The sequence below is a fragment of the Allobosea rubneri genome (assembly GCF_032464875.1).
GTDB classification, from domain to species: Bacteria; Pseudomonadota; Alphaproteobacteria; order Rhizobiales; family Beijerinckiaceae; genus Allobosea; species Allobosea rubneri.
Genome location: NZ_JAWDID010000030.1, coordinates 1 through 55,314, shown reverse-complemented (window position 1 = coordinate 55,314; position 55,314 = coordinate 1). Strand labels below are relative to the sequence as shown.

Here is a 55,314-nt window from a genome sequence, read left to right as displayed (position 1 = left end):
CGGCGGCGGCGTGCGCCGGCTGACCATCGCCGGCTCCGGGCTGTTCGCCGTCGCGGTCCTGATCCTGCTCTGGCAGACGATCGGCACGCTGCTCGACCAGTCGCTGTTCTTCCTCGCCGCGGGCGCGATCCTGATCGGGCTCGCCAGCGGCGCGCGCCGGCTGCTCGCCAAATTCGCCAAGCCGACGGAGGCGTCGCCGTGATCCGCCTTCCTGCCGCAGACCAACTCGTCGGCCGCGTGCCGGTGCTCTGGCGGGCGCTCGCCGCGATCCTGATCCTCGGCGGCCTGATCCTGCTCCTGGTCGAATCGCGTGCCCGCATCCTGCGCGCGGGCACCGAAGTCCGGCTGGCGACCGCGCCGGTCGACCCGCGCGACCTGTTCCGCGGCGACTATGTCATCCTGAACTACAAGATCAGCACGCTCGACCCGGCGGCGCTCGACGGCGAGAAGTCTCTGCGGCGCAACCAGATCGTCTATGTCCGCCTGGCGCCTGGCGCCGACGGTTTCGCCGAGGCGAAGGGCGTCTATCTCGCGCCGCCGGCGCTCGTTCCCGGCGAGAGCGCGATCGAAGGCCGCGTCACCTCGACCAGCAGCTGCCTCGCCGGCGCCGATGGCGAGCCGGACTGTAAACTCGGCACCCGCGCCATCCGCGTCGCCTACGGGCTCGAAAGCTATTTCGTGCCGCAGGGCACGGGGCTCGCGATCGAGCGCACCGAGCGCAAGCGCATCGAGATCATCGCCGCGGTCGCTCCCTCGGGCCAGGCTGCGATCAAGCGCCTCTTGATCGACGGCAAGCTGGTTCACGCCGAGCCGCCATACTAGAGCCGTGTCGGATCAGGCTGGAGCAAGCTGAGCTGGACGAGCTCCGGGAAGCTGTCTGGCAGTAGCAGTCCTCATCCTGAGGAGCTGCGCAGCAGCGTCTCGAAGGATGCTCCAGATGGTTTCGGAGCCTCCTGAAGCATCCTTCGAGACGCCATCCCTGGCGGTATGGCTCCTCAGGATGAGGGCTGTACGAAGTCTCAAGCAGATTCAGAGCGTGCCGGAACGGTCCGGCCGCAGGGGCGTTCATCTCCCCGAGCACAGTGTTGTGAACGCCGCCGGCGGAGCCTTGGCGGTGACACAATGTTAAGATGAACGTCAGATGAACGAGGCGCTGACGGCCTCTCGATTCAGCCTGTGACGGAGCGGTGTTGACGTGAGCGGTTTCTGGCGCCTGATGCTGTTCGGAAAGGGGCCGCGCGAAGCAGCTCTGCCCGGGCGCGATCTGCGCATCGACGCCATTCGCGGCCTGATCCTGCTGATCATTTTCGTCAATCACATGCCGGGCAACGTCGTCTCGGGATGGATGCCGTACAATTACGGCTTTTCCGACGCCGCCGATATTTTCGTGCTGCTCGCCGGGGTGTCGGCCGCCTTCGCCTATGGCCGTCTGATCGACCAGCGCGGCATGCTCGTCGGCTCGCTCAAGGTCGGCGCCCGGATCTGGACGCTCTATATCGCGCATCTGGCGCTGTTCGTGCTGGTCTGCGGCATCATCGCGACCGCGATCGTGCGCACGCAGAACTCGCTCTACATGGAAGCGATCAACATCCAGCCCTTCTTCAGCGACACGCCGGCTGCGGTGATCAACGCGCTCGGGCTGACCTATCAGCCCTATTATCTCGACATCCTGCCGCTCTACATCGTGCTGCTGGCGCTGTTCCCGCTGATCTATGTCGCGGCGCGCACGAGCCCGCTGCCGACCGTGATCTTCTCGCTGGCGATCTGGCAAGTCGCGACGCATTTCGGCCTGAACCTGCCGAACCATCCGGGCGAGGCCGGCTGGTTCTTCAACCCCTTCGCCTGGCAGGTGATCTTCGTTCTCGGCGTCGTGCTCGGCCGGCTGGCGCTGGTCGGCGCGACGGTGCCGCGGCTCGTCCTGCTCGACCTCCTGGCGGCGGGCGTGCTGGTTTTCGCCGCGGCGGTGAAGCTCTCCACCAGCAACTTCCTCGCCGGCGTCCCGGTGCTCGGCGAGTGGGTCGACGGACTGCAGATCGGCATCGACAAGACCAACCTCGCGGTGGTGCGGGTCGTCCACCTGCTGGCGCTGGCCTGGCTGGTGCTGCGCTATCTGCGGCCGGGCGCGGCGCTGCTGCGCAGCCGGATCGGCGGCGGGCTCGCGGTGATCGGGCGCCATTCCCTCGAAGTCTTCTGCGCCGGCATCGTGCTCGCCATCGCCGGACAGATCATCCTGGCCGAGACCTCCTTCGTCCTGTGGGTACAATTGCTTGTAAACTTCGCAGGGATTACGATCCTGGCCGGGCTAGGAATGTTTCTGTCGTGGTACAAGACGCTTACGGCTCGCGCCGCCGGCGCCCCTCGCGAGCAGCCTGTCGCGGCCTGATCGCCGCCGCCTTCGCACTTGCGGTTGCGCCGGTGCTCGCGGCGCCGAAGCCGCTTGCCCCGGCGAATGATGCGCGCTGCCGGGCCGGCGCCAGCCAGCACCCGTTCGCACCCGTCCTGCCCGCGGCGAAGCGCGCCCTGACCGAGACCAACCAGCTCGTCATCGTCGCTCTGGGATCCTCGACCACCGCCGGCTCCGGCGCGAGCGAGGCCAATAACAGCTATCCGGCCGTGCTCGAGGCGGAACTGCGCCGGCGCCTGCCGGGCCGCGAGATCAAGGTGATCAACAAGGGCGTCGGCGGCCAGTCGGCCTATGACATGCTGCTGCGCATGGAGAGCGACGTCATCGCCGAAAAGCCCTCGCTGGTGATCTGGCAGACGGCGGTGAACGATGCGATCCGCGATATCGGCGAGGAGAAGCTGGCGAAGATCCTGAAGAAGGGCATCCGCCAGGTGCAGGGCGCCGGGATTGACCTCGTGCTGATGGACCTGCAATGGCTGCCGCGTGAGGGGCGCTATCCGAAATACGACGACTACCGCGCGGTGCTGGCCAAGACGGCGGCCGAGAACAATGTCGCTGTCTTCCCGCGCTACGGCATGATGCGGACCTGGTCGCGCAGCAAGCAGTTCACGCCAGAGGAGCTGGTCGGCATGGATGGCGACCTGCATCTCGTCGATGCCGGCTATCGCTGCCTCGCCGTGCGCCTCGCCGACGGGATCGCGGCGGCCCTGACCGGGACGCGGCCGGACGGCAAGCCGACTAACTGAGGCTGCGGCGAGCCCGCGATCAGCGGGCGATCACCTCGATGTCGCGGTCGCGCCCGGCCTCGACCTTGAATTCCCGCGAGAAGACCTGCCCCTCCTGGCGCGCGATCAGCACATAGTCGCCTTCCGCCAGGATGACCTGCGGGAAGGCGCCGATCGCCTCGCGGATGACGTCGCCACCAGGGGTCAGCACGCTGAAGGCGGTGCCGGCGAAGGCTTCCCCGCCCGGCCCAGCGACGAGCTTGAGCGTCACCATCGCGGCCCGGTGATGCAGCGTCGCCTGCGTCACCTTGCCGGATTCGACCCGGACGTCGGAGCGCTGGATGGCGTTGGAATCACCATAGGTCGAGACGATGTGATAGGTGCCCTCGGGCAGCCGGATCAGCTCGCCGGCCTTGGCGTTGTTGACGACGAGGCGGCCTTCCGAATTGCCCTGAAGCGGCACGAAGATCGAGAAGGTGAGCTGCGCCGGGGGGATCGGCGTCTCGCCGATCGAGCCGGCCAGCGAGAGGGCGCCGGCGCTGATGCTGATCCTGTCGCTCAGCCCCTGCGGGCCGAGCGTGACGCGCTTGGTGCCGCTGGCGAAGCCATAGGCGGCGTGCAGCAGATAGACGCCGGGCTCGAGCTGGAACACCGGCTCGGCATCGTTGGAACGGGCGACGATGCGCGGCGGGGTGCCGTCCGCGGTCTCGACCAGGACGCGCCAGACCAGGCCGGAGCGGATCGGCTTGCGGTCGCCCGAGAACTGCGCGCTCAGTGCCAGCGCCGCCTGGCCGGCGCGCGTGCCGAGGAAGCTGTTGGCGGCGGGAGCCGGAGCGGTGGCGGGCGGCGCGGGGGCCTGTGTCTGCGCGAGCGCGGGCAGCGCGACGAGAGCCGCCAGCAGGGCGACCGCGCAGCTGCGGGCAGCCCGCCGGCCGCCAAATTTGAACTCTTCGCTTTGAAACATGCGCCGTGCCGTCATCGTCCTTGCGCCGGAGAAGGAGCAGGCTCGCTTGTCCTCATCATGGCAAAACCTTAACTCAGGAGCGGCCGCCAGCGGCGTTCGCCCTGCCATCCTCTCCTGCCTGGATCGTTCATGACCGACACGCTCGCCCTGCTCAAGCTCCGCCGCTCGGTTCCGCCGCAATTTCTGGCCGCGCCCGGCCCGGATCAGCGCCAGCTTTCCGAACTCCTGACCATCGCTGCGCGGGTGCCCGACCATGGCAAGCTCGTGCCCTGGCGCTTCATCGTCTTCTCGGGTGAGGCCAAGGCGAAGGCCGCGGCGCTGGTCGGCGAGATCTTCCGCAAGCGCAATCCCGATGCGCCCGAGGACAAGGTCGCTTTCGAGGCCAAGCGCCTCGCCCATGCGCCGGTCGTCATCGCCGTGGTCTCGCGCGCCCGCCAGCACGAAAAGATCCCGCTCTGGGAGCAGGAGCTCTCGGCCGGCGCGGTCTGCTTCAACCTGCTCGTCGCCGCCGAGGCGATGGGCTTTGCCGGCTCCTGGCTGACCAACTGGTTCGCCTTCGACCGCGACGTGCTCGACGCCTTCGGTGTCGCGGCGGACGAGCGCATCGCCGGCTTCGTCCATCTCGGCACGGCCGACACGAAGCCCGCCGATCGCGAGCGGCCGGACCTTGCCGCCATCGTCAGCCATTACGGGCAGTGAGCGCGGCGATGATCTATTCGAGCAGCGGCGAGCCGCATGACCTCAAGCACGACCCGTTCAAGGCGATCGTGGCGCCCCGGCCGATCGGCTGGATCAGCGCGGTGAGCGCCAAGGGCGAGGTCAATCTCTCGCCCTACAGCTTCTTCAACGCGATCTCCTCGCGGCCCAATATCGTGATGTTCTCCTCGGAGAACCGGAAGGACGCGGTGGCCTTCATCGAGGAGACCGGCGAGTTCACCTGCAGCCTCGTCACCCGAGCGCTCGCCGAGCAGATGAACCAGACCTCGGCGCCCTTGCCGCGGGGGGAGAGCGAATATGCCCATGCCGGGCTCGCAATGGCGCCGTCGCGCTTCGTCAAGCCGCCGCGCGTCGCGGCAAGCCCGGCCGCGCTCGAATGCAAGCTGCTCTCGGTCCAGCAACTGCGCGATCTCGACGGGCAGGAGGTGCCGCGCTGGATGGTGCTCGGCCAGGTGGTCGGCGTCTTCATCGACGAGGCCTATGTCCGCGATGGCCGCTTCGACACCGCCGGCGCCAATCCGATCGCGCGCTGCGGCTATGCCGACTATGCCGAGGTGACCGAGCTGTTCTCGATCGCGCGTCCGCCCGGCGGCTAGACGCGGATGGCGCCGCCCGATGACGAGCAGGACCCGGACTGGCGCATGACCGTCAACCTGCTCGCCATCGTCGCGGTGCTGGCGCTGCTCGGCCTCGGCTTCTGGCTGCTGCGCGAGCTGCATCAGGCCGGGAAGGCGCAGGACTGCCTGTCCTCCGGCCAGCGCAGCTGCCGCCAGATCAGGACGCCGTGACGGCCTGCCGGGCAGGGCGAGGCAGGGACCGCAAGGCTGTGCCGCAGGCGTCAAAGCCTGAATCTTCGGAATCGGTTGGCGCCTGTGCTTAATCCGCCTTGCCAGTCCGCGCGGCCGGCCGCAGTCGGCGCAGCGTCGCGCCGCCGGGACCTTGCGCGGCTTCGCTGATCAGCCGCCCGAGTTCGCGGGCGCAGGGCGTCTTGCCGCCGGGCGACCAGATCAGCGCGAATTCCAGGTCCGGCAAGGGCGGCAGGCCGTAATCGGACCCGAGCACCTTCATGCCGGGTTCCAGCTCGTCATCGGCGATGATGGAGGCGCCGAGCCCGGCCAGCATCGCCGCGCGCAAGCCGTGCAGATTGGCCGAGGTGAAGCCGGTGTGCCATTCGATGCCGGTATCCGCGAGAGACTCGATCGCGACCGCCCGGCAGAGGCAGGGCGGATTCGAGAGCGCGAGTGGCAGCGAGGCGCCCGGCAGAACGGCGAAATCCTCGGACGCGGCCCAGACGAAGCGCTGCCGTCGCAGCACCGTTCCACCGCTCTCGCCGGCCCGGCGCATCGCCACCGCAAGGTCGAGCTCGCCATTGTCGATCCTGGCGCTGAAATCCTGGCAGACGCTGACCGAGGCTTCGAGGCGCACGGCCGGGAAGGCGCGGGCGAAGCGGCACAAGAGCTGCGGCAGCTCGTCGCCCAGGAAATTCTCCGGCACGCCGAAGCGGATCGAGCCCGCGAGCGCCGAGATCTGGAAGCGCTGGGCCAAGGCCGCATGAGCCTGCAGGATCTGCCTGGCATGGCGCAGGAAATCCTCGCCATCCTCGGTCAAAGCCAGCTTGCGCGTCGTCCGCACGAGAAGCGGGCGGCCGACCTGCTCCTCCAGCCGGCGGATCTGGTGGCTGACCGCTGACTGCGTCAGGTGCAGGCGCTCGGCGGCGCGGGTGAAGCCGCCGGCCTCCTCGACTGCGACCAGGGCGCGCAAAAGCTCGGGAGCAAAATCCATGACGGCGATTTATTATCATCATCACTGAAAAACGAGAAATTAAATCATTTCCGTCATGTCAGGGCTGCCCCTAGACCAGTGCCTCCATCGATCCCGCCGCTGCGGCGGATCGCGAAAGGTGCTTGCGATGACCAGCTCTTCAAACGCGCGAGACAGGGCGGCACTTGCCGGCGTCTGTCTTGCCTCCCTGATGTTCGGCCTCGAGATCTCCAGCATCCCGGTGATCCTGCCGATTCTGGAATCGACGCTGCCGGCCGATTTCCGCGCCCTGCAATGGATCATGAACGCCTACACCATCGCCTGCACGGCGGTGCTGATGGCGACCGGCACGCTCGCCGACCGCTTTGGCCGCAAGCGCGTCTTCATCGCGACCACGGCGGCCTTCGGCCTGACATCGCTGGTCTGCGGGCTGGCTCCGAACGCACCGATCCTGATCACCGGCCGGTTCCTGCAGGGCATGGCCGGCGGTGCGATGCTGACCTGCGCGATCGCGATCATCTCGCACCAGTTTCCGGACGGGCGCGAGCGCGGCAGGGCCTTCACGCTCTGGGGCGTCGTCAGCGGCGTCGGCCTCGGCTTCGGCCCTGTGGTCGGCAGCATGCTGACGGCGCTGGCGGGCTGGCAATGGGTCTTCCTGATCCATGTGCCGCTGACCGTGCTGGCGCTTGTGCCGGCCGCGATCGGCATCCGCGAATCCAGAGATGCCGAGGCGAAGGAGCTCGACCTTGCCGGCATCGTGACGCTGACGCTCGCGGTCTTCGGCTTCGCCTTCGTCATCACGCAAGGAACCGAACTCGGCGCTGCCGTGGCATCCGGCCTTGCCGGCCTCGCCTTGGCCAGCTTCGTGGCCTTCCTCTTCGTGGAGAAGCGCGCGCCGCAGCCGATGTTTGATTTCTCGGTGTTCCGGATCCGCCGCTTCAGCGGCGCGATCATCGGCTGCGCCGCGATGAATTTCAGCTACTGGCCCTTCATCATCTACCTGCCGATCTACTTCCAGAGCGGGCTCGGCCTCAGCGCCGAGGCGACCGGGCTGCTGCTGCTGGCCTATACCGTGCCCTTCATGGTGATGCCGGTAATCTCGGACCGCCTGCTGCAGCGCCATGGTCCGCAGCTGGTGGTTCCGCTCGGCATGCTCACCATGGGGGCCGGCTTCATCGCGATGTGGCTCGGCAGCGGGGTTGCCCAGCCGGGCTGGCTGACCGTGCTGCCGGGCGCGCTGCTGGCCGGGATCGGGCTCGGCCTGACCAATACGGCGGTGACCAACACCACAACCGGCGCGGTGCCGAGCAACCGTGCGGGCATGGCGTCCGGCATCGACATCAGCGCCCGCCTGATCGCGCTGGCGATCAACATCCCGGTGATGGGGCTGATCCTGGTCGAGGGCATCCGCCAGTCGCTGCCGGCCGGGCTCTCCGGCGTGCTCGACGCTTCGCAGCTGCAGGCGCTGGCGACCTCGGTCGCCGCCGGCAATCTCGGCGCGCTGCCGCAGAGCTATCCGGTCCTGGCGCTGCACGATGCGTCGGGCGCCGGGGTCCACGCGGCACTTGTCCGCGGCTTCGGCTGGGTAATGCTCTATGGCGGCATCAGCGCCGGCGTCCTGGCCGCGATCAGTCTGCTGATCTTCGGCGGCGTCCGGCTCCGGGCGGAAGGCGGCGCGGTCGTCACCTGCGCCGCCTCCGCCGAGCCGGAGGGCTGACCCGGCTTCTCGGCTCAGCCCAGCTTGTCCGCGCGCGCCTTGAGCCGGCGCGCCCGCATCAGATGGGGGCGGTCGAGCATCTCACCGTCGAGGCCGATGACGCCGAGGCCGGGATCGGCGTCGAACAGGGCGATTATCGCCTCGGCGCGGGCCAGCGCCTCGGGCGAGGGCGAGAAGACCTCGTTGATTACCCCGACCTGGGCCGGATGGATCGCCATCTTGCCGGTGAAGCCGTCGCGCCGGGCGGCGAGACATTCCGCCCGCAGGCCGGCCTCGTCCCGAAAGGCTGTGAAGACCGTGTCGATCGCATCGACCTGGGCGGCCGCAGCGGCGAACAGGAGCAGCGAGCGCGCCATCCGGTAGGGATCGGCATAGTCGCCATTCTCCAGGCGGTTGGTTTCGGCGCCGAGGTCGGCCGAGAGATCCTCGGCGCCCCAGGTCAGGCCGGCGAGCCGGTGGCTCGCGCCGGCATAGCTGCCGAGCGCGAAGATGCCCTTTCCGGTCTCGGTGGCGATCGCGATGATCCGGGTCGCGCCGTCGGCGAAATCGGATTCGGCCTCGCGTACCGCTATCTGGGCGGCGAGATGGGTGAGGTCCGGCCCGCCCTCGGCCTTGGGCAGCATGATCGCGTCCGGCGCGCCGGGCATGACGGCGTCGAGATCGGCCTCGGTCAGGCCGGTCGAGAGGGCGTTGACCCGCACGATCAGGCGCGGGCGGTGCGCCAGCGCGCCGGCCTCCTTCAGGAAGTCGCAGGTCAGCGCGCGCGCCTGCGGCTTGCCGTCGAGCGCGACCGAATCCTCGAGGTCGAGGATCAATGCGTCGGCGCCGCTCTCCAGCCCCTTCTGCAGCTTCTTCGGGCTGTCGCCGGGTACGAACAGGAGGGAGCGCATCAGGCCCGCTCCCCGTCGACCGGCCGCTTCTTCATGAAGGCCTGGCGGCGGCACTGCGCCACCAGCGTGCCATCCTGCTTGTAGGCGCGGTGATGGAACTCGACGATGCCGGCATCGGGACGCGAGCGCGACTCGCGCTTGGCGACGATCTCGGTGACGCAATTGATCGTGTCGCCCTCGAAGAGCGGGGCGGGGAAGGTCACGTCGGTCATGCCGAGATTGCCGATCGTGGTGCCGACCGTGGTGTCATTGACGGAAATGCCGATCATCAGGCCGAGCGTGAACAGCGAGTTCATCAGCGGCTTGCCCCATTCGGTCTCGGTCGCGCAGAAATGCGCATCGATATGAAGGGGTTGCGGGTTCAGGGTCATGTTGGAGAACAACATGTTGTCCATCTGCGTGACCGTCCGGGTCAGCCCGTGCTCGATCGAGGCGCCGACCGTGAAGTCCTCGAAATAGAGCCCGCCGCGCCGGTGTCGTTTCGGTTCCGTCATCATCCTGCTCCCAAGGCGTTTTCTGCGTCCGCCAGCCGGCTCACGGCCGGCATTTTAACGGTTCGCTTACCATAATTGGTCCAGTCTTCTCAGGTGCTTCCGCCCGACCGGAGCGGCAGCAGCCCGAGTGGTTCTTCATGTTCCTTTTCAGCACGCCGAGCGCCCGCGAGACAACGCCTGCCAATCCGGTCGTCAGCGCCATCAAGGAGGGCGCCGACCGGACAGGTGTCGGTTTCGACTATCTGCTGAAGACGGCGCAACGTGAATCCTCGCTCGAACCGGATGCCAAGGCGCGCACCTCGAGCGCGACCGGGCTGTTCCAGTTCATCGAGCAGACCTGGCTCTCGATCATGCGCCAGGAAGGCCCGAAGCAGGGCATGGCCAATTATGCCGGCGCGATCAGCGAAGGCGAGAACGGCCGCCTGACCGTCGCCGACCCCGCCATGCGCGAGAAGATCCTGCAGCTGCGCAACGATCCGCAGGTCGCCGCCGTGATGGCCGGCGCCCTGACCCAGAAGAATGGCGAGCAACTCGGTGCGGCGCTTGGTCGCCAGCCGCATGCCGGCGAGCTCTATATCGCACATGTGCTCGGCGCACGCGGCGCCAGCGACCTGATCCGGAGCGTGGGCAGCGATCCCGGCCGCTCCGCCGCCAGCCAGTTTCCGGAGGCGGCCGCCGCCAACAAGGCGATCTTCTTCGACAAGAGCGGCAGGGCGCGCAGCGTCCAGGAGGTCTACGGGGTGCTCGCCGCCAGCCATGCCAATACCCAGGTCGCAGCCTCGACCGGCGCGATGCTGGCACAGGCCCGTCCGAATGGGACGAGCGCGACGGCCTACGCGTCGGAGCCGGCGGTGGTGCCGATCGCCGCCGCGCTGGCGCCGGGGCGCGCCAAGGGGCTGATCGGGCTGTTCTCGACCGAGGGGCCGCGCACGCCGGTCTCGAAGGCGGTCGCCAATCTCTGGACGACGCCGCGCAGCGGCGAGGCTTCGCGCGCCGTCGATGCCGATCCTGCCGCCCGCTATTTCCCCCGCCGCGGCGCGGCCGCGCAGGGCGAGACCACCGCGCAGCCGGCGGCTGCCGGCGAAACCCAGGCTTCTGCCCAGGCACCTGTCGCGATGCGCGCGCCATTGCCGCCGGCACGGCCACGCGAACTCGCCGCCGACAGCCAGCCGGCGGTCGCGACGGTCGCTGACAAGCCGGCTCGCGCCTCCTCACCCCGCCGCGGCCCGCTCGATCTGAGTGCTTTCATGACGCATGGCAGGCGCGGATGATCGTACGTCGCTTCCTTCTCTGGGCCCGTACCGCCCCGGCCGAGGCGCGCGCCGCCGGCGCCGCGGCCCTAGCCGGCGCCTATCTCCGCTCGGCGATGTCGCCCGAGGACCGGCGCGAGGCCGAGACGGCGCTGATCTCGCTGGTCGACGATCCCTCGCCATTGGTGCGACGGGCGCTCGCTGAGGAACTTGCCGGCGCGAGCGGTGCACCACGCACCCTGGTTCTGGCGCTGATCGCCGAGCAGAGCGACATCGCCGCCCTGCTGCTGGCGCAGTCGCCGGTGCTCGGCGAGGCCGATCTCGTCGATGCGGCGGCGGTCGGCGACGGGCTGGCGCAGCGCGCCATCGCGCAGCGGCCGCATCTGCCGGTGAGTGTCGCGGCGGCGCTGGCCGAGGTCGGTGTCGAGGAGGCGCTGCTGGCGCTGCTCGCCAATCCGACGGCCGAGATTCCGGAATTCTCGCTGGAGCGCATTTTCGAGCGCGAGGGCGAATCCGGAGCGGTGCGCGAGGCGCTGCTGGCGCGGCTCGACCTGCCGGCTGGCCTGCGCCACTCGATCGCCGCCAAGGTTTCGGATGCGCTTGCCGCCTTCGTCAGCGGCTGCGGCTGGCTGACCGAGGAGCGCAGCGCACGGCTCGCCCGCGAAGCGACCGAGCGCGTGGCGGTGGCGCTCGCCGCCGGCGGCGAGGACAGCGACGCGCCGGCGATCGTCGAATGCCTGCGCGAGAACGGAAGGCTGACGCCGGGCGTCATCCTGCGCTCGCTGCTGAGCGGCGAGCCCGCCCTGGCGGAAGCCGCGTTCGCGACGCTCTCCGAGCTGCCCCTCGGGCGCGTTCGGGCGCTGCTCTGGGACAGGGGTGGCTCGGGCCTGAAGGCGCTCTATCGCAAGGCCGCGATGCCGGCCGTGCTGCTGCCGGCCTTCGCCGCGGTCGTGGCGGCGCTGAAGCGCGGCGGCTACGCCGCCGCCTCCGGTGCGAGCGGCATCAACCGGGCGCTGCTCGCCGAGGTGCTGATCGCCTGCGATGGCCTCGAAGGCGCCGAATCGCATGCGCTGATGGCGCTGCTGCGCCGGCTCGATGCGGAAGCGGCGCGCGAAGAGGCGAGGGGGCTCGCCGACTCGCTTGCCGACGATGCGGCGCTGGCGCTGCTGGTCGAGGCCGACCCGCAATTCCTGGTCGAGCTCGACCTCGGCGATCTGCGCGAGGTCGCGTAGCTGCGAGCAAGTCGCTCCCGCTGCGAGGTGAAACTGCGTCGGTTTCGCCATCCTCTCCGTCATCCCGGATAAGCGGCTAAGCCGCGCCGCTCCGGGATCCATCATCGAACACATCGCTCTGCGATGGATCCCGGCGCTCCGCTTCGCTGCGGCCGGGATGACGTGTCGGCTAGGGAGCAACCTGCCCGGTATCAGTACCCGAACTGTTCCCGCAGGATCCGCTCGTCCAGGCTGTGGCCGGGATCGTGCAGCATGACGAGGTCGAGCGAGCGGTCGATCGCGATCGCGACCGAGGCGACGTTCTCGATCTGGATATGATCGGCAACGGCGCTGACCGGGCGCTTCTGCGCCTCCAGCACCTCGATCGTCACCTGCGCCTGATCGGGCAGCAGCGCACCGCGCCAGCGCCGGGGCCGGAAGGGCGAGAGCGGGGTCAAGGCCAAAAGGGGCGCGTCGAGCGGCAGGATCGGGCCGTTGGCGGAGAGGTTGTAGGCGGTCGAGCCGGCCGGAGTCGCCAGCAGCACGCCGTCGGCGACGAGTTCCTCGAGCCGGACCTGGCCGTCGACCGAAAGGCGCAGCTTCGCCGCCTGGTAGGAGCGGCGCAGCAGCGAGACCTCGTTGATCGCGCGGGCCTCGACCTTGTGGCCGTCGCGGTCGATCGCGGTCATCACCAGCGGATGCACGACGCTGCGCTGCGCCGCCTCGAGCCGCTTGCGCAGGCCGCGCTCCTTGAACTCGTTCATCAGGAAGCCGACCGAACCGCGATTCATGCCGTAGATCGGCTTGGCGGTGCCCATGAAGCGATGCAGAGTCTGCAGCATCAGCCCGTCGCCGCCGAGGGCGACGACGATGTCCGCCGCCGCCGGCTCGGCGTCGCCATAGCGCTCGACCAGCTTGGCGAGTGCGGCCTGGGCCTCCGGCGTCTCGCTGGCGACGAAAGCGATGGTTCCGCTACGCTCGGTCATCGCTGGATCATTGCAGTAGCGCGCAAGGCCTGCGCGAAAATCCGTGCCATTCCTCGCGCCATCCTCCCGGTCGCTGGTCGAGCCCGTGCCATAGCACGGGCCGGTCCGGGATCGCGAGCCACGGTGCCAAAAGAAACGGTCGGGGCGCTGGCCCCGGCCGGGTAGCTATGGCCAGACCTGGCCGGCTCTCGGCGATCTCAGATCGCGCTGCTCCATTGCACCGGAACCAGCTCGAAACCGTTGCCGTCCCGGGCGATATGGCCGGTGGCGGGGAAGGGCGCGTGGTAGAACGCGACCTGCATCTTATCGGCCGAGACCATGTCGAGCAGCTTGCGGCGGGTGGCGGCGGCCTGCGGGCCGTCCATGTCGAAAACCGCCGACCAGTCGGGGTTGCGCACGAACAGCGCCGGGTGGTTCGTGGTGTCCGACATGATCATCAGCTTGCCGGAGCCGGAGGCGACGGCGAAGACGGTGTGGCCGGGCGTATGGCCGGGGGCGGCGACCGCGGTGATGCCGGGCAGGATCTCCTTGCCGGCCTCGAACTGCTTCACATCCTTGGCGACGGGGCCGAAGACGCGGCGCACACCGGCGAAGGCGCCCTTCATCGCGTCCGGGGCCGCATTCATCTTGGCGTCGTCCATCCAGAACGCCCATTCGGCGGCCGGGACCATGACCTCGGCATTGGGGAACATGGCGGTCCCGTCCTTGAGCCGGAAGCCGTTGATGTGGTCGCCGTGGAAATGGCTGAACACCACCGAGGAGACGTTCTTCGGGTCGAAGCCGGCGGCGCGGAAATTCTTCAGCCAGGCGCCCGAGGTCGGCGCGCCGGAATCGCCATTGCCGGTGTCGATCAGGGTGAGCTTGTCGCCGGCCTGGATGGCGAGGGTGGTGAAGGTGATCGAGAGCGCGTCGCTCGGCAGATAGGCCTGCTCCATCGCCTTCTTGACGTCGGCGAGCTCGGCATTGCGCACGAAGCCTTCGAGCGGGCGCCTGGCGAAGCCGTCATTGATGGCGGTGACGGTGATGTCGCCGACCTTGTAGCGATAGAAGCCGGGGTTCTGGTTCACGGGGGCTCCTTGGGCCTGGGCCGGGGCGATGCCGAGGGGCAGATCGAGCGAGGCCGCTGCTGCGAGCGCGCCGGCACCCGCCATCAGGGTGCGGCGCGAAAGGTCCAAACGGGTCATGATCGGGCTCCAACCGGTGGGCGAGGATACGCTGCCCCGGTGACGCTGCCCGCCAGCCGGTATCGCATCCTGGGCTGGGCTCAGCCTGTGCAGCAAACTAGCGGGCCGGGCGATGGCTTCAACCGTCGCCGGGTGGCGCAGGGTCAACTTTCCGTGATTTTGCCGCCACGGGCCGCAAACGCCTTGAGCAGGGCGGCGCAGAGCGCGAGCGAGGCGAGCGCGCCGTGGCCGCTCGAGCCGGCGACGAGCGCCTCGAAGGACTGCTCCTCGGCGACGATGGAATGCAGGCTCCAGTTCCAGTCGGGCGCCTTTTGCCGGAGCACGCTGACGGCGACGTCGATCTCGGCGCTGATCTTGCCGATCGCCTTCCAGAGCGCGCCCTGCTGGTAGATGCCGCCGGGTGGCGTGCGTGGGCCGGCCAGCAGCGTGGGCTTGCGGCGAACGGTGAAGCCCAGCGCCTCGTAGATCTCGGTGTCGAGATTACGGTCGGGGCGACCAGTGGTTTCGCATTGCTGTGCGAGAGCCAGGAGCTTCTCGCGCCGCTCGGCAGAGGTCATCGTTTCGAGCGCTCCGTTCTTGCCGCGCCAGGGCTATGTCGGCCGAGCAAGTTCCGGGCCGATTCAGCTGGACCCTATGGCCCTGCGGCTGGCGCGCCAAGCCGCGGCTTCGTCGATTGCGCGATTCCGTGAACGCGCCGCGAAGGTTGTCAGCCCTTGTCCGCTGCAGCCTTCTCGAGCACGGCGACGACGTCCTCCAGGCTTTCCTTGACGCCGAGCATGAAGTCCTTGCCGAAGCCGATGATGGTGTCGGCTGGCACGCCCTTGTGGACATAGACGACGCTGACCCGGGCCGGATTGACGTAGACGGGCTTGCCGTCGATCGGCGAGGTGAACTTGCAAAGCTTCGGCATGGATCGGTCTCCGGGCGATTCGAGCGGCAGAGCTATACGATGGCGCGTCTTGGCCGCGAACTTTGGCAGCCCCGCGATGCAGTCCTGTGCCGCATGCAGGCGTGCCCCGACGACCGAACGAGGCATGCGCCGAGGTACCCATTCCTGTTCCGGATGTCGCCCCGCTACCCCGTTAGAGCCGTCGGGGATGCTGTCGGCGCCGTGGTGATCGTATTGGCCAATCCGGGCAGAGAAATCATGTCGTGCCCTGCATTATCGCCGAGGCAATTCGGTGCTGCGGATGCTTCCAGGGTGCCGTTTTAGGAAGATGTAAATTTTTCCTGTTACCTCCAACGAGGGGGTTCCGTTATTCGATCGTCCTACTATCGTGAATAGTCATCGGGTTCCCGGAGGTCGTCTCGCTCTAATCCTGTGCAGCTGAACGGTGGACGTCGCTGCCTTACCCTACGCATGAGGGCTATTCGCAACACTGCGCAAGCAATTGCGCGGCGTGCTGTTTTTACGGTTGCGTCAAGGTCGGGCGCTGTCGGAGAAGTAAGATATCAGGAGGAGCGCCCATGCCTTCAACTCGATCGAATCGCATGCTTCGTCGCAAGGAGCTGCGGCTCGTGCTGTTGGCGGGAACGGCGTTGAGCCTGGCGCCGATACAGGGCGCCCAGGCGCAGAACGCGACCTGGCTGGCCGCTCCCGGTACTCCGGAACTGTCTACCGGGACGAATTGGAGCCCGGCTACGGTTCCGACCGGCACCGGATTCTTCGACACATCGAACACGACGGCGCTCACCAACTCCCTTAGTACGACTCTTGGCGGCTTTACCTTCAACGCCGGTGCCGACGCCTACACCATCACCAACACCAACACGCTGATCTTCACCGGCGCGGGCGTCGTCAATAATTCGGCCCAGGTGCAGAGCTTCACCAACAACAACGTCATGGAGTTCCATGTCGCTGCCAGCGCCGGTACCGCTGTGATCACGAGCAGCGGGAACCTGAATTTTCGCGACACCGCGACAGCCGGCAATGCGAATATCACGAACTCGGGCACGATGCATTTCGTCGGTTCGACCACGGCCGGTAACGCGACGATCAACAACCAGCAGTTCGCGGACTTCTATTTCTCGAGCAATGCCGGGAATGCGAACATCACGAATTCGGGCGTCATGATCTTCCATGACACCGCCAGCGCGGCGAATGCGACCTTCACCGTCACTGGTGCCGGTCGACTGGAGTTCGACCAGGCAAGCACCGCCGGCAATGCCACCATCACCAATGGCAACCAGCTGACCTTTTTCGAGAACACCACGGCCGCCAGCGCGCAGATCACCAACAACGCCCTGATGGCGTTCCGTGACAACAGCACCGCCGGCAATGCCACCATCACCAACAACAGCGCTCTCAATTTCGTTCAATTCGCCACGGGCGGAAATGCGACCCTGATCACGACCTCCGGGGGGACCACCGATTTCTCGTTCAGCACCGGACCGAACAATGACGGCAAGCTGAGCGCGGGCTCGATCGCGGGTGCGGGTTCCTATGTGCTCGGAACCAACGAGCTGACGGTCGGTGGCAACAACAGCTCGACCACGGTCAGCGGCGTGATCAGCGGCAACGGCTCGCTGGTCAAGACCGGCACCGGCACGCTGACGCTTTCGGGCACCAACACCTATGCGGGTGGGACCACGATCACCGGCGGGGCCGTCAGCATCGCGGCCGATGCCAATCTCGGCAACGCGGCCGGAGCGCTGACGCTGAACGGCGGCGTGCTCCAAGTCACCGGCACGACACTGACGCAGCTCGCGCGCAACGTCGTCCTCGGCACCGCCGGCGGCGGCTTCGACATCGCCGATGCCGGCAACAGCTTCACGGTGACGCAGCCGCTCTCGGGACCAGGGGCGCTGTCCAAAGCCGGGGCGGGCACTTTGGTCCTAAGCGGCGCCAATACCTATGCCGGCGCCACGACGGTCGCGAGTGGAACGCTGCGGGCGGGCGCGGCCGGCTCCTTCTCGGCGACCTCGGCTGTCACGGTCGCCTCGGGTGCCACGCTCGACCTCGCGGGCTTCAACCAGAGCGTCGGCTCGCTCGCCGGCGCCGGGGCGGTGACGCTCGGCGCGGGCACGCTGACCACGGGTTCCGATGGCAGCTCGACCGCCTTCTCCGGCGCGATCAGCGGGACCGGAGGCCTGACCAAGGCCGGGGCCGGCATCTTCACGCTGAGTGGTGCCAACGCCTATGGCGGTGCGACGACCGTTACCGGCGGGACGTTGCGGGCGGGTGCGGCCGGTGCATTCTCGGCCGCGTCGGCCTTCACGGTCGCCGCTGGGGCGGTTCTCGATCTGGCAGGGTTCACCCAGAGCATCGGCTCGCTCGCCGGGGCCGGCTCGGTCACGCTCGGCGCGGGCACGCTGACCACCGGTTCCGATGGCAGCTCGACCGCTTTCTCGGGCGCGATCACCGGCACGGGCGGCCTGACCAAGGCGGGGGCGGGCACCTTCACGCTGAGCGGCGCCAACAGCTACACGGGGGCGACGACCGTTGCGGGCGGGACGCTGCGGGCCGGGGCGGCCGGCACCTTCGCTGCGGGTTCTGCGTTCACGGTCGGGGCCGGCGCGGTGCTCGATCTGGCGGGCTTCAACCAGACGGTCGCGTCCTTGTCCGGCACCGGGACGGTTGCGCTCGGCGTGGGCACCCTGAGCACGGGCGGTGATGGCAGTTCCACCACCTTCTCCGGGGCGATCAACGGCACAGGCGGCCTGACGAAGGCCGGTTCCGGGACCTTCACGCTCAGCGGAACCAGCGGTTATTCCGGCGCGACGACGATTGCGGGCGGCACGCTGGTGGTGAACGGCTCGATCGCCAATTCGGCGGTGACGGTGGGCAGTGGCATTCTCGCCGGCACCGGCACGGTTGGCGGCATCGCGGTCGCCGGGGGCGGCACGGTGGCGCCGGGCAATTCGATCGGGACGCTGAACGTCGCCGGCAATGTCGCCTTCGCGTCGGGCTCGACCTATCAGCTCGAGATCAACGCCGCCGGCCAGGGCGACCGGATCAATGCCACGGGGATGGCGACGCTGTCGGGCGGCACGGTCCAGGTGCTCGCCGCGGCCGGGAATTATGCGGCGGCCACGAGCTACACCATCCTCACCGCCGCGGGCGGAGTCAGCGGTCAGTTCGCCGGCGTCTCGTCGAACTTCGCCTTCCTGACGCCGACGCTGGTCCATGGCGCGCAGGATGTGGTGCTGACCATGACCCGCAACGATACCGGCTTCGGTCCGGACGGCGGCAACCGCCCCTTCGTCGCGGTCACCCGCAACCAGGGCTTCATCGCCAATGCGGCGGAGCGGCTGGGCGTCGGCAACCCGGTCTACGACACGCTGGTCTCGGCGACGGCGGCGGAAGCCCGCGCCGGCTTCGACCTGCTTTCGGGCGAGGCCCATGCCCAGGGCGTTGCGGTCGCGGTCGGCGAAAGCCGGCTGGTGCGCGAGGCGGTGCTCGGGCGCCTGCGCGGCTCGCTGCTGCCGGTGCCGGGCGGCGAGATCGCAGCCGGGTTCTCGGCCGATCTGCCGAGCGCCAAGGGGCCGGTCGCGATGCCGGCACCGCGTCTCGACGAGCGCTTCAGCTTCTGGGGCGAGGGTTTCGGGGCGCATGCCAACACCGACGGCGACGGCAATGCCGCCTCGCTCTCGCGCCGCACCGGCGGGGCGATCCTCGGCGCCGACATGAAGCTCTATGACAGCGGCGCAAGCTCGCTGCGGGTCGGCATCGCCGGCGGCTATACCCGCTCGGATTTCGACGTCGATACCAGATTGTCGAGCGGCCGGCTCGAGAGCGGCCATGTCCTGCTCTATGCCGGGGCGCGCCATGGCAACTGGCGGCTCGACGGCGGCGTCGGCTACTCCTTCGGCGAGACCAATCTGACCCGCCAGGTCCTGATCCGCGGTTTTGGCAACACGCTGCGCTCGGAGCGCGACACCGACGTGCTGCAGGCCTTCGCCGAGCTCGGCTACGCCTTCCGCTTCCAGGGCTTTGCGCTCGAGCCCTTCGCCCAACTCGCCTTGCTGCGGGTCTCCTCCGGCTCGGCGATCGAGCAGGGCGGGGCGGCGGCGCTGCGGGTCTCTTCGCAGGACCAGTCGCTCGGCTTCACCACGCTCGGCCTTAGGGCCGAGGCGCAGCTCGGGGCGATGCCGCTGTTCGCCCGCGGCCTCGTCGGCTGGCGCTACGGCTTCGGCGATCTCACCCCGCAGGCCGGAACCGCCTTCGTCGCCGGCATCACCCCGGCCCGGGTCTATGCGGCGCAGATCGACCGCAACGCCCTCGTCGCCGAGGCCGGGCTCGACTGGCGCGCCACCGCTTCGACGACGGTCGGCATCGCCTACTCCGCCGCGATCGGCGAACGCACCAGAGACCACGCCCTCAAGGGGCGGCTCGAGGTCAGGTTCTGAAGGCTGGGGGCGCGCTTCGCAGCGCGTCGACCTGACGCGAACACGACAGAAATCCGCGCACCAGCGGAACATCGGCGCGGCCAGCGCCATGGGAAACGATCCGGTGATCGACCCGGATCAATGGCCGGGTCGCGCCGCGATCTCGCTGCGCAGCTGGCGTATCGCGCCGACCAACTCCCTGATCATCGGCATCGCCCGGTATTGCCGCGCATAGAACAAGCCGAAACTCGGGCACCAGTAGCTCGTGTCGAGCGGAACACGGGCTATCGTCTCGGACGCACGCATCCGCGGTGATGGCGGCATGTTGAAGAGCGAATAGCCGAGGCCTGCAGCGACGAGTTCGGCCGCGAGCTCACGCGAATTCACGACATAGCGCAGCGCCGGCTTCAGGCCATGCTGCTCGAACAGGCCGGCGTAATAGGCGCGGGCACCCGGGAAATCGAGCAGTATGTATGGCTCCTCCTGCAACGCGGCCAAGGTTACCGAGGCGGCGCCCGCCAGCCCATGGCCGCGATGCAGGCCGGCATGGATCGGCGCACGCATGATCGGAACGAAGGCGAGGTCCACCGTCATGGCGTCGTTGAAGGCGAGGCCGGCGAGCAGCTCGCCGGACCTCACCCGCGTCGCGACCTCTTCCGAGCTCATTTCCTCGAGACGGAAGCGCGCCTGCGGCGCTCGGGAAGCGAGATGGAGCAACAGGGGCGGGATGATCGCCGCCGCGGCGGTGGCAACGACGCCGATCCGCATCTCCGTCTGCCATTCATGCGGAATGCGCAAGGCCGCGTGCTCGAAGGCATCGTGGGCTGCGAGAAACTGCTCGGCGAGCGCCGCGAAGTGTTGGCCCTCCGCCGTCAGCGCGACGCCGCGCGCGGGCGTCCGGCGAAACAGGGGGGCGGCGAGCTTGGCTTCGGCGAAAGCGATGGCCTCGCGGATCGAGGAGGCCGAAATCGCGTGCGCTTCCGCCGCTTCGGCGATCGAGCCTCCGGCCGCGACCGTCACGATGTAGCGCAGCTGCTTGAGCGTGAAGTTCTTCATCGCCAGAACATACATTTTCTGAATGTTCGAGCTAGCTTAATGTATTTTATCGTCGCAATCGGCGATGTGATCCTCCGCTCAGGAGACTGATCACCGTGACCCAAGCCCTGATCGAAACGCTGCGCGGCCAGGAGGCCGAAATGATCGCGATCCGACGCGATCTGCACCGGCATCCCGAGCTCGCCTTCAAGGAGTTCAGGACCGCCGCCCTGGTCGCGGAAAAGCTGCGCGGCTGGGGAATCGCGGTCAGCGAAGGGCTCGCCGGCACCGGCGTAGTCGGCACCTTGCGCGGGCGCCGGCCGGACACTGCCGCGATCGGCCTGCGCGCCGACATGGATGCGCTGCCGATCCGGGAGGCGACGGGCCTGCCCTACGCCTCCGTCCATGACGGGCTGATGCATGCCTGCGGCCACGACGGCCACACGGCGATGCTGCTCGGCGCAGCGCGCCATCTCGCGCTGAACCCTGATTTCGCCGGCACCATCCACTTCATCTTCCAGCCGGCGGAGGAAGGCGGCGGCGGCGGCAAGGTGATGGTCGAGGAGGGCCTGTTCCGGCGCTTTCCCTGCGACGCCGTCTATGGCCTGCACAACGAGCCGGGGCTCGAAATCGGACGGTTCGGTATCCGCAGCGGCCCCATGCTCGCGGCAATGGACAGCTGGCGGGTCGTCTTCAGCGGCACAGGCGGCCATGGCGGGCGCCCCCATCGCGCGACCGATCCAACCATGGCGCAAGCCCAGTTCGTCCTGACGCTCCAGAGCGTGATCGGGCGCAACATTCCCGGCCACGAGACGGCCGTGATCAGCGTCGGGCATATCGGCGCGGGGACAGCGGATGCGCCCAACAACATCCCTGCGCAGGTCCTGCTCGCCGGAACCATCAGAACCTACCGCCCCGAGGTGCGCGAGACCGTGCTCCGGCGCCTGAGCGAGCTCGCGGCTTCCGCCGCCAGCGGCCACAATTGCATGGCCGAGGTCACGATCGACTCGCATTATCCGCCCTTGGTCAACAGCCGGGACGAGACGATCCGCGCCGCAGACGCCGCCGCGGCCGCGTTCGGCGAGGATGCCGTCGACCGCGACTTCCCGCAGATCACGGCTGCCGAGGATTTCGCCTTCATGCTGCGCGAGCGGCCCGGCGCCTTCATGCTGATCGGCAATGGTTTTGCCGCCGACGGCGCGCTCCATCACGTCCACACGCCGCATTACGACTTCAACGACGCGCTTCTGACCATCGGCTCGGCCTATTGGGTGACGCTCGCCCGGCGCGAGCTGCGGCCCGCAGCATGAGAGGGAGCTTTCCGATGCGCCGCAGAACCTTCCTGACAGGTGCCGCAGGCCTCGCCGGAATCGGCTGGAGCGGAACGAGCCGAGCACAGGCCCAGGCCTGGCCGAGCAAGCCGATCCGCCTCGTCGTCGGCTTCGCTGCCGGTGGCGCGTCCGATATCGTGGGACGCCTGATCAGCCCGGGGCTGGGTGAGCGCCTCGGCCAGACGGTCTATGTCGAGAACCGGGCCGGCGCCGGCGGAAACCTCGCCGCCGCCAGCGTCGCCCAGGCGGAGCCCGACGGCTACACGCTGATGCTGGCGACGCCGGGGCCGGAGACGATCAATCCGACAGTCTACGACAAGCTACCCTTCGATCCCCGCAAGGACTTTGCGCCGATCGCGCTGCTCTGTTCGATTCTCGACGTGCTCGCCGTGCCGGCCGACCGGCCTTGGAAGACCGTCAAGGAGCTGATCGACGACGCCCGCGCCAGGCCGGGCGCGATCACCTTCTCATCCTCCGGCATCGGCTCGCCCAGCCATGTCGCCCTGCTGCTGCTGCAATCGCTGACGGGCATCAATGTCGTGCATGTGCCCTATCGCGGCGGCGGGCCGATGATGGGAGACTTCCTGGCCGGTCGGATCGATGCGACGATCGGGACCGGCCCGGTGCTGATGCCGCTCGACGAAGGCGGTCAGTTGCGCATTCTCGGCGTCGCCACGGCCGAGCGCTCGCCGCTCGCACCCCACATCCCGACGATCTCGGAATCCGTTCCCGGCTACGCGATGGCGAACTGGCTCGGCCTCGCCGCTCCGGCCAGAACCCCGCCGGTCTTGATCGAGAAGATCCACCAGGCCGCCCTCGCAACTTTGGCCGACCCGGCGGTGCGCGCCAAGCTCACCCAGCAATCCGCCGTCCCGACGCCGCTTGGGCCGCAGGATTATGCGGCGCATGTGAAGGCGGAATATGAGCGCTGGACGCCTTTGCTGAAAGCGGCGAAGGCCAAGGTCGAATAGGAACGTAAGACGACCTGCGCTTGAGCGAGCGCAGGTTGCGACCGCCGGACGCTCACAGCTTCACGGGTGCCGCTGACCCCGCGATCGGACGGCGCATGCGGTGAACCGCGCCGCGGGCCCGATCACATGGCCATGGCGAGGCCCGCTTCAGGAGTGGCACCGGCTCCCCGTCGCCGATTGGTCATGCGCGTTCGCAACTCTCGGACTGAATTTCGCGCACCCGGTCCTTGTCATCACCGCACGGGGCGTATCGCTTTTCGGCACAACAGCGGTCCAAAGGGTGCCCGGCACGCCAGAGCATGTGCGTAGCTGCAGCGCGAAGCCCATCTCAATGCCGTACAAAAGTGTTGACCGAAAGATATTTGTCCACAACATCTGGATAGATGCGCCGGCAAACCATGAGAACCGCGATAGCGGCGGGGCGCAAAGCAGTGCTGAAGCGTTTCGGGAGGAATGAATGAAGATCGCGAACTCGGCGAAAGCCACCATCATCGGCTCGATCGCCGCCGTCGTTTTCTCGGCATTCGGTGCGAGTGCGCAGGACACCTGCCCCAATCGCGGGCAGCTCGACGACCAGTATTGCGACGCCAACAACGATCTCGTCGCCGACACGCCGACCGACCCCGCCAAGCAGAAAGATCCCTCGACCCTGGTCTTCGCCTACACGCCGGTCGAGGATCCCGCGATCTATGCCAATTTGCTCAAGCCGTTCGTGACGCACCTCAACACCTGCATCGGCCGCAAGGTGGTGTATTTCTCGGTCCAGTCGAACACCTCGCAGATCGAGGCGATGCGTTCGGGCCGCCTGCATGTCGCGGGCTTCTCGACCGGGCCGACCGCTTTCGCCGTCAACATGGCCGGTGCGGTGCCCTTCGCCGCCGGCGGCTCGGAAGCCGGACCGCGCGGCTACAAGCTGATCGCGCTGGTCAAGGCGAACAGCCCCTACAAGTCGATGGCCGATCTCAAGGGCAAGAAGGTCGCGCATACCTCGCCCTCCTCGAACTCCGGCAATCTCGCGCCGCGCGTCCTCTTCCCGCCGCTCGGCCTGACCCCGGACAATGACTACAAGCCGCTGATGTCGGGCGGGCACGACAAGTCGATCCTCGGCGTCAACCATGGCGACTACGACATGGCGGCGATCGCGGACGACGTCTTCGAGCGGATGGTCCAGCGCGGCACGATCAAGCGCGAGGATTTCCGCGTGCTCTACACCAGCGAGGTCTTCCCGACGAACGGCTATGTCCACGCCCATGACCTGAAGCCGGAGCTCGCCGCGAAGATCCGCGAGTGCTTCTTCAGCTACAAGTTCACCGACGAGGAGAAGAAGGAATTCAACGGCGAGGACCGCTACGTCCCGATCACCTACAAGGAGAAATGGGGCGTGGTGCGGGAAGTCGCGGAGAAGTCCGGCACGCCGTTCAACAAGCGCAGCTACGAGGCCGAGGCCAAGCGCGAGGCGGAGGCGCTGGAGCGCAAGAAGGCCCAGCAGGCGCCGAAGAACTGATCGCTGGCTCAGCGCCGAAACAAAGGAAGACGGCCCCGGCATACACCGGGGCCGTCTTCGCTTTCAGGCCTGCGGGCCGAAAGCACGCAGCACTTACTTTGAAGGCAGGTCGGCGAGATAGGCCCGCATCTCCCGCTCGGGTCCATGGTGTGAGCTCGTGGTCTTGCCCTGAAGCTCCGGCTTGTCCTTCCAGCCGGGTTCTACCCCGGTCATGTCGGGCAGCAGATGCGCGATGCCCTTGTGGCAATCGATGCAGGTCTTCTCGCCCGTGGTCAGGAAGCGGCTGTGGATGTCCGCCGCCCGGCGTGTCTGCTTGGTGAAGTCCATCGCCACCGAGGAGTGGCAGTTGCGGCATTCCAGCGAGTCGTTGGCCTTGAGGCGCGACCATTCGTGCTTGGCGAGCTCGAGGCGCATGCCCAGGAACTTCTCGCGCGTCGAGATCGTGCCGAAGATCTTGCCCCAGACCTCCTTCGAGGCCTGCATCTTGCGGGCGATCTTGTCGGTCCAGTTATGCGGGACATGGCAGTCCGGGCAGCTGGCGCGCACGCCCGACCGGTTGGAGAAGTGCACCGTCTGGGTCAGCTCCTGATAGACGTTGTCGCGCATCTCGTGACAGGAAATGCAGAACTTCTCGGTGTTGGTGACTTCGAGCGCGGTGTTGAAGCCGCCCCAGAACAGCACGCCGCAGATGAAGCCACCGACCGTCAGGAAGCCGAGGCTGAGATAGGCGCTGGGCCGGCTGATGATGCGCCAGAACCAGAGAACCCAATTCCAGCCCCATTGGAATAAAGCCTTGAGCTTTGCCATCATGCCGCCCCGTTATCGCTTGCGGCCAATGTCTTTGGCGTCCTGGAAGGTATTCTGGACCAAAGGCGGCACGTCGGTCTGCTGGACATGGCAGGCGGTGCAGAAATAGCGCCGCGGCGTCACGTCCGAGAGCACCTGGCCATCGCGATCCTGGAAATGCGTCACGCTGATCATCGGGGCACCGGAGCCCTCGGTGAACTCGCGCTTGTGGCAGTCCATGCAGCGATTGGTGTTCAGCGTCAGCTGGTAGCCGTCGATCGAATGCGGGATCACCGGCGGCTGCTCCGGATAATTGCGCATGCGCCTGACGTCGTCGACGACGGGCCGGCCGAGCGCCGGGACCCGGTCGAGCTCCATGGGCTGAGCCGTGCCGGTCAGCCGCGGGACGATCTTCACCGGCGCGCCCTCCTGCGAGAAGGCGGCCCCGAAGACGAGGACGATGCAGGCCGCCAGCGCGGCCCCGAGGACGGTCCGCGCGCGCATCAGGCGGTGACCGGAACGATCTTGACCGCGCATTTCTTGAAATCCGTCTGCTTGGAGATGGGATCGGTGGCGTCCAGCGTCGTCTTGTTGATCAGCTGGCTGGCGTCGAACCAGGGCACGAAGACGACGCCGGGCGGCATGCGGTTGCGCCCGCGCGTCTCGACGCGGGTGCGCATCTCGCCGCGCCGCGAGATCAGCCTGATCTCGGCACCCTGGTTGAGCCCGCGCTTGCGGGCGTCTTCCGGATGCATGAAGCAGCGCGCCCCGGGGAACGCCTTGTAGAGCTCGGGCACGCGCATCGTCATCGAGCCGGAATGCCAGTGCTCGAGTACGCGCCCGGTGACCAGCCAGAGGTCATACTCGCCATCCGGCGATTCCGCCGGCGGCTCGTAGGGCACCGCGATGATGCGGGCCTTGCCGTCCTTGTTGCCGTAGAACTCGACGCCCTTGCCCGGCTTCACATAAGGATCGAGCCCCTCGCGATAGCGCCAGAGCGTCTCCTTGCCGTCGACCACCGGCCAGCGCAGGCCGCGGACCTCGTGATAGAGCTCGTAGGGGCCAAGATCATGGCCATGGCCGCGGCCGAAGGTGGCGTATTCCTCGAACAGGCCCTTGTGGACGTAGAAGCCGAAATCCTTGGATTCCTGGTTCTCGTATTCGGGGCTGGTCTCGGACAGCGCGAACTTGTCGACATTGCCGTTGCGGAACAGCACGTCGAACAGGGTCTTGCCGCGATAGTTCGGATTGGCGTCGAGGATCTCCGGCGGCCAGACCTCGTCGGTGGTAAAGCGCTTGGAGAACTCCATCAGCTGCCAGAGATCGGAGCGCGCCTGGCCCGGCGCGTTGACGAGCTGGTGCCAGACATGGGTGCGCCGCTCGGCATTGCCGTAGGCGCCCTCCTTTTCGACCCACATCGCCGCCGGCAGGATCAGGTCGGCCGCCATCGCGGTCACGGTCGGGTAGGCGTCGGAGACGACGATGAAGTTCTCGGGATTGCGATAGCCCGGATAGGTCTCGCCGGAGCTGTTGGGTGCCGCCTGGAGGTTGTTGTTGACCTGGATCCAGTAGAAATTCAGCTTGCCGTCCTTGAGCATGCGGTCCTGCTCGACGGCGTGGTAGCCTGGCTTCTCCGGGATGATGCCGGGCGGAACACGCCAGATCTCCTCGGTGTGCTTGCGATGCTCGGGATTGGTCACCGTCATGTCCGCCGGCAGGCGATGGGCGAAGGTGCCGACCTCGCGGGCCGTGCCGCAGGCCGAAGGCTGGCCGGTCAGCGAGAACGGGCTGTTGCCCGGCTCGGAGATCTTACCGGTCAGCAAATGCAGGTTGTAGACGAGCTGGTTGGCCCAGACGCCGCGCACATGCTGGTTGAAGCCCATGGTCCAGAGCGAGACGACCTTGCGCTTGGGATCGGCATAGAGCTCGGCGAGCTGCTGCAGGAAGCCGGGCTCGACGCCGGTCAGCGCCGAGACCTTCTCCAGCGTGTAGTCCTTGACGAAGTCGGCATAGGCCTGGAAGTCGCTCGGCGTGGTCGCGGCCGGGTCGGCCGCCTTCCTGGCCTTGACCTCGCGCGGATCGTCCGGCCGCAGGCCATAGCCGATCTCGGTCGCGCCCTTGACGAAGGTGGTGTGCTTCTCGACGAACTCCTTGTTCACCCGGCCGGTCGAGATGATGTGGTTGGCGATGTAGTTCAGGATCGCCAGGTCCGTGCCCGGCTTGAACACGATCGGGATGTCGGCAAGGTCGGAGCTGCGATGGGTGAAGGTCGAGAGCACCGCGACCTTGACATGCGGCTGGCCGAGCCGGCGGTCGGTCACCCTCGTCCAGAGGATCGGGTGCATCTCCGCCATGTTCGAGCCCCAGAGCACGAAGGCGTCGGCGTGCTCGAAATCGTCGTAGCAGCCCATCGGCTCGTCCATGCCGAAGGTGCGCATGAAGGCATAGGCGGCCGAGGCCATGCAGTGGCGGGCGTTGGGATCGAGATTGTTGGAGCGGAAACCGGCCCGCATCAGCTTGGTCGCGGCATAGCCCTCGAAGATCGTCCACTGGCCGGAGCCGAACATGCCGAGCGCGGTCGGCCCCTTGGCCTTCAGCGTCGCCTTGGCCTTGGCGGCCATGGTGTCGAACGCCTCTTCCCAGGACACCGGCGTGAACTCGCCGTCCTTGGCGTAGACGCCGTTCTTCTTGCGCAGCAGCGGCTGGGTCAGCCGGTCGCTGCCATACATGATCTTCGAGAGGAAATAGCCCTTGATGCAGTTGAGGCCGCGGTTGACGTCGGCCTTCATGTCGCCGTGGGTGGCGATAACCTTGCCTTCCTTGACGCCGACCATAACGCCGCAGCCGGTGCCGCAGAAGCGGCAGGGCGCCTTCGACCATTTGATCTGCAGGCTGTCGACGCCGCCGGTGACCGGCTGCGCCTCGGCCGGAACGCTCATATTGGCAGCGAGAGCGGCGACGCCGGCCGCCTGTGCCTTCAGCATCTCGCGACGGGACAGGGTCATGAGTTCACTCCGATATCGTCGAGTTCTGCTATCTGTTCGAAGACCATGTTGGCGGACAGAACGCCGTCCATGAGCCCGATCTCGGCCAGGCGCGCGCCGATCTCGCCGGTGCTCGCGCCTTCCATCACGATGACGATCTTGCCGCCTTCGACACGATGGACCTCGGTAAGCGGCACTGCATTGATCTGGCGCACGACCTCGTCGCAGCGCTCCGGGAAGGCCGAGACCACGGCGCTCGAGATGTGCACGGTGCGGGGGACAGGGTCAGACATGGGCGGCCTCCGCAGCCGATGAGCCGACGGCGATCGCGCCGGCGGGGCAGGTCGCGATGCAGGCGCCGCAGCTGTTGCAGCGATCGGCGTCGAGCGAAGGCAGCGCCGGCCCGCCGAGCCGGGGGCGGAAGCGGATCGCGCCCTCGGGACAGGCATCGCCGCAGCTCTGGCAGACCACGCCGCGCGCGGCGAAGCAGGCCTCGCCGATCGCAACGACATGCGGGAAGGCCGGCAAGGCCCGGTCGAACACCGGCTCGGGGCAGGCTTCCGCGCATTTGCCGCAGAAAGTGCATTCATTGCGGCTGAAATCGATCTGGGGCCAGCGCCCCGGCCCCATCCGGACGATTGCCTGCGGGCAGGCGTCGATGCAGGCGCCGCAACCGGTACAGGCGGAGGCAAGGCTCCCGGCGCTGGTCCAGGGCGGGCGGACCGCGCCCGGCGACGGCGCGAGGCGGCCTGTCAGGAAGCCGCGTCTGCCGAGATCCGGAATTTCGATGGCCATGACCGGTACCTCACGCCGGAGGCCCGGGCGGTCCGAGGACCAGTTGCGACATCCAGACGAGGAAGCCGTAGCCGCCGACGATGCCGACGGCGATGAGCGGCCAGATCACGACGGCAAGGATGATGAATGCCAGGATTTCATCGCGGCGGGTCCGTGTCTCACCAGTTCCAGCACTGACATTCTCGGACATCGCCATAGCTCCCCGATCGCAGGCCATACGCCTCGCTAACTGGGCCTCAAACTGTATCTTTTCTAATGTGATTATGTGACCGGCCGGCGACACTGTCCAGCCTCCCCGGCGCGAATTTCCCGCGGGGAAGGCCGGTATAGACAAGGCGAGCGGAGCAGAGCCGGCCGATCGCGCAAATATACATCAATAATGCCGGTTTTATCGCCTTACACGCTCAGGGCGCGACTTCGCGTCGCGCCTTGGATCGCCCGGCGAAAGCCGAAGCGATGAAGTCTCGGGAGAGCGGCCCCTGCCCTCAGGGGCAGGCGAAGCTGCTGCGGCTGTCAGGAACGCAGCGCGAACCGTTCGGCAGGTTCAGGGCGCCCGAGGCGTCGCGGCGGACATAGGCACCGTTGGGCAAGGTGAAGCCGCCGGCGGGATCGACCTGAACGCGCGTGCCGTCGGGCAGGACATAGCCGCCGGCACCGTCGCTGACGATGCGCTTGGCTTGCGGGGAGACCTGCGGAGCGACCTGCCTCGACTGCGAGACGCAGCCCGCAGCCAGAGCCGCGAGGGCCGCCACGGCGGTAAAACGGAAAGCGCGCATCATCATCACCTCTCGCACAGTCGTGGTTTCCAGCTGGCCCGCGGATATCCGCCGCCCAGCTCCTTCGGGACACCGCAAGGACGGCGGCGAGCCTCTTCGCCTTGCCGTCGGCGGCCCATCGCCAGAGCTTCCCGAATCGCCGGGCAGCGCCTGCCGAAGCGGCAATCTGACGCCGCCGGCGCCATTCCGCAAACCTTGGCCGGCGACAGCCGGCGCTTCGGCAAAGCGCTTCCGGACCGAAGGCGCCGCTCAGCATGGGGTCTGTGCGCGGCAGCAACTTGACAGGAGCGCCTTGAATCGGGTCCTTGCGCCGACCGTTGCGCTATCGTTAGCATAGCCCGACACCGTGAGGACGAGGGACAACTTGGCGCAGATTGCAGCAGAGATCGTCGCCGACTTCCTGCGCAGCGCGGGGCTGGTCGAAGACCTCGCACAGGCGCGACTGACGCCGCTGACCGGCGGCGTCGCCTCCGACATCTGGAAGGTCGAGAGCGGCGGGCGGGTCTTCGTCGTCAAGAAGGCGCTGGCGCAATTGCGCGTCGCCCAGACCTGGCTCGCGCCGGTCTCGCGCAATGCCAGCGAGGTCGACTGGCTGAGGGAGGCCGGCCGGATCGTTCCTGAGGCCGTGCCCGCGATCCTCGCCGACGACGCAAAGGCCGGCATCTTCGCGATGAGCTATCTCGACCCTGCCGACCATCCCGTCTGGAAGCAGGAACTGCGAGCCGGGCGCGCGGATCCCGGCTTCGCCGGGAAGCTCGGGCAGGTCGTCGCCGCGATCCATGCCCGCACCCGGGGCTCGGCGGAGATCGCCCGGCGCTTCGCCAATGACGACACCTTCCACTCGATCCGCATCGAGCCCTATCTGGAGGCCACGGCGCGCGTCCATGCCGACCTCGCCGTCCCGCTCATGACCCTCGCCAAGGAGACGCTCGCAGCGAAGCTGGCGCTGGTCCATGGCGACGTCAGCCCGAAGAACATACTGGTCGGCCCAAGGGGTCCCGTCATCCTCGATGCCGAATGCGCCTGGTATGGTGAGCCGGCTTTCGACCTCGCCTTCTGCCTCAATCATCTCCTGCTGAAATGCCTATGGACGCCTGCCGCCGGCACCGGTTTCCTTGCCTGCTTCGATGCGCTGGCCGAGAATTATCTCGCCGGGGTCGACTGGGAGCTGCGTGAGGTGATCGAGGCGCGCGTCGCGCGGCTGCTGCCCGCCCTGTTCCTGGCCCGCGTCGACGGCAAGTCGCCGGCCGAATATGTCACCGCGGACGCCGACAAGAACCGTATCCGGCGTGTCGCCCGTCCGCTGATCGCGAGTCCGGTGCCGCGCCTTTCAACCATTCGCCAGCTCTGGGCCGAGGAGATTTCCCGATGATGGATACGACGATCGCTGCCGTCCGCGGACGCCGGGTCTGGGATTCCAGGGGACGGCCGACCGTCGAGGCCGAGGTCCTGCTGAAGAGCGGCCTGCGCGGGCGCGCCATCGCCCCGGCCGGTGCTTCGACCGGGACCGGCGAAGCGCTCGACCGCCGCGATGGCGGAACCGCCTTCGGCGGGCTCGACGTCACCGGCGCGGTCGCCGCGGTCAATGGCGAGATCGCAGCGGCTCTCGCCGGGCGCGACGCCGGCGACCAGCCCGGCATCGACGCCGCGCTGATCGCGCTCGACGGCTCGGACAATCTCGGCCGGCTCGGCGGCAATGCCGTGGTCGCGACCTCGATGGCCGTGCTGCACGCCGCGGCAAATGCGAGCGGCCAGCCGCTCTGGCGTTATCTCTCGGCGGGCCGGCCGGTGCGCATCCCGGTGCCGGAGATCCAGATTTTTGGCGGTGGTGCCCATGCGGCGCGGCGCGTCGACGTCCAGGATTTCATGGTGATGTGCCCGGCGGCGAGCTCCTTCGCGCAGGCGCTGGACTGGACGGCCGAGGTCTACCGCGCCGCCGGCGCGCTGATGAAACAGGCCGGCAAGCTCCAGGGGGTCGCCGACGAGGGAGGGTTCTGGCCGGCCTTCGCCTCGAACGAGGAGGCCCTCGACACCCTGATGCGAGCGATCGAGGACGCCGGTTTCAAGCCGGGCCGCGAGGTTGCGATCTCGCTCGACATCGCCGCCTCGGAATTCGGCCGGAGCGGCGCCTACAAGCTGGCACTGGAACAGCGCGAACTTGATTCCGCCGGGATGATCGCTCTGCTCGGGCGCTGGCTCGAGAGCTACCCGATCATCTCGATCGAGGACCCGCTGGCCGAGGATGATGCCGAGGGGTTCAAGGCCTTCACCGCCCTTTACGGCGAGCGCTGCCAGATCATCGGCGACGACTTCCTCGTCACCAATGCCGCCCGTGTCGAGGCTGCGGCGGCCAGCAAGGCGCTGAACGCCGTGCTGATCAAGCCGAACCAGTCCGGCACCGTGACCGGCACCCGCGCCGCGCTCGACGCCGGCAAGGCCGCCGGCTTCGGCACCATCGTCTCGGCCCGCTCCGGCGAGACTGAGGACGTCACCATCGCGCATTTGTCGGTCGGCTGGGATGCCGGCCAGTTCAAGGTCGGCTCCTTCACCCGCTCCGAGCGCATGGCGAAGTGGAACGAGATGCTGCGCATCGAGGAAGAACTCGGCAGCGAAGCCAGCTTCGCCGGCTGGGAGGCCCTGCCCTTCGCTCCTCAACGGAGCTGAGCGGATGAAGGCGCTGTTCCATTTCTCACCGGGCACGGATCTGCGGGCGCGCCTGGAAGCAATTGCCTCGCCGCGGATCGCGATCGTCGACCAGCGCGACGAGGCCGGCTTCGCCCGCGAGATCGCCGATTGCGAGGTCCTGCTGCACGTGCTGACGCCGGTGACGGCGGCGATGATCGCGATGGCGCCAAGACTGCAGCTGATCCAGAAGATCGGCGTCGGCGTCAACACGATCGACCGCGCCGCCGCGGCGAAGGCCGGCATCGCAGTCGCCAACATGCCGGGAACCAACACGGCCGCGGTCGCCGAGCACACGCTGGCGCTGATGCTCGCGACCTTGCGCCGGGTCGCGGCCTTCGATGCGGCGACCCGCGCCGGACGCGGCTGGCAGATCGGCGTCGAGGATGCGATCGGCCTCGGCGAGATCGGCGGCAGCCGGGTCGGCTTCGTCGGCTATGGCGGCGTGCCGCAGCGCCTGACGCCGGCCTTGCAGGCGCTCGGTGCCGAGGTCCGTTTCTGGAACCGGAGCCCGAGGCCGGACGCGGCCGCTATGGCCTTGCCGCTCGACGAATTGCTGGCGACCAGCGACATCGTCTCGCTGCACGTGCCGCTGACTGCCGAGACCCGGCAGATGTTCGATCGCGCGCGCATCGCCCAGCTGAAACCGGGCGCGATCCTGATCAACACTGCACGCGGCGAGCTGATCGACCAGAACGCTCTCGCCGAGGCTTTGCTGAGCGGCCATCTCGCCGGGGCCGGGCTCGACGTGTTCGAGCGCGAGCCGATGACGGAGCCCGGCCCCCTCGCCGCCTGCCCGACGCTGATCGCGACGCCGCACATTGCCTGGCTGACGCCACAGACATTCGAACGCAGCCTCGCCGTGGCGCTGGAGAATTGCCGGCGCCTGGCGGCCGGCGAGCCCTTGCTGCACCAGATCGCACCCGAGACCGCGGCCTGAGCGGATGGCAGCGCGCGGGCCAGGCATGGTGACGGCGCGGCAGGTGGCGGAGAGCCTCGGCGTCGCCGTGTCGACGGTTGGGCGGGCGCTCGCCGACGATCCGCGCATCAGCCCACGGACAAGGCTCGCGGTCCGCGAAGCCGCCGAGCGGCTCGGCTATGTCGAGAACCTGCCGGCGCAGATGATGCGCGGCGGATCGAGCCGGATGATCGGGCTGATGCTGCCGGACATCCGCAACAGCTTCTATGCGACCATTGCGGATGCGCTCTCGACCTGCTGCGACGCCGCCGGTTATCAGCTCGTCGTCTCGATAGCCGACAGCGCCGAGGCGGAAGCCCGCCATGTCCGGCAGCTGGCGAGCGCGCGCGCAGCCGGCATCGTCATCGTTCCTACCCCCGCCCCGCAAGCCGAGACATGCGCGATGCTGGCGCGCATCCCGCATGTCCAATTGCTGCGCCGCGTCCGCGAGCTCTCTCCGGCCTGGTTCGGCATCGACGATATGGAGTGCCTGCGCGCCGGCACCGCCCATCTCATCGCCCGCGGCCATCGCCGCATCGCCTATATCGGCGGAAGCGGCGACTACTCGACTGGGGCCGACCGGCTCGCGGGCTTCCGCCGCGCCTTCACGGAGGCCGGGCTCGATCTGGCGGGAGCGATCGAGCATCTCGGGCCGCCCGCCGATCCGCGCTTCGGCGCCGAGGCCGCCGCTGCCCTGCTGGCGGCGGCCGACCCGCCGAGCGCGATCATCACCGGCGCCGTTCAGCTGACGGGAGCGGTGCTGCAGGCCATTGCCGGCCGCCCGCTTTCCGAAGGGCGCGAGCCTGCGTTGGTCGGCTTCGGCGACGAGCCTTCCTTCTCGTGGTGGCGGGGCGAGCTGACCGCAATCGCCATGCCGATCCAGGAACTGGCGCAGGCCTGCGGCGGCTGGCTGATCGCGCGCCTGGAGACTGGCGCGGCCATCGAGGCCCACGCCAGCATCGCCAGCGCGCAGCTCGTCGAATACCGGCGCGCTTCCTGATCAGGCCAGCCTCGGCTGCTCAGCGCGGCATCTTCATCAGCGCAGCATCTTGGGCAGCCAGAGCGTCAGCTCGGGAAAGAGCGTGATGATCACGAGCGTGCCGACGAGCGGGATATAGAACGGGATCATCTCCTTCAGCACGGCGCGCATCGAGACCTTGGCGATGTCGGAGATCAGGAAGAGCGCCAGACCCATGGGCGGGGTCAGCAGGCCGAGCATCAGGTTGAAGATCGCGACGATACCGAGATGGACGGGATCGACGCCCGCCATGTGCAGCGGGCCGGCGATGATCGGGATCACCAGAAGCGTCGCCGTCGTCGAGTCCAGGAACATGCCGACGACGAGCAGCAGCAGGTTGACGATCAGGAGCAGCATCAGCGGGTCGCGACTGAGCGAGAGCAGTTCGCGCGCCACGGTCTGCGGGATCTGCTCGATCGCCATGATCCAGCCGAACAAGGCGGCGGCCGAGACGATGATCAGGATCGCCGAGGTGCTCTTCAGCGTCTCATAGGCCGAGACCAAAAGATGGTGCCAGGTCAGCGTCCGGTAGATCACCGCGCTGATGAAGATGACATAGACCACGGTGATCGAGGCTGCCTCGGTCGGCGTGAACCAGCCGACCAGCATGCCGGAGATCAGCAGGACCGGCGTCAGCAGCGCCGGCAAAGCCGGCAGGAAACTGTCCCAGAGCTCACGCCAAGTCGGCCAGCGCTCGGCCCGCGGGTATTTTCGGATCCAGGCCAGGATGGCGACGGTGATCATCAGCATGGCGACGCAGATCAGCGCCGGGACGATGCCGGCGATCAGCAACTGCACGATCGAGACATTGGTGACCGAGCCGTAGATGATCAGCGGGATGCTGGGCGGAAAGATCGGCCCGACGATCGCCGAGGCGCAGGTCAACGCCCCCGCGAATTCACGCTTGAAGCCATGGCTGGTCATCGCCTTGACCTCGATGCGGCCGAGCCCGCCGATATCGGCCAGCGCCGCCCCGCTCATGCCGGAGAAGACGAGGCTGGCGAAGATATTGACCTGCGCGAGCCCGCCATGGATGCGCGCTACGAGCGTCGAGGAGAAGCGGTAGATCCGCTCGGTGATGCCCGCCTGGTTCATCAGATTGCCGACGAAAATGAAGATCGGCACCGCGACCAGCGGGAAGGAATCGAGCGCATAGACCATGCGCTGGCCGACGAGCTCGAGCGGGAAGCCGTTCCAGAGCACATAGGCGATCGCCGGCAGCATCACCGCGAGCACCACCGGCCAGCCGAACAGGAAAAACAGCGTGAAGGAGCCGAGGAGAAGGAGCGTCATCGTGCCGTCGCGTTCCTGCTTGGCGGAAAGGGGGAGCCGGCCGGCCTGACCTCAGGCGATATTCGGCTCGGGCTCGTCGCTGATCTCGTCGGAGAAGCGCACATAGGGCGGGTGGCCCTTCAGCGCCTTCCAGAGCTGGACGGCGGATTCGACCGCCGCGAGGACGAAGCCGAACAGGGCCGCGGAGAAGAAGATCCAGTAGGGGATGCCGAGCGTCGGCGTCGCATTGTCGAGATTGGCCAGCGTCGCGACCATCACCGCCATGCCGGCGATGCCGAAGCCGAGCACGGCCGTCAGCGAAATCGCCGCTGCGAAGAGGGAGCGTGTCCGCTCCGACAGCATGATCAGCACCTCCTCCATGCGGATATTGGTGCCGGAGGCGACGACATAGGGCAGCGCCGTGAAAACGACGCCGATCAGCATGAAGCGGGTCAATTCCTCCGCGCCGATGAAAGGAGCCTGGAAGATCTGCCGCAGCACGACCTGAAGTGCCGGCAGGGTCAGCATCAGCACCAGCATGGCGACGGCGGCGTAGCGGAAGGCATTGCGGGGCGGCCGCAGGAGCCGGTCGATCGCAAGAGGCGCGCCGACATCCTGCGGCTGGACATGCTGATCGGTCATGGAACTCGCCGGCTGGAGCGGGGAAGCCGGGCGGCAGGCCGCCCGGCGGCTTGGCGAAGCGTCACTTCACCGCGGCGATGCGCTCGATATAGGGCTTCCAGCTCGGGAAGTCCTTGTTGACCTCGGTGATCACCCGCTCGCGGAACTCGGCGAGCTTGAGCCCGTCCTGCTCGGTGACGAAGGTCATGCCCTTCTTCTTCAGCTCGCCGATCAGGTCCTGCTCGGCCTTGTTGGCCTGCTGCAGCGTGTCCTGCGCCAGCGCCTCGAACTGCGCATAGATCGCCTTGCGATCGTCGGCGCCGATGCCCTGCCAGACGCGCTCGTTGATGAAGACCGGCAGCACGTTCTGCATGTGCCCGGTCAGCATGACATGGGTCTGGACCTCGTAGAGCTTGTTGGCGTTGATCATGGTCAGCGGGTTTTCCTGGCCGACGACCATGCCGGTCATCAGCGCCGTCGGCAGCTCGGCAACCTCGACCGGGGTCGGGATCGCGCCGAAACCCTTGATCATCGTGGTCCAGAGCTGCAGCGGCACGCCGCGGAACGGCTTTCCCTGCAGATCGGCTGGCGAGCGCACGGCCATCTTCGCGGTCATCTGGCGGGCGCCGCGGAAGAGCCGCCCGACGATGCGCATGCCGCCATCCTTGGCGAGCTTGTCGTTGAACTCGATCAGGACTTCCGACTTCTGCGGGTCGGTCGCCGCCAGCGCATGGGCGCCGTCGCGATAGATGAAAGGCGCGTTGAAGACGGCGATATCCTTGGAGAGCCGAGCAAGCGAGGCGAATTCGTGATGGCCCATCGAGATCGCGCCGGAGCGCACGCCGTCGATCAGCTCCTGGACGCCGCCGAGCTGTGAATTCGGGAAGACCTGGACCTGGACGCGTTCACCAGTCGCCTTGGGGATGCGCTTGCCGGCCTCGTCGCCATACCAGTACTGGATGTCGCCTTCCGAGCCGACATGGGCGTAGCGCAGTTTCACCTGCTGCGCCGACGCGTTACCGAGGCCTACGAATTGGGCACTTGCGAGCGCACCTGCGCCCACTAAGAGTTCGCGCCGACGCAGCATGACAACTCCTCCCGTTCTCGCTTGGCTTTTGCCGTTATGATTATCGCGAAATCCGGCCGTGACGCTGGCAGGCGGCCCATCCCTTCGCCGCGTCCCTGTGCGCGCAGGCAGGCGCACGGCCCGCAGCGGTGGGCGGCTTGCAATGGCGAATCTGCTCCGGCGTGGCGGCCAAGACGCGCTCCTCCCCTCCGCCGCTTTGCGCGGTCCTTGTTGAGTGCTGGTATTTTGCATACAAGTTTGACCAAGCGTCAAGCAGGAGCGGCGAACGAGATCCGCTCCGCCGGGGGAGCGCGCAGATGAGCGTCACGGTCACGGAAGGCGCAGAGGGCACGGAACTGGGGCCGCGCCGCAAGGGTCGGCTTCATGTCGCAACCGTCGAAACCTTGCGCCAGATGATCGTCAGCGGCGCGCTGCCACCCGGTCAGAAGCTGCGCGAGCAGGAGCTCTGCGACCGGCTCGGCGTCTCCCGCACCCCGCTGCGCGAGGCCCTGCGGACGCTGGCGGCGCAGGGCCTGGTCACGCTCTCGCAGAACCGCGGGGCCGAGGTCGCGGCCTTGAGCCTCGACGACATCAGCGCGCTGTTCGATGTCGTCTCGACGCTGGAGGCGCTGGCCGCGCGCCTCGCCTGCAAGGCGGTCTCCGACGAAGAGGTCGCGGAGATCGCTGCGCTGCACGAGCAGATGCGATCTCACCATGAGCGCGGCGAGCTGCCCGAGTATTTCGTGCTGAACCAGCGGATCCACCGGGCGATCATCGAGGCGGCACGCAATCCCGTGCTGCTCGACGTCTGGGAGCGGATGGCGCCGCGGGTCGAGCGCGCCAAATACCTGCCGAATCTCCACGGCCAGCGCTGGCACGCCGCGATGCGCGAGCATGAGGCGATGGTCGCGGCGCTCCAGGAGCGCGACGGCGAGAGTCTCGCCGCGCTGATGCGCCAGCATTTCGCCAACGGGCTCGCCGTGGTGCAGTCGGCGGGAACGGAGCGCGGACCCGCCGACTGAAGGCTCGGCCTAGGCGGCGGGAGGCGCGACCTCCGGCAGCACTTTGACCACGGCGATGGCGTCGAGCTCGCTGTGCCCCTGGCCGACCAGCATGCGATAGAGCGTCGTCGCCTGCGCCACCATCGGCATGGCGAGATGGTGCTCGCGGCCGGCCTCGGTCAGCATTTCCAGGTCCTTGAGAACCTGGCGGGCATAGCCGCGCGGCGCGAAATCCTGCGCGATCATGCGCGGCAGCATCACCTGCAATACGGCCGAGTTGCCGAGCCCGGGCGCCAGGGCGGCGGGGATGCGGCTGGCATCGACACCATAGGCCTCGGCGAGGCGCAGGCCTTCGGCGACGATGCAGTAATTGGTCAGGCAGAGCGCCTGATTGACCAGCTTGGTCGCCTGGCCGGCGCCGACATCGCCCATATGGGTGAAGAGCCCGAAGAGCTCGACCAGCGGCCGCGCCGCCTCGACCACATCCCTGGTTCCGCCGGCCATGATGGCGAGGGTGCCGGCTTCGGCCGCCGGCGGCCCGCCGGAAACCGGCGCGTCGATGAAGGCGATATCCTTCGCCGCCAGCGCGGCGGCGAGCTTCTTGGTCACGGCGATCTCGGTGGTCGAGAAGTCGATGACGACAGCTCCAGCCGGCGCCGCTCCAAGCACACCGTCGTTCCCAGCGATGACCGCGTCGACCGCCTTGGTGGTGGTGACGGCGATGCAGATCTGCCGCGCCCGGCGCGCGACTTCGGCCGGCGAACCGACGACCTCGACACCGAGCGCCTGTGCCTCGCTCCGGCGATTGGGATCGAGGTCGTAGCCGACGACTTTGCGGCCGCTCGCGACGAGGCGCTTGCAGAAGCCCGCCCCCATCAATCCCAGCCCGATGAAACCGACCGCTTCGCTCATCCCGATGTCTCCGATCCCCTGCGGCTCCCGCCGCCTCTTGCTGTTGTTCTGCGCCTCTGGTGCGGACGGCCGCTGCAGGAAGCAGCGCTGCATTCTTGCATACAAACATTTCCAACGCGAAGCGCGCCGAGCCGGCAATATCGCCTGGCCTTGCCGCCGACGCATGGCCGGGCGATTGCGCCCCGGAGGTCATTGCGCTGAAAATCCGGACGGGCTCCGCTGCGGAGTCGGCAGGAGGATCGGGATGCTCGACTGGAGCGGCGCGCGGAACGAGGCGGCGGTCATCGCCGAGGCCTGGACACGCGAGGGTGGCCCGGGCGGCGCGATCGTGCTGTTCGACCGTGACGGCATCCGCGAGGTCGCGAGCGGCGGCTTCGCCGCTATCGAGCATCGTTTGCCCTTCACGCCGGACACGCCGAACCGGCTCGCCTCGATCAGCAAGCATATCTGCGCGGCAATGCTGTTGCGCGCCGGCGTGCCGCTGGATGAGCCGCTCGGCAAGCTGCTGACCGAAGCGCCGCCGGCGCTTGCCGCCGTGCCGCTCGCACGCGCGCTCGACATGACCGGCGCCCTGCCGGACACGATGGAGGCCTTCTGGCAGCAGGGCGTGCCATTTACCGCCAGCCTCGGCGCCGACGAGATTCTGGCGCGCGCCCAGCTGTTTCCGGCGCTGAACGCCGAGCCCGGTACCGAGATGGCCTATTCCAACACCGGCTGGCGCCTCGCCCAGGCGGTGCTCGATCAGCACAGCGGCGAAAGCTACGCCCGGCTGGTCGATGGATTGATGGGCGCGCTCGGCCTGCCGATCCGCTTCGCCCGCGACGAAAGCGAGGTCATCGACGGGTTGGCGGCCGGCTATTGGCGCGAGGGCGATGCTTGGCGCCGCGGACGCTACGGCTTCAACTTCTCGGGCTCAGGCGGCATGGCGGGCAGCGCCGCGGCGCTGGCCCGCTGGGCCTCGAACCTGCTCGCCGGCCGCGAGCCGCTCGCCGGCCTGCTCGAGCGACTGGCGGCGCCGCGGACCTTCGCCGATGGCAGCGCCAGCGTCTACCGGCTCGGCCTCGTCGCCAGCACCCTCGGCGAGGACGCCCTTATCGGTCATGGCGGCTCGCTGCCGGGCTATCGCAACCATTTTCTGATGGCGCCGGAAAAAGGCGTCGGCGTCGTCCTTCTGAGCAATCGCGAGGAGGAGGCGCTGTGGCCGGCTCTGCGCGTGCTCGCCGCCCTGCTCGGGCAATCCCTGCCGCCACCGGCCGACGAGATGCCCGACGGGCTGTTCGCGGCCGAGGAAGGACCGTTCTGGGCCGAGTTCGGCGCGAGCGCGATCAGCTTCATGGGCGGCTATGAGAAGCTCGTCTCCGACGGCTCGGGCGGGATGCGCAGCCTGCCGGCCTATCTCGACATCAGGCTGAGGCGCAGCGGCGCGGATGCGGTCGAGGGCCTGATCGGCGGCGTGGCTCGCCGGCTCATCCGCGTGCCCGATGCAGTCCCGCTCGATCCGCGCCTCCCGGGGCGCTGGCGCGACCGGAATCTCGGCACCGAGATCCTTATCCGCGGCGACGGCAGCGCCCGCCTGCCCTGGGCGGGCTCCGGCATCGAGACGGCGCTGACGCCGCTGCCCAGCGGCCGGGCGCTCGCCGATCTGCCGCACGGCCCCTGGCGGCACCGTCCTTGCCTCTGGCTACAGCCGGACGGAAGCTTGCGCCTCGCCGGCCACCGCTCGCGCATCCTGCATTTCGACCGCGTTACCGAAGGAGCCACGCCATGACCGCTTCCCGCCTCGCCGCCCTCATCGGCACGGCCGCGCTGCTCCTGACCGCGCCGGTACAGGCCCAGCCGGCGCCCAAGAACGTGCTGCGCGTCGCGCCGCACGCCGACCTCAAGACGCTAGACCCAGTCGCGGCCTCGATCGTGATCACCCGCATGCACGGGCTGATGATCTACGAGACCCTGTTCGCCTGGGACGCCAATCTCCAGCCAAAGCCGCAGATGGTCGAGAGTTTCTCGACCGCGCCGGACGGCCTCTCCTGGACCTTCACGCTGCGGCCGGGCCTCAAATTCCATGACGGCCAGCCGGTGACGACGCGCGACGTCATCGCCTCGCTGACGCGCTGGATGAAGCGTGACACGATCGGCGGCAAGCTCGGCGAATACACCGAAGGCATGGAGGCGAAGGACGAGCGGACCTTCGTGCTCAAGCTGAAAAAGCCGATGGCGCTGGTGCCCTTCGCGCTCGGCTCGGCGGTCGGCCAGATCCCGGTGATCATGCGCGAGGCCGATGCCGCGACCGACCCGATGAAGCCGGTGACCGAGGCGATCGGCTCCGGTCCGTTCAAGTTCAACCGCGCCGAATGGCGCAGCGGCGCCAAGGTCGTCTACGACAGGAACCCGGATTATGTGCCGCGTTCCGAGCCTGCCGACGGGCTTGCGGGCGGGCGCGTCGTCAAGGTCGACCGTGTCGAATGGGTGATCATGCCGGATGCTGCTACGGCGGCCGCGGCCCTGCAGACCGGCGAGATCGACATCTGGGAGCAGCCGAGCCAGGACCTGATCCCGGTCGTCGCCGGCGCCAGGGACGTCAAGGTCGAGCGCTATTCCAACCTCGCCAACCAGGTGATGCTGCGGCCGAACAGCCTGCACCCGCCCTTCGACAACCCGAAGGCGCGCCTCGCCCTCGCCTTCGCCACCGACCAGGCCGAGTTCCTGGCCGGCGGCTTCGGCGACGAGGAATGGTGGAAGCGCTGCAACGCCTATTTCATCTGCGGTGGCCCGAACGGGACCGAGGCAGGTACGGAAGGCTTCTCCAAGCCCGATCCGGACAAGGCGAAGCAGCTCCTGGCGGAAGCCGGCTACAAGGGTGAGAAGCTCGTGCTGACCACCAGCAACGACATCGCCGCAATCGGCCGGATGGCCGAGGTCGCCGCCTCCCAGCTCAAGAAGGCCGGCGTCAATGTCGAGGTGCAGTTCTCCGACTGGGGCACCGTCACCACCCGCCAGCAGAACAAGAATCCGCCGGACCAGGGCGGCTGGAACCTGTTCGTGACTTATGCCTCGGGCGCGACCATGCAGTCGCCGATGACCAATATCGGCACCAATATGGCCTGCGAGAAGGCCTGGGCCGGCTGGCCCTGCGACGCCGAAGCCGAGAAACTGCGCGGTGCCGTGGTCGATGCGCCCGACGATGCCGCCCGCAAGGTGGCGGTCGAGGCGCTGCACAAGAGGCTCGCCGAGATGCAACCCTATCGGGTGCTCGGCCAGTTCGACCAGCCCTATGCCAGACGCGGCAATGTCTCTGGCGTCCTCGCGGCGCCGGTGATGCTGTTCTGGAACGTGCAGAAGAACTGAGGCGCCGATCTGCGCTGCGTTAACCGGCCCGGAGCGCGGCGTTAACCAGTTCATGACCCATGCCGGACGACACTGTTGCGAGCGATTCGTTGCAGTCCGTGAGAGCGTTATGGGTCAAGTTCTTCAGTTCCGTCCGTTGAAGCCGGTCGTCGCCGAAAGCGATGGCGACGCGCTCGACCTGTTGTCGGCGATCGACTTCGCGCTGCGCGACCTCAAGGACATCGCCCCGCATATCCTGCATGAAGGCGCCCGCGAGCAGGCAAGGCAGTGCCAGCAGATGCTGCAGGACGCCTTCGACGCGGCCCTGATGGTCGGCTGAAGGCCGATCGAACGGTACGGGCCGCCGCTCATCTCAACGCGGCCCGGCCGGAAGGCGCCGCCGCTGGCGCAGGCCCGCCCCGTATGCGAACCATCGCGGCGAGCAGATTCGCGGGAGAAGGCCGGATGCAGCCGCTTTGGGCCATCGGATTGATGACCGGCACCGTCCTCGACGGCAATATCGACATCGCCGCGATCCGCAGCGATGGGCAGACGGTCACCGAATTCGGCCCCTGGCGGCTCGCCCCCTATGCCGCCGAGGTGCGCGAATTGCTGGCGCAGGCAGTCGAGGCCGCTTTGTCCTGGCGCTTCGAAGGGCCAGAGCCGCAGATATTCGCCGAGGCGACGCGCGCCCTGACCGTGGCTCAGTCGGATGCCGTCGCGCAATTCCTCGCCGAAGAAGGCATCGCCGCGAGCGAGGTTTCCGCGGTCGGCTTCCACGGCCAGACCGTGCTGCACCGTGCGCCGACATCGGCGCGCAAGGGCGATACGCGCCAGCTCGGCGACGGCGCGTTGATGGCGCAGCGGCTCGGCATCGACGTCGTCTACGACCTGCGCAGCGCCGATGTCCGCGCGGGCGGACAGGGCGCGCCACTGGCCGCGAGCTATCACGCGGCGCTGCTTCGTGGCCTCGGTGCCGGCAGCGAGACCGCCGTGCTCAATCTCGGCGGCGTCGGCAATCTCAGCGCCATCGATGCCGAGGGGCAGATCGTCGCCTTCGATACCGGGCCGGGCAACGCACCGCTCAACGACTGGATCGTCAGACACGGCAAGGGCGAGATGGACCGGGACGGCGCCTTTGCCGCAGCCGGCAGCGTCGACGAGCCGAGGCTCGCCCGGTTGCTCGAACACCCCTATCTCTTGGCGCCCTATCCGAAATCGCTCGACCGGCACGATTTCACCGCCGCGATGGCCGACGGGCTCTCCTTCGCAGATGGCGCGGCGACGCTGACCGCCTTCACCGCCGGAACGGTCGGGCGCGGGCTCGATCTTCTACCGATCCGCCCGCAACGCCTCATCGTCTGCGGCGGCGGGCGCCGCAATCCGGCGATCATGGCCGCTCTGAATGCCCGCAGCGGCGCGCAGGCCATTCCCGCCGAGTCGGTGGGCTGGCGCGGCGACGCGATAGAAGCCGAGCTATTCGCCTTTCTCGCCATGCGGGCCAAGGCCGGACTGCCGATCAGCTTCCCGCTCACCACGGGCGTGCCCGAGCCGATGAGCGGCGGGCGGATCGCAAGAGGACGTTGACAGTAGCGGGCCGAGCGGCAGCAATGCTGACGCTCGTCTAGCCCGGCCGCGCCTTCCGGGCTGCGGCGTGGTGCCGCTCTCACCGGCTTGTCATTGGCAATCACGTGGGAAAGGGGGCATCAAAACCGCCATGTCTACGCTCGATATGCCTGCCCGGACCGGGTTCTCACTCCTCAAGCGCGCCGCGCTCGCCCTCGCCCTGCTGGCCCCGGCCACCGCATGGGCGGCGGAGTCGACGGCGGTGACCTCGCCGCGCGTCGTCGCCACCTTGCTGTCGAGCCGCGACGCGGTCGCGCCCGGCGAGCGCTTCCACCTCGCGCTGACGCAGAAGATCACCTCTGGCTGGCACACCTATTGGCGCAATCCCGGCGATTCCGGCGAGCCGACCAAGATCGACTGGCAGTTGCCGGAAGGCGCGAGCGCGGGCCCGATCCAGTGGCCGGCGCCCAAGGCGATCGCCTTCGAGCCCCTGGTCAATTTCGGCTTCGACGGCACCGTCCTGCTGCCGGTCGAGATCAGCGTGCCGGCCGACGCGAAGCCCGGCGAGCGCTTTGCCATCACCGCCAAGGCGACCTGGCTGGTCTGCGAGAAGATCTGCATCCCCGAAGAGGGTGTGCTGAGCCTCGATCTGCCCATCGCGGCCGAGCCGGTCATCGACAGCGCCGCGCAGGCGCGCATCGAGCGGACGCTGGCGGGGCTGCCGCAGGAGGCGCCGTTCCGCGCGAAGCTGACCGCGAACGGGCCGGACAAGATGACGCTCGCCATCCCCGAGCTGCCGGCCGGGATCAGCGACCTCCGCTATTTCCCGCTTTCCGACACGCTGATCGAGCACGCCGCCGCCCAGCCGGGCGAAGGCGGCACGCTGATCTTGTCCCGCTCCAGCGCCTTCCGGATCAGCGAGCCGAGCGTCGAGGGGGTCATCACCTACAGCCAGGGCGGAACAAAGCGCGCGCTGGCGCTCAGCGCCGATGTCGCGCCCGATCTGCTCGCGCAGGCGAGCGCGCCGCCTGCCCCGCCCGCTGCGGTCACGTTGCCGACCCTGCCGGCGCCGCCGGCCGAGGACCTGACGATCTGGGTCGCGCTGGCCTTCGCCTTCGCCGGAGGATTGATCCTCAACCTGATGCCCTGCGTGCTGCCGGTGCTGTTCATCAAGGCGCTCGGCTTCGCCCAGTCGGCACAGGCGAGCCGCTCCGAGGTGCGCGTGCACGGGCTCCTGTTCCTCGCCGGCGTGGTCGGGACCTTCATGGTGCTGGCGGGACTGGCGATCGCGCTCGGCGCCGGCTGGGGCTTCCAGCTGCAATCGCCGCCGCTCGTCATCCTGCTCGCGGTGCTGATGAGCCTGATCGGCTTCAACCTGCTCGGCGCCTTCGAGATCGGCGGCAAGGTCCAGGGTATCGGCGACGGGCTCGCCAGCCGCAGCGGGCCGGTCGGCGCCTTCATGACCGGAGCGCTCGCCGTGGTCGTGGCGACACCCTGCACAGCGCCCTTCATGGGGGCGGCGATGGGCTATGCCCTGACGCAGCCACCATCCGCGGCGCTGTCGATCTTCCTCGCGCTGGCGCTCGGCTTCGCCCTGCCGGTGGTGGCTCTCTCCTTCGCGCCCGGCCTGCAGCGGTTGCTGCCCAAGCCCGGGCCGTGGATGGTCGTGCTGAAGCAGGCCTTCGCCTTCCCGATGTTCGCGACCGCGATCTGGCTGGTCTGGGTCGCGACCATGCAGACGGGCGCGAACGGCGCGCTCGCCGCGCTGATCGCCATCCTGGTCGCCGGCTTCGCGGTCTGGCTGCTCGGCGTCACCCGCCGCCGCGCCATCGCCCTGCGGATCGTCGCGGCCGGCGCCGCCGCCCTGTTCGTCACCGCGACCGCGGCTTTCGTGATCGAAAGCGCCGTGCCGCCGAAGCAGCTGCCGGCCAGCGCCGGCGCCAGCGATGTCTGGTCGCCGGAGCGCGTCGCCGAATTGCAGGCGCAGGGCAAGCCGGTCTTCGTCAACTTCACCGCGGCCTGGTGCATCACCTGCCTCGCCAATGAGCGAGTCGCCCTCTCGCGGCAGGACGTCAAGGACGCGTTCGCCGCGCTCGGCGTCGTCTACCTCAAGGCCGATTGGACCAATCGCAACGCCACGATTGCCGCGGCGCTCGCCGACCATGGCCGCGCCGGCGTGCCGCTCTATCTGGTCTATCCCGGCAGCAAGGGCGCGCAGGCCGAGGTCCTGCCGCAATTGCTCACCACCGACATCGTGATCCGCGCCGCCGAACGCGCTGCAGGCCGGGAGGTCCAGACCGCCAGGAATCCGTGAGGGCCATCCGGGGCGACCGCATTTCAACCGGGAAGATGGAGACAGACATGAAAGCCGTGACCAGACAGACTTTCATCGCCGGCCTCGCCGTCACCGCAGTCTCGCTGGCCTCGGGCGCAGCGCTCGCCCAGGGCGCAGCGAAGCCGGGCGCGCCAGCCCCCGCCTTCTCGATCGTCGATGTCGACGGCAAGCCCCAAAAACTCTCCGACTATGCCGGCAAGACGGTGATCCTCGAATGGACCAACCATGACTGCCCCTATGTCCGTAAGCACTACAACAGCGCGACCATGCAGACGCTGCAGAAGGACATGGCCAAGGACGGCATCGTCTGGCTGTCGGTGATCTCCTCGCCCGTCGGCGAGCAGGGCCATGTCGATGCAGCCAAGGCCAAGGAGCTGACGAAGAGCCGCGATGCGGCGCCCGCCACCATCCTGCTCGATCCGAAGAGCGTGATGGCGCGCGCCTATGGCGCCCAGACCACGCCGCACATGTACATCATCGACCCGAAGGGCAAGCTCGCCTACGCCGGGGCGATCGACGACAAGCCCTCCGCCAGCGCCTCGAGCCTGACCGGCGCCAAAAGCTATGTCCGCCAGGCCGTGGCCGAGATGAAGGCCGGCAAGCCGGTCTCGGAACCCGCCACCAAGGCCTATGGCTGCGCCGTCAAATACGCGCCGGTGAGCTGAGCACCGGCCGCGCCCCGCCGGTCAGCTACCCCAGCACCGCATAGGCGAGCAGCCCAGCGATCAGCCAGAGCGCCCAGTTTCCCCAGCGATTGCGTGCGGCCTCCGCCCGGCCGATCGCCTGGACGCTGGCCTCGTCGAGCGAGAAGCCGTTGCGGGACGCGTCCTCGAGCTGGCCGAGCACCCGCTCAGCCCGGCCGACCGTCGCGGGCAGGTTCGCGAGGCTCGCGGCAAGCGTGTGCATGCCGCGCCCGACATCCTCGATCCTGCCGAGCGGGCCGAGATTGCGGGTGATCCATTCGCGCACCACCGGCTCGGCCGTGGTCCACATGTCGAGATGCGGATCGAGCGTGCGGGCAACGCCCTCGACCACCACCATGGTCTTCTGCAGCATGACGAGCTCGGTGCGCGTCGCCATGTCGAATAGGCCGGTGATCTCGAAGAGCAGGGTCAGCACCTTCGCCATCGATATCTCGTCGGCGCGCTTGTCGTGGATCGGCTCGCCGACGGCACGGATCGCCTGGGCGAAGTCGGCGACCGCGTGATGGCCGGGGACGTAGCCGGCCTCGAAATGCACCTCAGCGACGCGCTGGTAGTCGCGCGTGATGAAGCCGAGCAGGATCTCGGCAAGGAAGCGGCGCTCCTTGTGGCCGAGCCGGCCCATGATGCCGCCATCGACGGCGACGAGCCTGCCCTGCGCATCGACGAACAGGTTGCCCGGATGCATGTCGGCATGGAAAAAGCCGTCGCGGATCGCGTGGCGCAGGAAGGACTGGATGACATTCCGGCCGAGCGCCGGCAGGTCGTGGCCGGCGGCGCGCAGGGCCTCGACATCGGAGAGGCGGATGCCGTCGATCCACTCATCGACCAGCATTTCGCGGGCGGTCAGCTGCCAATCGGGCGCCGGCACGCGGAAATCCGTGTCCTCCTTGGTGTTCTCGGCGTATTCGGACAGCGCGGCCGCCTCCAGCCGCAGATCCATTTCCATGGTGACGGAGCGCGCAAGCGTCTCGACGATGGCGACGAAGCGCAGGCGCCGCGCCTCCGGCGAGCGCCGCTCGGCCAGTTCCGCACCGAAGCGCATGGCCGCAAGGTCGCGATGGAAGCGGTCGCGGATGCCGGGCCTCAGAATCTTGACCGCGACCTCGGAGCCGTCGCGCAGACGGGCGCGATGAACCTGGGCGATCGAGGCTGCGGCGACCGGCTCGCCGAACTCGGCGAAGATCGCCTCGACCGGCTTGTTATGGGCCGCCTCGATCGCGGCGCGCGCCTGCGCCATCGGGAAGGGCGCCATCCGGTCCTGCAGGGCCGAGAGGTCCTCGGCGATCTTCATGCCGACGACGTCCGGGCGCGTCGCCAGGAACTGCCCGAACTTGACATAGGACGGGCCGAGCCTCGTCAGCGCGGCGGCAAGCCGCGTCGCCGAGGAGCCGGCGCCCTTGCGCTCGATCAGCCGGCCGAGACCGATCAACCCGCGCGCCGCCGGCGGCAGCACCGAAGGGTCGACCAGGGCGAGCGCGCCCTCGCGGGCCAGCACGAAACCGACCCGCGCCGAGCGGGCGAGATGGGCGATGGCCGAGATCATGCGGCGGCGTACGTATCAGCCTTCCCCGTCATGCTCGGCCTTGTGCCGAGCATCCACGCCTTGCGGCGTGAAGGAAGGGAAGACGTGGATGGTCGGGACAAGCCCGACCATGACGGCGACAGGCCCATCATGTCAGAGACTAACGTCACAGCTTCCAGCCGGAATGCAGTGCCACCACCCCGCCGGTCATCGGGGTGAACGAGGCGCGCCGGAAACCGGCGGCCGCGATCATGTCGGCGAAGACCTGCGGACGCGGGAATTTGCGGATCGATTCGACGAGATACTGGTAGGGCTCGGCCTCGCCGGTCACCATCCTGCCCATGGGCGGGATGACGTTGAAGGAATAGGCCTCGTAGACCTTGTCGAGCAACGGCACGTCGACATGGGAGAATTCGAGGCAGAGGAAACGCCCGCCGCGCTTCAGGACGCGATAGGCCTCGCTCAGCGCCTTGTCGATGCGCGGCACGTTGCGGATGCCGAAGGCGATCGTATAGGCGTCGAAGGCATTGTCCGGCAGGGCGAGTTCCTCGGCATTGCCCTGGACGAAATGGATGCGGTCGTCGCCGGGAAAGCGCTTTTGGGCGCGCTCGCGGCCGACGGCGAGCATCTCGGCATTGATGTCGAGCACCGTGACCTCGGTCCGCGGCCCACCGGCCTCCAGCACCTTGAAGGCGACGTCGCCGGTGCCACCGGCCACGTCGAGATGGGCGAAAGCCCGGTCGCGCGGCGGCTTCAGCGTGGTGAGCAGCGCCTCCTTCCAGAGCCGGTGGAGGCCGGCCGACATCAGGTCGTTCATCAGGTCGTAGCGGCCTGCGACCTTGTGGAAGACGTCGTCGACCTTGGCCTGCTTCTCGGCGAGCGGCACGGTCTCGAAGCCGAAATGGGTTGAGTCGGAAGCTGCTGTCACGGCTGGGCTGCTCTTGTGGTTCGCTGCGGCGATGAATAGCGAATGCGACGGGCCTTGTCGCGGCCCGTCTCGACGCATGCTGAAGGGCGCAACGCCATGCCTGAACTTCCTGAGGTCGAAACCGTCAGGCGCGGGCTCGAACCCGCCATGCTCGGGCAGCGCTTCGCCCGGGTCGAGCAGAAGCGGCCGGATCTGCGCTTTCCCCTGCCCGAGCACTTCGCCGAGCGCCTGACCGGACGGCGGGTCGAGGCGCTGTCGCGGCGGGCGAAGTACCTGATCGCGGATCTCGACGATGGCGAGGCGCTGATCATGCATATGGGCATGAGCGGGCGCTTCATCGTCGAGGCTCCCGGCACGCCGCCCACGGAGCCGGGCGCCTATTACAACGAGATCGGCCGGCATCTCGTCCACGACCACGTCGTCTTCCATCTCGGGACCGGGGCGCGGGTCACCTATAACGACGTCCGCCGCTTCGGCTTCATGGATCTTCTGCCGCGCAGCGAGCTCGAGACCTGCAAACACTTCGCCGGCATGGGCATCGAGCCGCTCGGCAACGCGCTTTCGGGTGAACTGCTGGCAAATCTGTTCGCCGGCAAGGCCGCACCGCTGAAGGCCGCGTTGCTCGACCAGCGGCTCATTGCCGGCCTCGGCAACATCTATGTCTGCGAGGCGCTGTTCCGGGCCGGGCTGCACCCGGAGGCGGCGGCGGGAACGATCGCCACGCCGACCGGCAGACCGCGCGAGAAGGCCCATGCGCTGGCGCAGATCATCCGTGAGGTGCTCGAGGAGGCGATCGCCGCCGGCGGCTCGACCCTGCGCGACTTCGCCCATGCCGACGGCTCGCTCGGCTATTTCCAGCATCGCTTCAAGGTCTATGACCGCGAAGGCGAGCCCTGCGTCACGCCGGGTTGCGGCAAGCCCGTGCAGCGGCTGGTGCAGTCCGGCCGCTCGACCTTCTATTGCGAGAGCTGCCAGAAGCGGGGCTGAAGTCGTACGGTCACTTCGCCCCCTGGCTCAAGCCGTCTCGACGAAATGCGCGAGGTTCTCCAGGGTCGAGCGCAGCCCGACATCGTGATCCTGCTTGCTGATCCCGGCCGGCACGTTCTCGCAGTGGATCGTCACCTCGGTCCCGTCCCTGACGCCGACGAGCTGCCAGACCATGGTCATCGTGCCGGCGAAAGCCGGGTCGTCCGACGGAAAGGAAACCTCCCAGACGATGCGCTCGCACGGGACGAGGTCGAGGAACCGGCCCTCCGCGACATCGCTGTCCGCCGTCGCCTTGCCGGGCGCGCCGGCCGGATCGTCATAGGTCAGGACGATGCGGTAGCTCCCGCCGGCGTGCGGCTCGAAGTGCTCGACCCGCGCCTGCATGCCCTGCGGCGCCAGCCACCGCGCCAGCGAGGCCGCGTCGACGAAAGCGTTGTAGATCGCTCCGGGCGAGGCCCTGATCACCCGCGAAGCCGTGTCGGTTCTGGTACTGCCAGGCATGGACGCATTCCCGATGGGCGATGAGGCTAGCACGGCGACAATGCGAGAATGCGGCAGGAGATCGCCTTTCGCTTCGGCCTGCGCACGCCCCGCCCCATCCCGGCTTGCGCCGGCACGCATGGACTTGCGCCCCTCCCGCCCGCTAATGCTGGCCGCAACAGCAGCATCCGGGAGGCCGCCATGGCTTATGAGACCATTCTCGTCGAGGTTAAGGGCAAGGTCGGCGTGATCACGCTGAACCGGCCGCAGGCGCTGAACGCGCTGAACGGCCAGCTGATCGGCGAGGTCAACGCCGCCCTCGACGGCTTCGAGCGCGATCCCGGCATCGGCTGCACGGTCATCACCGGCTCGGAGAAGGCCTTCGCCGCCGGCGCCGACATCAAGGAGATGCAGGAGCGGACCTATCCGGGCACCTATCTCGACGACAAATTCGCCGATTGGGACCGGATCGGCCAGCGCCGCAAGCCGATCATCGCCGCGGTCGCGGGCTTTGCGCTCGGCGGCGGCTGCGAGCTCGCCATGATGGCCGATTTCATCATCGCCGCCGACAATGCCCGCTTCGGCCAGCCCGAGATCAACCTCGCCGTCATCCCCGGCGCCGGCGGCACCCAACGCCTGACCCATGCGATCGGCAAGGCGAAGGCGATGGATCTGTGCCTCACCGGCCGGATGATGGACGTGAACGAGGCCGAGCGTGCCGGGCTCGTCGCCCGCATCGTGCCGCTCGCCGATCTGATGACGGAAGCGCTGAAGGCGGCCGAGCAGATCGCCACGAAGTCGCTGCCTTCGGTGCTGACCGCCAAGGAAGCGGTGAACCGGGCCTTCGAGGTGACGCTGAACGAGGGACTGCGCTTCGAGCGCCGCGTCTTCTCGGCGCTGTTCGCGACGCAGGACCAGAAGGAAGGCATGGCCGCTTTCGCCGAGAAGCGGAAGCCGGAATTCAAGAACCTTTGAGGCAAGAACGCGAGACGAGCCGGCGCCCGCCCGGAACGAGGCCGGGCGGGCGACCGATCAGCCCCGTGCATGGCCGGCACGACATGGTTTGACTTGAAGCGCGCCGCCGCGGCGGACACGATGCGCGCCCAGAGCCAACGGGATTCCCTGCCATGACAACCGCCGCCAGCAGCCCCTCCAGCAACGGCATCGCGTTGCCGACCTATGCCGATGTCGAGGCGGCGGCGGAACGCATCCGTGGCGCCGCGCATCACACGCCGGCCCTGACCTCGCGCACCGCCAATGAGCGCACCGGCGCCAATCTCGTCTTCAAGGCCGAGAACCTGCAGCGCATGGGCGCCTTCAAGTTCCGCGGCGGCTACAACGCCATCGCCGCACTCTCGGCCGAACAGCGCAGGGCGGGCGTCCTGACCTATTCCTCCGGCAACCATGCCCAGGCCATCGCCTATGCCGGCAAGCTGCTCGGAGCGCCGACCACGATCATCATGCCGCAGGACGCGCCGGCGGCGAAGGTCGCCGCGACCCGGGGCTATGGTGCCGAAATCGTCTCCTATGACCGCTACAGCCAGGACCGGCTGGCGCTCGGCAGCAAGCTCGCCAGCGAGCGCGGCCTGACGCTGATCCCGCCCTATGACCACCCGGCGGTGATCGCCGGCCAGGGCACCGCGACCAAGGAGCTGATCGAGGATGCCGGCCAGTTCGATATCATCCTAGTCTGTCTCGGCGGCGGTGGCCTGCTCGCCGGCGCGCTGCTCGCGGCCAAGGCGCTCAATCCCGGCTGCCGGGTCTACGGGGTCGAGCCCGAGGCCGGCAATGACGGCCAGCAATCCCTGCGCAAGGGCGAGATCGTCAAGATCGACGTGCCCAAGACCATTGCCGACGGGGCGCAGACGCCCTTCCTCGGTGACTACACCTTCCCGATCATCCGCGATCTGGTCGAGGACATCGTCACCGTGCCGGATGCCGCCCTCGTCGCGGCCATGCGCTTCTTCGCCGAGCGCATGAAGCTCGTGGTCGAGCCAACCGGCTGCCTCGCCGCGGCCGCCGCCTTCACCGGCGCGGTGCCGGTCGAAGGCAAGCGCGTCGGCATCATCCTGAGCGGCGGCAATGTCGACCTCGCGAGCTTCGCGCGCTTCATCGGCGAGGGCGCGTGAGCGAGATAAAGACCATCCTCTCGCCGGAAGTCCCGGCGCCGGCGGGGCATTATTCCCAGGCCGTCGCCTACAAGGACCTGGTCTTCGTCTCCGGTCAGCTCGCCCCGCGCCCGGACGGCAGCCATACCGCAGCAGAGCCCTTCGGTGTGCAGGCGCGCCAGGCGCTGGCGAACCTGCTGGCGGTGCTCGCCGCCGCGGGTTCCGGACCGGGCGACGTGCTGAAGGTCACCGCCTATCTGGTCGGCGGCGGGCACTGGCCGGAGTTCAACGCGATCTATGCCGAGGTTTTCGGGGAGCACCGTCCGGCACGGGCCGTGGTGCCGGTTCCGGAGCTGCATTATGGCTATCTGATCGAGATCGAGGCCGTCGCAATCCGGCGCGGCGAGGGTTGACCGGCGCCGCCGCCATTTCCGCGTTGACGTGGCAGCCGGCAGCGATTATAGGCTCACGGATCGCGACGGCCTGCGACAGCAGGGCCGTCGCTCACGTTTTTCATGCAAGGGTTCGCGCTCCGCGTCACTTGGCAAGAAGCCCGGTGTCCGCCGCGACGAGGACGAGGACGAACGATGGCCAATACGACTTCGGCCAAGAAAGCCGCTCGCAAGATCGTGCGGCGCACCGAGGTGAACAAGGCGCGCCGCAGCCGCATGCGCACCTTCCTGCGCAAGGTCGAGGAGGCGATCGCCTCCGGCGACAAGGGCGCCGCCGCCGAGGCGCTGAAGGCCGCCCAGCCGGAGATCATGCGGGCCGCGCAGAAGGGCGTGGTCCACAAGAACACCGCCTCGCGCAAGGTTTCGCGCCTGGCCCATCGCGTGAGCGCGCTGGCTTCCTGAGCCGCGTTCCGCAGAGCGGTTTTTAGCGTGTTTCAACCCGGCCCTTCGGCCGGGTTTTTCTTTGGCCGGAACGCCTCCGCAAGACCCCGCCGGCGCAGATAAAAATCTCGGCCACCGTGGCGATTCCGCAATCTTTCCATCACCTTCCGGGCTTGACTCCACCGCGGTTTTCCGGGCGGAAAAACCGCTCGTAACGCATTTTTGACCGCGCAAAATTAGGCCATATTTTTCATCACCTTAGCAGGCAAAGCAATCGCCGCCAGGGATTCCCGAGGCTTCCCGCGGCGGCTTTCGAGGGCTCGGAAAAAAAAGATTCGCGGCCCTCGCAACCGCCCAGCTGTAAAGAAAAGCTTAACTTCCCCAACCTATTGCAGGCGGTCTGCCGGTGGGGCAGCAGCCGGGGCTTCCCGACTGAATCCCGATAGCCGGCAGAGGGGGATATTGCCCCCGTCCGAGGGCTCCCTATAAGGTCCTCTCATCGCCGGGCGGACAGAGATGTCGGACCGGGATTTCCAAAGATCGAAACTCGTTTTGGCTTACAACCAGAGAGGTTGGAGGGATGCGGCTCTTTGTCTTGCTACGTTATACTTGTTGAGATGAAGAACGGTTTCGTCCTGCGACGAGCCCGCTACTCCTAAGCCGACGACCAACATTGGCACGATCCGAGCCTTCGGCCTGTCCGGGGGACGTGGATTCTTTGCTTTCACCAAAATCAGTGCGGCCGACCGGCTTTGCCGGTCGGGTGACGCCGCGCGAAACCGATTGAACAGGGCGATAGAAAAATGCTGGAGCAGATCGAGACTGGCGATTTTGTCGATGTTGCGTCGGGTCCGTCTGTTGCGAAACTGGGTTTGGCCAAAGGCGCGGCTGCTGCCGCGGAGAAGGAGAGCTGGGACCGCGTGCGCCGCCGCCTGCGCGCCGAGCTCGGCGAGGACGTGTTCTCGAGCTGGTTCGCCCGTGTCGAGATCTGCGCGGTGGTCGAGGGCGTTGCCCATCTCACCGTTCCCACCCGGTTCCTGAAGAGCTGGCTCGAGGCCCATTACGCGGAACGCCTGCGGGCTCACTGCATGGCCGAGCTCGACGCTCCCCATGGCGTCTCGCTGAGCGTTCGCCAGGTGGCGCGTGACGGCGCCGAGCCCCGCGCGGAAGGCCCCGCCCAGCGC

54 protein-coding genes (1 of these 54 only partly in view) are annotated in these 55,314 nt (G+C 68.0%); 31 read left to right on the top strand and 23 right to left on the bottom strand.

The window, feature by feature from the left end; all coding sequences use genetic code 11:
- The 4 genes from RKE40_RS18580 to RKE40_RS18565 form a co-directional block, all read left to right on the top strand.
- Positions 1–202, top strand: partial view of a DUF2157 domain-containing protein gene (locus RKE40_RS18580; protein ID WP_316019714.1) — the end only. It extends 1,085 nt beyond the left edge of the window; only the last 202 of its 1,287 coding nucleotides appear in the window; its start codon lies beyond the left edge, outside the window; its stop codon occupies positions 200–202.
- Positions 199–822 (top strand): GDYXXLXY domain-containing protein, encoded by a 624-nt coding sequence (locus RKE40_RS18575; RefSeq protein ID WP_316019713.1) that lies wholly within the window; start codon positions 199–201, stop codon positions 820–822. The genes RKE40_RS18580 and RKE40_RS18575 overlap by 4 nt, the downstream gene beginning before the upstream one ends.
- Positions 823–1,195: 373 nt before the next feature.
- Positions 1,196–2,383, top strand: coding sequence for an OpgC family protein (locus tag RKE40_RS18570; protein ID WP_316019712.1), 1,188 nt, complete (start codon positions 1,196–1,198; stop codon positions 2,381–2,383).
- Positions 2,320–3,150, top strand: a complete 831-nt coding sequence (locus RKE40_RS18565; protein WP_316019711.1) for an SGNH/GDSL hydrolase family protein — start codon at positions 2,320–2,322, stop codon at positions 3,148–3,150. Before RKE40_RS18570 ends, RKE40_RS18565 begins: the two co-directional genes overlap by 64 nt.
- A gap of 19 nt (positions 3,151–3,169) precedes the next feature.
- Here the strand turns inward: RKE40_RS18565 and RKE40_RS18560 are convergent, their stop codons facing one another.
- Complete coding sequence (locus RKE40_RS18560) at positions 3,170–4,093, bottom strand: hypothetical protein (RefSeq protein WP_316019710.1); 924 nt, start codon at positions 4,091–4,093, stop codon at positions 3,170–3,172.
- Between the two features lie 129 nt (positions 4,094–4,222).
- Here RKE40_RS18560 and RKE40_RS18555 point away from each other — a divergent pair, with 129 nt between their 5' ends.
- The 3 genes from RKE40_RS18555 to RKE40_RS18545 are packed head-to-tail and all read left to right on the top strand — an operon-like array spanning position 4,223 to position 5,598.
- Complete coding sequence (locus RKE40_RS18555; RefSeq protein ID WP_316019709.1) at positions 4,223–4,792, top strand: nitroreductase family protein; 570 nt, start codon at positions 4,223–4,225, stop codon at positions 4,790–4,792.
- An 8-nt stretch (positions 4,793–4,800) separates the two neighbouring features.
- Positions 4,801–5,406 (top strand): flavin reductase family protein, encoded by a 606-nt coding sequence (locus tag RKE40_RS18550; protein WP_316019708.1) that lies wholly within the window; start codon positions 4,801–4,803, stop codon positions 5,404–5,406.
- A 6-nt stretch (positions 5,407–5,412) separates the two neighbouring features.
- Positions 5,413–5,598: a hypothetical protein gene (locus RKE40_RS18545; RefSeq protein WP_316019707.1), complete on the top strand. Its 186-nt coding sequence runs from the start codon at positions 5,413–5,415 to the stop codon at positions 5,596–5,598.
- Positions 5,599–5,686: 88 nt separating this feature from the next.
- On the opposite strand, the gene RKE40_RS18540 is transcribed toward RKE40_RS18545, so the two are convergent.
- Positions 5,687–6,592: a LysR family transcriptional regulator gene (locus RKE40_RS18540; protein WP_316019706.1), complete on the bottom strand. Its 906-nt coding sequence runs from the start codon at positions 6,590–6,592 to the stop codon at positions 5,687–5,689.
- A gap of 127 nt (positions 6,593–6,719) precedes the next feature.
- Here RKE40_RS18540 and RKE40_RS18535 point away from each other — a divergent pair, with 127 nt between their 5' ends.
- On the top strand, positions 6,720–8,288 hold the full coding sequence (locus RKE40_RS18535; RefSeq protein WP_316019705.1) for an MFS transporter: 1,569 nt from the start codon (positions 6,720–6,722) through the stop codon (positions 8,286–8,288).
- A 14-nt stretch (positions 8,289–8,302) separates the two neighbouring features.
- Here the strand turns inward: RKE40_RS18535 and RKE40_RS18530 are convergent, their stop codons facing one another.
- Both RKE40_RS18530 and RKE40_RS18525 read right to left on the bottom strand, forming a co-directional pair.
- Positions 8,303–9,178 carry an HpcH/HpaI aldolase/citrate lyase family protein gene (locus RKE40_RS18530; protein ID WP_316019704.1) on the bottom strand — a complete coding sequence of 292 codons (876 nt, stop codon included), beginning with the start codon at positions 9,176–9,178 and terminating at the stop codon, positions 8,303–8,305.
- Positions 9,178–9,672 carry a MaoC family dehydratase gene (locus RKE40_RS18525; RefSeq protein WP_316019703.1) on the bottom strand — a complete coding sequence of 165 codons (495 nt, stop codon included), beginning with the start codon at positions 9,670–9,672 and terminating at the stop codon, positions 9,178–9,180. Before RKE40_RS18525 ends, RKE40_RS18530 begins: the two co-directional genes overlap by 1 nt.
- A gap of 137 nt (positions 9,673–9,809) precedes the next feature.
- Between RKE40_RS18525 and RKE40_RS18520 the strand changes: the two genes are divergently transcribed.
- A complete protein-coding gene (locus RKE40_RS18520) occupies positions 9,810–10,943 on the top strand; it encodes a transglycosylase SLT domain-containing protein (RefSeq protein ID WP_316019702.1) in 1,134 nt (377 codons plus the stop codon).
- The gene (locus RKE40_RS18515; RefSeq protein ID WP_316019701.1) at positions 10,940–12,154 is read left to right on the top strand and encodes a DUF2336 domain-containing protein; all 1,215 of its coding nucleotides are present in this window, start codon (positions 10,940–10,942) and stop codon (positions 12,152–12,154) included. The genes RKE40_RS18520 and RKE40_RS18515 overlap by 4 nt, the downstream gene beginning before the upstream one ends.
- Before the next feature lie 191 nt (positions 12,155–12,345).
- Here the strand turns inward: RKE40_RS18515 and RKE40_RS18510 are convergent, their stop codons facing one another.
- The 4 genes from RKE40_RS18510 to RKE40_RS18495 form a co-directional block, all read right to left on the bottom strand.
- Positions 12,346–13,119: an NAD kinase gene (locus RKE40_RS18510; protein ID WP_316019700.1), complete on the bottom strand. Its 774-nt coding sequence runs from the start codon at positions 13,117–13,119 to the stop codon at positions 12,346–12,348.
- A 197-nt stretch (positions 13,120–13,316) separates the two neighbouring features.
- Positions 13,317–14,303: an MBL fold metallo-hydrolase gene (locus RKE40_RS18505; protein ID WP_316019699.1), complete on the bottom strand. Its 987-nt coding sequence runs from the start codon at positions 14,301–14,303 to the stop codon at positions 13,317–13,319.
- A 143-nt stretch (positions 14,304–14,446) separates the two neighbouring features.
- Complete coding sequence (locus RKE40_RS18500) at positions 14,447–14,860, bottom strand: hypothetical protein (RefSeq protein WP_316019698.1); 414 nt, start codon at positions 14,858–14,860, stop codon at positions 14,447–14,449.
- A gap of 149 nt (positions 14,861–15,009) precedes the next feature.
- On the bottom strand, positions 15,010–15,213 hold the full coding sequence (locus tag RKE40_RS18495; protein ID WP_316019697.1) for a hypothetical protein: 204 nt from the start codon (positions 15,211–15,213) through the stop codon (positions 15,010–15,012).
- A gap of 581 nt (positions 15,214–15,794) precedes the next feature.
- On the opposite strand from RKE40_RS18495, the gene RKE40_RS18490 reads away from it, so the two are divergent.
- Positions 15,795–19,652, top strand: coding sequence for an autotransporter outer membrane beta-barrel domain-containing protein (locus tag RKE40_RS18490; RefSeq protein ID WP_316019696.1), 3,858 nt, complete (start codon positions 15,795–15,797; stop codon positions 19,650–19,652).
- 117 nt (positions 19,653–19,769) lie between these two features.
- On the opposite strand, the gene RKE40_RS18485 is transcribed toward RKE40_RS18490, so the two are convergent.
- On the bottom strand, positions 19,770–20,702 hold the full coding sequence (locus RKE40_RS18485) for a LysR substrate-binding domain-containing protein (RefSeq protein WP_316019695.1): 933 nt from the start codon (positions 20,700–20,702) through the stop codon (positions 19,770–19,772).
- A 125-nt stretch (positions 20,703–20,827) separates the two neighbouring features.
- Here RKE40_RS18485 and RKE40_RS18480 point away from each other — a divergent pair, with 125 nt between their 5' ends.
- The 3 genes from RKE40_RS18480 (at position 20,828) to phnD (ending at position 24,472) form a co-directional block, all read left to right on the top strand.
- Positions 20,828–21,976, top strand: coding sequence for a M20 aminoacylase family protein (locus RKE40_RS18480; RefSeq protein ID WP_316019728.1), 1,149 nt, complete (start codon positions 20,828–20,830; stop codon positions 21,974–21,976).
- Between the two features lie 14 nt (positions 21,977–21,990).
- Complete coding sequence (locus tag RKE40_RS18475; protein ID WP_316019694.1) at positions 21,991–22,968, top strand: Bug family tripartite tricarboxylate transporter substrate binding protein; 978 nt, start codon at positions 21,991–21,993, stop codon at positions 22,966–22,968.
- Positions 22,969–23,425: 457 nt separating this feature from the next.
- Positions 23,426–24,472 (top strand): phosphate/phosphite/phosphonate ABC transporter substrate-binding protein, encoded by a 1,047-nt coding sequence (gene phnD, locus RKE40_RS18470; RefSeq protein WP_316019693.1) that lies wholly within the window; start codon positions 23,426–23,428, stop codon positions 24,470–24,472.
- A gap of 93 nt (positions 24,473–24,565) precedes the next feature.
- Here the strand turns inward: phnD and RKE40_RS18465 are convergent, their stop codons facing one another.
- The 7 genes from RKE40_RS18465 to RKE40_RS18435 all read right to left on the bottom strand — a co-directional run bounded on the left by RKE40_RS18465 (position 24,566) and on the right by RKE40_RS18435 (position 29,813).
- On the bottom strand, positions 24,566–25,279 hold the full coding sequence (locus RKE40_RS18465) for a cytochrome c3 family protein (protein WP_316019692.1): 714 nt from the start codon (positions 25,277–25,279) through the stop codon (positions 24,566–24,568).
- A 12-nt stretch (positions 25,280–25,291) separates the two neighbouring features.
- Positions 25,292–25,795, bottom strand: coding sequence for a nitrate reductase cytochrome c-type subunit (locus RKE40_RS18460; RefSeq protein WP_316019691.1), 504 nt, complete (start codon positions 25,793–25,795; stop codon positions 25,292–25,294).
- Positions 25,762–28,263: a periplasmic nitrate reductase subunit alpha gene (napA, locus tag RKE40_RS18455; RefSeq protein ID WP_316019690.1), complete on the bottom strand. Its 2,502-nt coding sequence runs from the start codon at positions 28,261–28,263 to the stop codon at positions 25,762–25,764. Before napA ends, RKE40_RS18460 begins: the two co-directional genes overlap by 34 nt.
- On the bottom strand, positions 28,260–28,535 hold the full coding sequence (locus RKE40_RS18450; protein WP_316019689.1) for a chaperone NapD: 276 nt from the start codon (positions 28,533–28,535) through the stop codon (positions 28,260–28,262). The genes napA and RKE40_RS18450 overlap by 4 nt, the downstream gene beginning before the upstream one ends.
- Positions 28,528–29,037, bottom strand: a complete 510-nt coding sequence (gene napF / locus RKE40_RS18445; protein ID WP_316019688.1) for a ferredoxin-type protein NapF — start codon at positions 29,035–29,037, stop codon at positions 28,528–28,530. The genes RKE40_RS18450 and napF overlap by 8 nt, the downstream gene beginning before the upstream one ends.
- A 10-nt stretch (positions 29,038–29,047) precedes the next feature.
- On the bottom strand, positions 29,048–29,227 hold the full coding sequence (napE, locus tag RKE40_RS18440; protein ID WP_316019687.1) for a periplasmic nitrate reductase, NapE protein: 180 nt from the start codon (positions 29,225–29,227) through the stop codon (positions 29,048–29,050).
- A 295-nt stretch (positions 29,228–29,522) separates the two neighbouring features.
- The gene (locus tag RKE40_RS18435; protein WP_316019686.1) at positions 29,523–29,813 is read right to left on the bottom strand and encodes a hypothetical protein; all 291 of its coding nucleotides are present in this window, start codon (positions 29,811–29,813) and stop codon (positions 29,523–29,525) included.
- Positions 29,814–30,177: 364 nt separating this feature from the next.
- On the opposite strand from RKE40_RS18435, the gene RKE40_RS18430 reads away from it, so the two are divergent.
- The 4 genes from RKE40_RS18430 to RKE40_RS18415 are packed head-to-tail and all read left to right on the top strand — an operon-like array spanning position 30,178 to position 34,453.
- On the top strand, positions 30,178–31,185 hold the full coding sequence (locus RKE40_RS18430) for a phosphotransferase (protein ID WP_316019685.1): 1,008 nt from the start codon (positions 30,178–30,180) through the stop codon (positions 31,183–31,185).
- A complete protein-coding gene (gene eno, locus RKE40_RS18425; RefSeq protein WP_316019684.1) occupies positions 31,182–32,477 on the top strand; it encodes a phosphopyruvate hydratase in 1,296 nt (431 codons plus the stop codon). Before RKE40_RS18430 ends, eno begins: the two co-directional genes overlap by 4 nt.
- 4 nt (positions 32,478–32,481) lie before the next feature.
- A complete protein-coding gene (locus tag RKE40_RS18420; RefSeq protein ID WP_316019683.1) occupies positions 32,482–33,435 on the top strand; it encodes an NAD(P)-dependent oxidoreductase in 954 nt (317 codons plus the stop codon).
- A gap of 4 nt (positions 33,436–33,439) precedes the next feature.
- A complete protein-coding gene (locus RKE40_RS18415) occupies positions 33,440–34,453 on the top strand; it encodes a LacI family DNA-binding transcriptional regulator (protein ID WP_316019682.1) in 1,014 nt (337 codons plus the stop codon).
- A gap of 36 nt (positions 34,454–34,489) precedes the next feature.
- On the opposite strand, the gene RKE40_RS18410 is transcribed toward RKE40_RS18415, so the two are convergent.
- The 3 genes from RKE40_RS18410 to RKE40_RS18400 form a co-directional block, all read right to left on the bottom strand.
- On the bottom strand, positions 34,490–35,764 hold the full coding sequence (locus tag RKE40_RS18410; RefSeq protein ID WP_316019681.1) for a TRAP transporter large permease: 1,275 nt from the start codon (positions 35,762–35,764) through the stop codon (positions 34,490–34,492).
- Positions 35,765–35,815: 51 nt separating this feature from the next.
- Positions 35,816–36,385, bottom strand: coding sequence for a TRAP transporter small permease (locus tag RKE40_RS18405; protein ID WP_316019680.1), 570 nt, complete (start codon positions 36,383–36,385; stop codon positions 35,816–35,818).
- Positions 36,386–36,446: 61 nt separating this feature from the next.
- Positions 36,447–37,364: a TRAP transporter substrate-binding protein gene (locus tag RKE40_RS18400; RefSeq protein ID WP_316019679.1), complete on the bottom strand. Its 918-nt coding sequence runs from the start codon at positions 37,362–37,364 to the stop codon at positions 36,447–36,449.
- A 383-nt stretch (positions 37,365–37,747) separates the two neighbouring features.
- Between RKE40_RS18400 and RKE40_RS18395 the strand changes: the two genes are divergently transcribed.
- Positions 37,748–38,452, top strand: coding sequence for a GntR family transcriptional regulator (locus RKE40_RS18395; RefSeq protein ID WP_316019678.1), 705 nt, complete (start codon positions 37,748–37,750; stop codon positions 38,450–38,452).
- A 9-nt stretch (positions 38,453–38,461) separates the two neighbouring features.
- Here the strand turns inward: RKE40_RS18395 and RKE40_RS18390 are convergent, their stop codons facing one another.
- Positions 38,462–39,343, bottom strand: a complete 882-nt coding sequence (locus tag RKE40_RS18390; RefSeq protein WP_316019677.1) for an NAD(P)-dependent oxidoreductase — start codon at positions 39,341–39,343, stop codon at positions 38,462–38,464.
- 244 nt (positions 39,344–39,587) lie between these two features.
- Between RKE40_RS18390 and RKE40_RS18385 the strand changes: the two genes are divergently transcribed.
- The 6 genes from RKE40_RS18385 (at position 39,588) to RKE40_RS18360 (ending at position 47,233) form a co-directional block, all read left to right on the top strand.
- Positions 39,588–41,111 (top strand): serine hydrolase domain-containing protein, encoded by a 1,524-nt coding sequence (locus tag RKE40_RS18385; RefSeq protein WP_316019676.1) that lies wholly within the window; start codon positions 39,588–39,590, stop codon positions 41,109–41,111.
- Positions 41,108–42,688, top strand: coding sequence for an ABC transporter substrate-binding protein (locus RKE40_RS18380; RefSeq protein WP_316019675.1), 1,581 nt, complete (start codon positions 41,108–41,110; stop codon positions 42,686–42,688). The genes RKE40_RS18385 and RKE40_RS18380 overlap by 4 nt, the downstream gene beginning before the upstream one ends.
- 109 nt (positions 42,689–42,797) lie before the next feature.
- Positions 42,798–43,007: a hypothetical protein gene (locus RKE40_RS18375; protein WP_066476671.1), complete on the top strand. Its 210-nt coding sequence runs from the start codon at positions 42,798–42,800 to the stop codon at positions 43,005–43,007.
- A 125-nt stretch (positions 43,008–43,132) separates the two neighbouring features.
- A complete protein-coding gene (locus RKE40_RS18370) occupies positions 43,133–44,254 on the top strand; it encodes an anhydro-N-acetylmuramic acid kinase (RefSeq protein WP_316019674.1) in 1,122 nt (373 codons plus the stop codon).
- Positions 44,255–44,384: 130 nt separating this feature from the next.
- On the top strand, positions 44,385–46,547 hold the full coding sequence (locus tag RKE40_RS18365) for a protein-disulfide reductase DsbD family protein (RefSeq protein ID WP_316019673.1): 2,163 nt from the start codon (positions 44,385–44,387) through the stop codon (positions 46,545–46,547).
- Positions 46,548–46,594: 47 nt separating this feature from the next.
- Positions 46,595–47,233 (top strand): redoxin domain-containing protein, encoded by a 639-nt coding sequence (locus tag RKE40_RS18360; protein ID WP_316019672.1) that lies wholly within the window; start codon positions 46,595–46,597, stop codon positions 47,231–47,233.
- Between the two features lie 25 nt (positions 47,234–47,258).
- Here RKE40_RS18360 and ubiB read toward each other — a convergent pair whose 3' ends face one another.
- A complete protein-coding gene (gene ubiB, locus RKE40_RS18355; protein WP_316019671.1) occupies positions 47,259–48,815 on the bottom strand; it encodes a 2-polyprenylphenol 6-hydroxylase in 1,557 nt (518 codons plus the stop codon).
- 145 nt (positions 48,816–48,960) lie between these two features.
- Positions 48,961–49,722, bottom strand: coding sequence for a bifunctional demethylmenaquinone methyltransferase/2-methoxy-6-polyprenyl-1,4-benzoquinol methylase UbiE (ubiE, locus tag RKE40_RS18350; protein WP_316019670.1), 762 nt, complete (start codon positions 49,720–49,722; stop codon positions 48,961–48,963).
- A 96-nt stretch (positions 49,723–49,818) separates the two neighbouring features.
- On the opposite strand from ubiE, the gene mutM reads away from it, so the two are divergent.
- Entirely contained in the window at positions 49,819–50,709 is an 891-nt protein-coding gene (gene mutM, locus RKE40_RS18345; RefSeq protein WP_316019669.1) for a bifunctional DNA-formamidopyrimidine glycosylase/DNA-(apurinic or apyrimidinic site) lyase, read from the top strand.
- A 27-nt stretch (positions 50,710–50,736) separates the two neighbouring features.
- On the opposite strand, the gene RKE40_RS18340 is transcribed toward mutM, so the two are convergent.
- Positions 50,737–51,210 (bottom strand): SRPBCC family protein, encoded by a 474-nt coding sequence (locus RKE40_RS18340; protein WP_316019668.1) that lies wholly within the window; start codon positions 51,208–51,210, stop codon positions 50,737–50,739.
- A 180-nt stretch (positions 51,211–51,390) separates the two neighbouring features.
- Here RKE40_RS18340 and RKE40_RS18335 point away from each other — a divergent pair, with 180 nt between their 5' ends.
- From RKE40_RS18335 to RKE40_RS18315, 5 genes are all read left to right on the top strand, one after another.
- The gene (locus RKE40_RS18335; protein ID WP_291635720.1) at positions 51,391–52,164 is read left to right on the top strand and encodes an enoyl-CoA hydratase; all 774 of its coding nucleotides are present in this window, start codon (positions 51,391–51,393) and stop codon (positions 52,162–52,164) included.
- Between the two features lie 152 nt (positions 52,165–52,316).
- Positions 52,317–53,318 (top strand): threo-3-hydroxy-L-aspartate ammonia-lyase, encoded by a 1,002-nt coding sequence (locus RKE40_RS18330; RefSeq protein ID WP_316019667.1) that lies wholly within the window; start codon positions 52,317–52,319, stop codon positions 53,316–53,318.
- Positions 53,315–53,710 (top strand): RidA family protein, encoded by a 396-nt coding sequence (locus tag RKE40_RS18325; RefSeq protein ID WP_316019666.1) that lies wholly within the window; start codon positions 53,315–53,317, stop codon positions 53,708–53,710. Before RKE40_RS18330 ends, RKE40_RS18325 begins: the two co-directional genes overlap by 4 nt.
- A 174-nt stretch (positions 53,711–53,884) precedes the next feature.
- Positions 53,885–54,151, top strand: coding sequence for a 30S ribosomal protein S20 (gene rpsT, locus RKE40_RS18320; protein ID WP_316019665.1), 267 nt, complete (start codon positions 53,885–53,887; stop codon positions 54,149–54,151).
- Positions 54,152–54,933: 782 nt separating this feature from the next.
- Positions 54,934–55,314: DnaA N-terminal domain-containing protein (locus tag RKE40_RS18315; RefSeq protein ID WP_316019664.1), on the top strand; the 381-nt coding region annotated here is incomplete at its 3' end.

Bases quoted from the DNA above. Each gene is read 5' to 3' on its own strand.
- phnD (WP_316019693.1), top strand. From the start codon at position 23,426: ATGAAGATCGCGAACTCGGCGAAAGCCACCATCATCGGCTCGATCGCC.
- RKE40_RS18495 (WP_316019697.1), bottom strand. From the start codon at position 15,213: ATGCCGAAGCTTTGCAAGTTCACCTCGCCGATCGACGGCAAGCCCGTC.
- RKE40_RS18485 (WP_316019695.1), bottom strand. From the start codon at position 20,702: ATGTATGTTCTGGCGATGAAGAACTTCACGCTCAAGCAGCTGCGCTAC.
- RKE40_RS18390 (WP_316019677.1), bottom strand. From the start codon at position 39,343: ATGAGCGAAGCGGTCGGTTTCATCGGGCTGGGATTGATGGGGGCGGGC.
- RKE40_RS18530 (WP_316019704.1), bottom strand. From the start codon at position 9,178: ATGCGCTCCCTCCTGTTCGTACCCGGCGACAGCCCGAAGAAGCTGCAG.
- napA (WP_316019690.1), bottom strand. From the start codon at position 28,263: ATGACCCTGTCCCGTCGCGAGATGCTGAAGGCACAGGCGGCCGGCGTC.
- RKE40_RS18520 (WP_316019702.1), top strand. From the start codon at position 9,810: ATGTTCCTTTTCAGCACGCCGAGCGCCCGCGAGACAACGCCTGCCAAT.
- RKE40_RS18420 (WP_316019683.1), top strand. From the start codon at position 32,482: ATGAAGGCGCTGTTCCATTTCTCACCGGGCACGGATCTGCGGGCGCGC.
- RKE40_RS18370 (WP_316019674.1), top strand. From the start codon at position 43,133: ATGCAGCCGCTTTGGGCCATCGGATTGATGACCGGCACCGTCCTCGAC.
- RKE40_RS18555 (WP_316019709.1), top strand. From the start codon at position 4,223: ATGACCGACACGCTCGCCCTGCTCAAGCTCCGCCGCTCGGTTCCGCCG.
- RKE40_RS18435 (WP_316019686.1), bottom strand. From the start codon at position 29,813: ATGCGCGCTTTCCGTTTTACCGCCGTGGCGGCCCTCGCGGCTCTGGCT.
- RKE40_RS18385 (WP_316019676.1), top strand. From the start codon at position 39,588: ATGCTCGACTGGAGCGGCGCGCGGAACGAGGCGGCGGTCATCGCCGAG.
- RKE40_RS18415 (WP_316019682.1), top strand. From the start codon at position 33,440: ATGGCAGCGCGCGGGCCAGGCATGGTGACGGCGCGGCAGGTGGCGGAG.
- RKE40_RS18560 (WP_316019710.1), bottom strand. From the start codon at position 4,093: ATGTTTCAAAGCGAAGAGTTCAAATTTGGCGGCCGGCGGGCTGCCCGC.
- RKE40_RS18410 (WP_316019681.1), bottom strand. From the start codon at position 35,764: ATGACGCTCCTTCTCCTCGGCTCCTTCACGCTGTTTTTCCTGTTCGGC.
- ubiB (WP_316019671.1), bottom strand. From the start codon at position 48,815: ATGATCTCGGCCATCGCCCATCTCGCCCGCTCGGCGCGGGTCGGTTTC.
- RKE40_RS18365 (WP_316019673.1), top strand. From the start codon at position 44,385: ATGTCTACGCTCGATATGCCTGCCCGGACCGGGTTCTCACTCCTCAAG.
- rpsT (WP_316019665.1), top strand. From the start codon at position 53,885: ATGGCCAATACGACTTCGGCCAAGAAAGCCGCTCGCAAGATCGTGCGG.
- RKE40_RS18550 (WP_316019708.1), top strand. From the start codon at position 4,801: ATGATCTATTCGAGCAGCGGCGAGCCGCATGACCTCAAGCACGACCCG.
- RKE40_RS18335 (WP_291635720.1), top strand. From the start codon at position 51,391: ATGGCTTATGAGACCATTCTCGTCGAGGTTAAGGGCAAGGTCGGCGTG.
- mutM (WP_316019669.1), top strand. From the start codon at position 49,819: ATGCCTGAACTTCCTGAGGTCGAAACCGTCAGGCGCGGGCTCGAACCC.
- RKE40_RS18465 (WP_316019692.1), bottom strand. From the start codon at position 25,279: ATGGCAAAGCTCAAGGCTTTATTCCAATGGGGCTGGAATTGGGTTCTC.
- RKE40_RS18380 (WP_316019675.1), top strand. From the start codon at position 41,108: ATGACCGCTTCCCGCCTCGCCGCCCTCATCGGCACGGCCGCGCTGCTC.
- RKE40_RS18540 (WP_316019706.1), bottom strand. From the start codon at position 6,592: ATGGATTTTGCTCCCGAGCTTTTGCGCGCCCTGGTCGCAGTCGAGGAG.
- eno (WP_316019684.1), top strand. From the start codon at position 31,182: ATGATGGATACGACGATCGCTGCCGTCCGCGGACGCCGGGTCTGGGAT.
- RKE40_RS18475 (WP_316019694.1), top strand. From the start codon at position 21,991: ATGCGCCGCAGAACCTTCCTGACAGGTGCCGCAGGCCTCGCCGGAATC.
- RKE40_RS18405 (WP_316019680.1), bottom strand. From the start codon at position 36,385: ATGACCGATCAGCATGTCCAGCCGCAGGATGTCGGCGCGCCTCTTGCG.
- RKE40_RS18515 (WP_316019701.1), top strand. From the start codon at position 10,940: ATGATCGTACGTCGCTTCCTTCTCTGGGCCCGTACCGCCCCGGCCGAG.
- RKE40_RS18480 (WP_316019728.1), top strand. From the start codon at position 20,828: ATGATCGCGATCCGACGCGATCTGCACCGGCATCCCGAGCTCGCCTTC.
- RKE40_RS18525 (WP_316019703.1), bottom strand. From the start codon at position 9,672: ATGACGGAACCGAAACGACACCGGCGCGGCGGGCTCTATTTCGAGGAC.
- RKE40_RS18505 (WP_316019699.1), bottom strand. From the start codon at position 14,303: ATGACCCGTTTGGACCTTTCGCGCCGCACCCTGATGGCGGGTGCCGGC.
- RKE40_RS18360 (WP_316019672.1), top strand. From the start codon at position 46,595: ATGAAAGCCGTGACCAGACAGACTTTCATCGCCGGCCTCGCCGTCACC.
- RKE40_RS18535 (WP_316019705.1), top strand. From the start codon at position 6,720: ATGACCAGCTCTTCAAACGCGCGAGACAGGGCGGCACTTGCCGGCGTC.
- RKE40_RS18395 (WP_316019678.1), top strand. From the start codon at position 37,748: ATGAGCGTCACGGTCACGGAAGGCGCAGAGGGCACGGAACTGGGGCCG.
- napE (WP_316019687.1), bottom strand. From the start codon at position 29,227: ATGTCCGAGAATGTCAGTGCTGGAACTGGTGAGACACGGACCCGCCGC.
- napF (WP_316019688.1), bottom strand. From the start codon at position 29,037: ATGGCCATCGAAATTCCGGATCTCGGCAGACGCGGCTTCCTGACAGGC.
- RKE40_RS18510 (WP_316019700.1), bottom strand. From the start codon at position 13,119: ATGACCGAGCGTAGCGGAACCATCGCTTTCGTCGCCAGCGAGACGCCG.
- RKE40_RS18545 (WP_316019707.1), top strand. From the start codon at position 5,413: ATGGCGCCGCCCGATGACGAGCAGGACCCGGACTGGCGCATGACCGTC.
- RKE40_RS18460 (WP_316019691.1), bottom strand. From the start codon at position 25,795: ATGCGCGGTCAAGATCGTTCCGGTCACCGCCTGATGCGCGCGCGGACC.
- RKE40_RS18450 (WP_316019689.1), bottom strand. From the start codon at position 28,535: ATGTCTGACCCTGTCCCCCGCACCGTGCACATCTCGAGCGCCGTGGTC.
- RKE40_RS18500 (WP_316019698.1), bottom strand. From the start codon at position 14,860: ATGACCTCTGCCGAGCGGCGCGAGAAGCTCCTGGCTCTCGCACAGCAA.
- RKE40_RS18375 (WP_066476671.1), top strand. From the start codon at position 42,798: ATGGGTCAAGTTCTTCAGTTCCGTCCGTTGAAGCCGGTCGTCGCCGAA.
- RKE40_RS18330 (WP_316019667.1), top strand. From the start codon at position 52,317: ATGACAACCGCCGCCAGCAGCCCCTCCAGCAACGGCATCGCGTTGCCG.
- RKE40_RS18340 (WP_316019668.1), bottom strand. From the start codon at position 51,210: ATGCCTGGCAGTACCAGAACCGACACGGCTTCGCGGGTGATCAGGGCC.
- RKE40_RS18490 (WP_316019696.1), top strand. From the start codon at position 15,795: ATGCTTCGTCGCAAGGAGCTGCGGCTCGTGCTGTTGGCGGGAACGGCG.